Source organism: Micromonospora sp. DT15 (genome assembly GCF_049841475.1).
Classification (GTDB): domain Bacteria; phylum Actinomycetota; class Actinomycetes; order Mycobacteriales; family Micromonosporaceae; genus Micromonospora.
The window spans coordinates 177,518-233,753 of the sequence record NZ_JBNCKJ010000005.1; the positions used below are offsets into that span (position 1 = coordinate 177,518).

Genomic DNA, 56,236 nt, shown 5'->3' on the forward strand with positions numbered 1-56,236 from the left:
TTCGGGGCCGTTGTGGAGCTGGTCAACCCCCGGACCGGCCGCGAGCCGTCCTGGGTCGATGTGTTCTTTGTTTCGGGGGGGGGGGCGGGCTCGCCGCCCCCCGACCCCACCCGAGAATTAGCAGTACAGACGACGACATAGGGGACATAGTGCTCGACGTCAACTTCTTCGACGAGCTGCGCATTGGTCTCGCCACCGCCGACGACATCCGTCAGTGGTCGCACGGCGAGGTCAAGAAGCCTGAGACGATCAACTACCGCACCCTGAAGCCGGAAAAGGACGGGCTCTTCTGCGAGAAGATCTTCGGTCCGCAGCGGGACTGGGAGTGCTACTGCGGTAAGTACAAGCGCGTTCGGTTCAAGGGCATCATCTGTGAGCGCTGCGGCGTCGAGGTGACTCGCTCCAAGGTCCGCCGTGAGCGGATGGGGCACATCGAGCTCGCCGCTCCGGTGACCCACATCTGGTACTTCAAGGGCGTTCCGAGCCGGCTGGGTTACCTGCTGGACCTCGCTCCCAAGGACCTCGAGAAGATCATCTACTTCGCCTCGTACGTCGTGACGAGCGTGGACGCGGAGTCGCGTCACCGCGACCTCTCGACGATCGAGAACGAGATCCTGGCTGAGAAGCGGCAGTCCGAGAACAGCCGCGACTCGGAGATCGAGAAGCGGGCCGCCAAGCTCGAGGCCGACCTGGCCGAGCTGGAGGCCGAGGGTGCCAAGGCGGACGTCCGGCGCAAGGTCAAGGAGGGCGGAGAGCGCGAGATGCGCCAGATCCGCGACCGGGCCCAGCGCGAGATCGACCGCCTGGACGAGGTGCTGGACACCTTCCGCAAGCTGGAGCCGAAGCAGCTGGTCACCGACGAGCTGCTCTACCGCGAGCTGCGCGACCGGTTCGGTGAGTACTTCACCGGTTCCATGGGCGCCGAGGCGATCAAGGCGCTGGTCCAGAACATGGACCTCGACGCCGAGGCCGAGAGCCTGCGGGAGACCATCCGGTCCGGCAAGGGTCAGCGGAAGATCCGGGCGCTCAAGCGACTCAAGGTCGTCGCGGCGTTCCTGAACACCCGCAACTCCCCGCTCGGCATGGTGCTGGACTGCGTCCCGGTCATCCCGCCGGACCTGCGCCCGATGGTGCAGCTCGACGGTGGCCGCTTCGCGACCTCCGACCTGAACGACCTGTACCGCCGCGTGATCAACCGGAACAACCGCCTCAAGCGGCTGATCGACCTCGGCGCGCCCGAGATCATCGTCAACAACGAGAAGCGGATGCTCCAGGAGGCCGTCGACGCGCTGTTCGACAACGGCCGTCGCGGCCGGCCGGTCACCGGCCCGGGTAACCGCCCGCTCAAGTCGCTGTCTGACATGCTCAAGGGCAAGCAGGGCCGGTTCCGCCAGAACCTGCTGGGCAAGCGCGTCGACTACTCCGGCCGTTCGGTCATCGTGGTCGGCCCGAAGCTCAAGCTGCACCAGTGCGGTCTGCCCAAGCAGATGGCGCTGGAGCTGTTCAAGCCCTTCGTGATGAAGCGGCTGGTCGACCTCAACCACGCACAGAACATCAAGTCCGCCAAGCGGATGGTCGAGCGTCAGCGCCCGGTCGTGTGGGACGTGCTGGAAGAGGTCATCGGCGAGCACCCGGTGCTGCTCAACCGGGCGCCGACCCTGCACCGCCTGGGCATCCAGGCCTTCGAGCCGCAGCTGGTCGAGGGCAAGGCGATCCAGATCCACCCGCTGGTCTGCACCGCGTTCAACGCCGACTTCGACGGTGACCAGATGGCGGTGCACGTGCCGCTGTCCGCCGAGGCTCAGGCCGAGGCGCGGATCCTGATGCTGTCGTCGAACAACATCCTCAAGCCGGCCGACGGTAAGCCGGTCACCATGCCTACCCAGGACATGGTCATCGGTCTGTACCACCTCACCCACCTCACCGCCGGTGAGAAGGGCGAGGGCCGGGCGTTCAGCTCGGACGCCGAGGCGCGGATGGCCTTCGACAACGGCGAGCTGCACCTGCAGGCGCCGGTGAAGATCCGTCTGCGTGACGTGGTCGGGGTCGACAACGGCTCTGGTGCCGAGGCGTGGACCGCCCCGGAGGGCTGGGTCGAGGGTGACCCGCTGACCGTGGAGACCACCCTGGGCCGGGTGCTGTTCAACGAGACGCTGCCGCAGGGCTACCGCTTCGTGAACTACGAGATCCGCAAGGGTCAGCTCTCCGCGATCGTCAACGACCTCGCCGAGCGCTTCCCCAAGGTGGCGCTGGCCGCCACCCTGGACGGGCTCAAGGAGGCCGGTTTCCACTGGGCCACCTGGTCCGGCGTGACGATCGGCATGGAGGACGTCATCGCTCCGCCGCGTAAGGCGGAGATCCTGGCGAAGTACGAGAAGGACGCCGACCAGATCGACAAGCAGTACCAGCGTGGTCTGATGACCGCCGAGGAGCGTCGCGGCGAGCTCATCGAGATCTGGACCAAGGCGACCAACGAGGTCGCCAAGGAGATGGACACCGCGCTGCCGCAGGAGAACCCGCTGTGGAAGATGATCAACTCGGGTGCTCGCGGTAACCTGCTCCAGCTCCGGCAGATCGCGGCGATCCGTGGTCTGGTGGCCAACCCCAAGGGCGAGATCATCCCGCGGCCGATCAAGGCCAGCTACCGGGAGGGTCTGTCCGTGCTGGAGTACTTCATCTCCACGCACGGTGCCCGTAAGGGTCTTGCCGACACCGCGCTGCGGACCGCCGACTCGGGTTACCTGACCCGTCGTCTGGTGGACGTCTCGCAGGACGTCATCATCCGCGAAGAGGACTGCGGCACCGACCGGGCGATCCCGATGCAGATCGGCGAGAAGCTGGACGGCAAGCTCGTCGTCCACACCCACGCCGAGACCAGCGTGCACGCCCGTACGCTCGCGGACGACATCAAGGGGCCGGACGGCACCGTGGTGGCCGAGCGCGGTCAGGACATCAACTCCATCGGGGTCGACAAGATTGTCGCCGCTGGTGTGGAGACGGTCCGGGTGCGCAGCGTGCTCACCTGCGAGTCGAAGCTGGGCGTCTGCGCGGCCTGCTACGGCCGGTCGCTGCCGACCGGTAAGTCGGTCGACATCGGCGAGGCGGTCGGCATCATCGCCGCCCAGTCCATCGGTGAGCCCGGTACGCAGCTGACGATGCGTACCTTCCACACCGGTGGTGTCGCGGGTGAGGACATCACCCAGGGTCTGCCGCGTGTTCAGGAGATCTTCGAGGCTCGGGTCCCGAAGGGTAAGGCGCCCATCGCCGACACCCCCGGTCGGATCCGGATCGAGGACGGCGAGCGCTCGCGCAAGATCATCGTGGTGCCGGACGACGGCAGCGAAGAGATCGTCTACGACAAGATCTCGAAGCGGGTCAAGCTCCGTACCCACGACGGCGGTCACGTCGCGGTCGGCGAGAAGCTGACCGAGGGCACCATCGACCCGCACGAGCTGCTGCGGATCATGGGTCCGCGGGCGGTCCAGGTCCACCTGACCAGTGAGGTCCAGGAGGTCTACCGCTCGCAGGGTGTGCTCATCCACGACAAGCACATCGAGATCATCATCCGCCAGATGCTCAAGCGGGTGACGGTCATCGACTCCGGCTCGACCGAGTTCCTGCCGGGTGTGCTCGTCGACCGGGCGCTGTTCGAGTCGGAGAACCGCCGGCTCGTCTCGGAGGGCGGCGAGCCCGCCGCTGGTCGTCCGGTGCTGATGGGTATCACCAAGGCCTCGCTGGCCACCGACTCCTGGCTCTCGGCGGCCTCCTTCCAGGAGACCACCCGGGTGCTGACCGACGCTGCGATCAACTCGCGCAGCGACTCGCTGGTCGGCCTCAAGGAGAACGTGATCATCGGAAAGCTCATCCCGGCCGGTACCGGCATCAGCAAGTACCGCAACGTCCGGGTCGAGCCGACCGAGGAGGCCAAGGCCAAGGTCTACTCGATGACCGGTTACCCGGAGACCGACTACGGGTTCGGGCCGGCCGGCGGGCAGGCAGTGCCGCTGGACGACTTCGACTTCGGGTCGTACCGCTAAGCACCAGTCACACGACGAGGCCCCCGGTGAAAGCCGGGGGCCTCGTCGTGTCCGTGCCAACCCACCGCTTGCGCCGGGTTCGGCATGATGGGGGGATGACGACCGCACCCGGGCAGGTGTCCGTCGCCCAGCAGGGCGTGCGCCACCCGCTCGACCCGGACCCGGCCCGCGCCACGAAGGCACGGGCGGTCTTCGCGCTGGGCCTGCTCGGCATGCTGACCGGGTTGTTCATCGGTGGCGTGGTGCCGGCCACTGTGGCCCTGCAACTGGCCCGGCAGGCGCGCCGGGAGGCGTACGCCTCAGGGGGTTTCCTGACCGGTGGCGTCTGGCTGCGGCGCGGGGAGTGGATGGCCTGGACGGGCCTGGTGCTGGTCGCGGTCAGCGTCGTGGCCGCTGTGGTCATCGGGGTGGTCCGGTTGGCCGGCGCCCCGTTCGGCCACGACTACCCCGCGAACATGGACTGAGCCACCGGTGGCCGCGCCCGGCGCGGGCGGCGGTGCTGCCGGCGGTAGCCTGGCCGGTGTCCACCGTGTGACGGTGGCGGCCTTTCGACAGGAGGACCTCGTGACGGAACCGGCGCGGCCCCCTGCGGACGAACCGGCCGGCCCGCCGGACGTGCCGGCTCCGCCACCCGAGCCGAGCGACTGGGCGCGACCCGGCCCGAGCGACGAGACCCACCAGCCGGCGTCCAACCCGGGCCCGCAGCCCCCTGCGACGCCGCCTCCCGGTTCGGGTCCGAACGGCTGGGGCGCCACCACGACGCCCGGCTCCGACCAGCCGTACCCGGCCTCCAGCGCACCGACCTCGACGCCGCAGGTCTGGGGCCCGCCCACCTCCGGGCCGGGTGCGCCGCCCGGCTGGGGCCCGCCGCCGGCTGGTTCGGGAGTGCCGTACGGCTGGGGCCCGTCCTCGTCCGCACCGGCTGTGCCTCCAGGCTGGGGTCCGTACCCGTCTGCGCCGTCTGCGCCGCCCGGGTGGGGCCCGTCGCCGTCCGGGCCGTCTGCGCCGCCCGGCTGGGGCCCGCCGTCGTCCGGGCCGCCGCCCGGCTGGGGACCGCCGCCGCCGGGGCACGGTCCCGGGTGGGGTGGTGGCGCACCGGGGCGTTCCGTACCGCCGCCCACCGACGACCAACGCCGGCCGCCGAAGCGGGTGGAGGCGGTTTCGGGTACGCCGTTCGGCGTCGTGCACCTGGACGTGGCACCGGTCACCTCCGGGCTGGCCATCGGGGCGCTGGTTGCGGGGATCGCCTCACTTCTGGTCTCACTGCTGGTGATCTGCTTCGGAGTGGCTTTCAAGAACGACGGCGGGGCCTGGGCCTCTGGGGCTTTCGCCGCGCTGGGTGTGCTGGCCGGCGGGGCGGCGGTCATCATCGGGCTGCTCGGCCGGCGACAGATCCGGCGGCCGACCGCCCCCTCCGCGGTCCAGTTCACCGGTCGCGGGCTGGCGATGGCAGGGATCAGCTGCGGCGCGGCGGGGGCGCTGCTCAGCCTGCTGGGCCTGGGTCTTGCCCTGCTTCTCACACTGACGTGAGGGTGATCACCGACAGATCCGGCACCTGACGGCGGTTTTCCGCGGAAGGCTTCCGGTCACCCCGGGGGCGATGGGTGCTTCTGCGGGGAAGCCGGTACACTTGTATTCGTAGGTGCCCATCGCGGGCGACGGGGCAGGACGGGATCCGGCCGGCTGGTGTGAGACAGTCGCCGGGCCATTCCGTTTTGACCTGGGCGGTTGTGGTAGGTACTCTTTCCCCTTGTGCCCGGGCATGCCCGGGCAACTCGTGCGTGCGCTGTTTCCGGCTTACGGACGGCGGCACGACAAGCCAAGGATCCGGAGCGGGGCGACCCGCGCGCCGGTGACAAAACCCGGTACGAACGCGAGAGCGTCGCAACGGGGCCGTGACGAGGGCGACACGCCCGACCGCGGGTGCCGGGGTCTCCGCAAGGCGACCCTGGTCGGAATGTAGGAGAGCCGGTCATCAGGCCGGCTAACGAGCAGACGGCGCGGCCGCGGATGCGGCCGAAGGGAGCGGAGAAACCCGGTGCCCACGATCCAGCAGCTGGTCCGAAAGGGCCGCCAGGCGAAGACGACCAAGACCAAGACCCCGGCGCTGAAGGGTTCCCCTCAGCGGCGCGGCGTGTGCACCCGCGTGTACACCACCACCCCGAAGAAGCCGAACTCGGCGCTGCGCAAGGTCGCTCGCGTGAAGCTCAGCAGCCAGATCGAGGTGACCGCCTACATCCCCGGCGTCGGTCACAACCTGCAGGAGCACTCGATCGTGCTCGTTCGCGGCGGCCGGGTGAAGGACCTCCCCGGCGTGCGTTACAAGATCGTTCGCGGCTCGCTGGACACCCAGGGCGTCCGCAACCGCAAGCAGGCGCGCAGCCGTTACGGCGCGAAGAAGGAGAAGAGCTGACATGCCGCGTAAAGGACCCGCTCCGCGGCGGCCACTGGTCGCTGACCCGGTGTACAACTCGCCGCTGGTCACCCAGTTGGTGAACAAGATCCTGCTCCGCGGCAAGCGTCAGCTCGCCGAGACCATCGTGTACGCGGCCCTCGAGGGCTGCCGCGAGAAGTCCGGCACCGACCCGGTCGTCACCCTCAAGCGGGCGATGGACAACGTCAAGCCGACCCTCGAGGTGCGCAGCCGTCGTGTCGGTGGCGCCACCTACCAGGTGCCGGTCGAGGTCCGCCCGACCCGGGCGACCACGCTGGGCCTGCGCTGGCTGGTCACGTACTCCCGCGCCCGGCGCGAGAAGACGATGGTCGAGCGGCTGATGAACGAGCTGCTGGACGCGAGCAACGGCCTCGGTGCCGCCGTCAAGCGGCGCGAGGACACGCACAAGATGGCCGAGTCGAACAAGGCCTTCGCGCACTACCGCTGGTAACACCCTGGTTCCGGCGCCTCCGGGCGCCGGAACCGCCACCAGTTGTGTCGAGACGACGATAAGTAGGGATTGAAGTGGCCGCCGCAGACGCGCTCGCCAAGGTACGCAACATCGGCATCATGGCGCACATCGATGCCGGTAAGACCACGACCACCGAGCGAATCCTGTTCTACACCGGCATCACGTACAAGATCGGTGAGGTCCACGAGGGCGCTGCCGTCATGGACTGGATGGAGCAGGAGCAGGAGCGTGGTATCACCATCACCTCCGCTGCTACCAAGTGTGAGTGGAAAGACCACACGATCCAGATCATCGACACGCCCGGCCACGTCGACTTCACGGTCGAGGTCGAGCGGTCGCTGCGGGTCCTGGATGGTGCGGTAGCGGTATACGACGGTGTCGCCGGCGTGGAACCGCAGACGGAGAACGTCTGGCGGCAGGCCGACAAGTACAACGTCCCGCGTATGTGCTTCGTCAACAAGCTCGACCGGACCGGCGCCGACTTCTTCCGCTGCGTGCAGATGATGATCGACCGGTTGAACGCCACCCCGCTGGTGCTCCAGATCCCGATCGGGCTCGAGGGTGACCACATCGGTGTCGTCGACCTGATCGGCATGCGCGCGCTCACCTGGCGCGGGGAGACCCAAAAGGGTGAGGACTACGCGGTCGAGGAGATCCCGGCCGAGCTGGCCGACTCCGCTGCCGAGTGGCGCGAGAAGCTGATGGAGACCCTCGCCGACGTCGACGACGCGGTGATGGAGAAGTACCTGGAGGGCGACGAGATCTCCGTCGAGGAGATCAAGGCCGCTATCCGGCGTGCCACCATCGCCGGCAAGGCCAACCCGGTGCTCTGCGGCTCGGCGTTCAAGAACAAGGGCGTTCAGCCCATGCTCGACGCCGTTGTCGACTTCCTGCCGTCGCCGCTGGACGTTCCGGCGATCGAGGGTACGGCCACCGACGGCGAGACCCCGCTGCTGCGTAAGCCGTCCAACTCGGAGCCCTTCTCCGGCCTGGCCTTCAAGATCCAGACGGACAAGCACCTGGGCAAGCTCACCTACGTGCGGGTCTACTCCGGCACGCTCGATTCCGGTTCCCAGGTGGTCAACTCCACCAAGGACCGCAAGGAGCGCATCGGCAAGATCTACCAGATGCACGCCAACAAGCGGGAAGAGCGTCCGTCGGCGCAGGCCGGCGACATCATCGCCGTGCAGGGTCTCAAGCAGACCACCACCGGCGACACTCTCTCCGACCCGGCGAACCCGGTCATCCTGGAGTCGATGACCTTCCCGGAGCCGGTCATCTCGGTGGCGATCGAGCCGAAGACCAAGTCCGACCAGGAGAAGCTGGGCACGGCCATCCAGCGCCTGGCCGAGGAAGACCCGACCTTCCGCGTCCAGTTGGACGAGGAGACCGGTCAGACGGTCATCTCCGGCATGGGTGAGCTTCACCTGGACATCCTGGTCGACCGGATGCGCCGCGAGTTCAACGTCGAGGCCAACGTCGGCAAGCCGCAGGTGGCGTACCGCGAGACCATCCGCCGCAAGGTGGACAAGGTCGAGTACACCCACAAGAAGCAGACCGGTGGTTCCGGCCAGTACGCCCGCGTGATCGTGAGCGTCGAGCCGCTTCCGCTGGACAACGACTCGCCGACCTACGAGTTCGCCAACGCCGTCAGCGGCGGCCGCATCCCCCGGGAGTTCATCCCCTCGGTGGACGCCGGTGCGCAGGACGCGCTGCAGTACGGCATCCTGGCGGGCTTCCCGCTGGTCGGCGTGAAGCTGACCCTGCTGGATGGCCAGTACCACGAGGTCGACTCGTCGGAAATGGCATTCAAGATCGCCGGCTCGATGGTGATGAAGGACGCGGCCCGCAAGGCCGATCCGGCACTGCTCGAGCCGATGATGGCCGTTGAAGTCACCACTCCTGAGGAGAACATGGGTGACGTCATCGGTGACCTCAACTCCCGCCGCGGCATCATCCAGGCGATGGAGGAGCGCAGCGGCGCCCGCATCGTCCGGGCCCTGGTGCCGTTGTCGGAGATGTTCGGCTACGTCGGCGACCTGCGGTCGAAGACCCAGGGCCGGGCTAGCTACAGCATGCAGTTCGACTCCTACGCCGAGGTTCCGCAGAGCGTCGCGAAGGAGATCATCGCCAAGGCAACGGGCGAGTAGCGCTCTGAGCAGGTGATTCGTGGTTGGTCGCGGGAGGGTTAACCCGCCCGCGGCCACCACGATCGGATCGCGTGAGACCGGGCCTGTAGGCTTCATCGCCGCAGAACCCACAAAGGCTCTCCGGCCTCCGGGCCGGAAAGGCTGTCGACAGAGTCCTAAGCGCCGACCGGCGCGCCGGGCGTACGAACCAAGAAGTCCACAGGAGGACACCAGTGGCGAAGGCTAAGTTCGAGCGGACTAAGCCGCACGTCAACATCGGCACCATTGGTCACATCGACCACGGTAAGACGACGCTGACGGCGGCCATCACCAAGGTCCTGCACGACCAGTACCCGGACCTGAACCCCTACACGCCGTTCGACGAGATCGACAAGGCGCCGGAGGAGAAGGCCCGCGGTATCACGATCTCGATCGCGCACGTCGAGTACCAGACCGAGTCGCGGCACTACGCGCACGTCGACTGCCCTGGGCACGCCGACTACATCAAGAACATGATCACCGGTGCCGCGCAGATGGACGGCGCGATCCTGGTGGTCGCGGCGACCGACGGCCCGATGCCGCAGACCCGCGAGCACGTGCTGCTGGCCCGTCAGGTCGGTGTGCCGTACATCGTCGTGGCGCTCAACAAGAGCGACATGGTCGATGACGAGGAGCTCCTGGAGCTCGTCGAGCTCGAGGTCCGTGAGCTGCTCTCCTCGCAGGAGTACCCGGGTGACGACCTGCCGGTCGTTCGGGTTTCGGCGCTGAAGGCCCTCGAGGGTGACCCCGAGTGGACCGGCAAGCTGCTGGACCTGATGACCGCTGTCGACACCTCGATCCCGCAGCCGGAGCGCGAGGTTGACAAGCCGTTCCTGATGCCCGTTGAGGACGTCTTCACGATCACCGGTCGTGGCACCGTCGTCACCGGTCGCGTGGAGCGCGGCGTTCTCCTGCCGAACGAGGATGTTGAGCTCGTCGGTATCAAGGAGAAGAGCTTCAAGACCAAGGTCACCGCGATCGAGATGTTCCGGAAGACCCTGGACGACGCCCGCGCAGGTGAGAACGTCGGCCTGCTGCTGCGTGGTACCAAGCGCGACGAGGTCGAGCGCGGCATGGTCGTCGTGAAGCCGGGCTCGAACACCCCGCACACGGAGTTCGAGGCGACGGTCTACATCCTCTCCAAGGAGGAGGGTGGCCGTCACACCCCGTTCTTCCAGAACTACCGTCCCCAGTTCTACTTCCGGACCACGGACGTCACCGGTGTCGTCACCCTCCCCGAGGGCACCGAGATGGTCATGCCGGGTGACAACACGTCCATGTCGGTGAAGCTGATCCAGCCCATCGCCATGGAGGAGAACCTCAAGTTCGCGATCCGCGAGGGTGGCCGCACCGTCGGCGCCGGGTTCGTCACCAAGATTAACAAGTGAACTAGGTAACCCCGATTAGACCCGCCGCCGGTCGTGCGGCATACTAGTCAGGTTGCGTAACGACAGTTCGTCGCCTGTGTTCGGCTTTCGCTGAACCTCCGGGTGGCGAGGCAGTCGAGCGTAGGGTGGTTGGCGGCCCAGTCGCCAACCACCCTCGCGCGGCGTTCAGGTCGCGGTAGTGCGATCGGCGCCTTGACCCCCAGTGCGGTCAGCACCACTCCGGTACGTAGGGGCGGAGCTCGGCCCGAGGGCGCGACACGCCCGACCGCGGGGGTCGGCGAAGTGGGCCTGTACCAGCCGGTACAGGCGCCCGCAACACAGCGGCATCGAGAGAAGGAACAGAAGCCACCATGGCGGGACAGAAGATCCGCATCCGGCTCAAGGCCTATGACCACGAGGTCGTCGACTCCTCGGCTCGGAAGATCGTCGAGACGGTGACGCGCACCGGGGCGCAGGTCGCGGGCCCGGTGCCGCTGCCCACGGAGATCAACCGTTTCTGCGTTATCCGCTCGCCGCACAAGTACAAGGACTCGCGCGAGCACTTCGAGATGCGCACTCACAAGCGGCTGATCGACATCATCGACCCGACCCCGAAGACGGTCGACTCGCTCATGCGCCTCGACCTGCCGGCTGGCGTCGACATCGAGATCAAGCTGTAGGGACCGGACAAATGGACAGGCAAGTCAAGGGGATCCTGGGCGCCAAGCTCGGCATGACCCAGGTCTGGGAGAACAACCGCGTTGTTCCCGTGACCGTGGTCGAGGCCGGCCCGTGCGTCATCAGCCAGGTTCGTAGCGCCGAGAAGGACGGTTACTCCGCGGTCCAGCTCGCGTACGGCACCATCGACCCGCGCAAGGTCAAGAAGCCGGTCAGCGGGCACTACGCCAAGGCGGACGTGGCGCCGCGCCGGCACATCGTCGAGCTGCGCACCACTGACGCCGGGGAATACTCGCTCGGGCAGGAAGTCACTGTCGAGGAGTTCCCGGCCGGCGTCACCATCGACGTCACCGGCAAGACCAAGGGCAAGGGCTACGCCGGCCCGATGAAGCGGCACGGCTTCCACGGCCTGGGCGCCGGTCACGGCGTCGAGCGCAAGCACCGCTCGCCCGGCTCCATCGGCGCCTGCGCCACTCCGGGGCGTGTCTTCAAGGGCACCCGGATGGCCGGCCGTATGGGTGGCGTTCGGTACACCGTGCAGAACCTCACCGTCCAGGCGGTCGACACCGAGAACAACCTGCTGCTCGTCCGGGGTGCCATTCCTGGTCCCAAGGGCGCGCTCGTTCTGGTCCGTACCGCGGCCAAGAGCAAGGTGAAGAAGGGCGGTGCGGCCAAGTGACCACCGTTGACGTGCGCACCGTCGAAGGCACCACCAGCGGCTCCGTGGAGCTGCCGGAGGACATCTTCGACGTGCAGGCCAACGTCGCGCTGATGCACCAGGTCGTGGTGGCCCAGCTCGCGGCGGCCCGACAGGGCACGCACAAGGCCAAGACCCGCGGCGAGGTCGCCGGTGGCGGCAAGAAGCCGTACAAGCAGAAGGGCACCGGTCGCGCCCGGCAGGGCTCGATCCGCGCGCCGCAGTTCGCCGGCGGTGGCGTCGTGCACGGTCCCGTGCCGCGCGACTACAGCCAGCGGACCCCGAAGAAGATGAAGGCCGCCGCTCTGCGGGGTGCCCTCTCCGACCGGGCCCGCGCCGGGCAGGTGCACGTCGTCGAGGCGTTCGTCTCGGGCGAGAAGCCGTCGACCAAGGCGGCCCTGGCCACGCTGACCAAGCTCACCGAGGCCCGTCGGGTCCTGGTCGTGCTGAGCAGCACCGACGAGCTGAACTGGGTGTCGCTGCGCAATGAGCCGCGCGTGCACCTGATCGAGTCCGGCCAGCTGAACACGTACGACGTGCTCGTGGCCGACGACGTGGTCTTCACCAAGGACGCCCTGGACGAGTTCCTGGGCGTGCCCGCCGAGACCACCGAGGAGGGTGGCAAGTGAGCACGATCGCCGACCCGCGCGACATCATCGTGGCGCCGGTCGTCTCGGAGAAGAGCTACAGCGAGCTGAACCGGAACTGGTACACCTTCCTGGTGCACCCGGACGCGAACAAGACCGAGATCAAGATCGCTATCCAGCAGATCTTCAACGTCCGCGTCCTGACGGTCAACACGCTCAACCGCCAGGGTAAGCGCAAGCGCACCAAGACCGGCTTCGGTCAGCGCAAGGCGACCAAGCGGGCGATCGTGAAGCTGGCTGACGGTGACCGTATCGAGGCCTTCGGCGGCCCGGTCAGCTGAGGGGTGTAGACAATGGCTATCCGTAAGTACAAGCCGACGACGCCGGGCCGACGTGGCTCGAGTGTCGCGGACTTCGCCGAGATCACCCGGTCCACGCCGGAGAAGTCGCTGCTGGCTCCGTTGCCGAAGAAGGGCGGGCGTAACGCCCACGGCCGGATCACCACGCGGCACCACGGTGGCGGTCACAAGCGTCAGTACCGTCTGATCGACTTCAAGCGGGTCGACAAGGACGGCGTGCCGGCGAAGGTCGCTCACATCGAGTACGACCCGAACCGCACGGCGCGCATCGCGCTGCTGCACTACGCCGACGGCGAGAAGCGCTACATCCTCGCGCCGAAGGACATGAAGCAGGGCGACCGCGTCGAGTCCGGTCCGGGCGCCGACATCAAGCCGGGTAACAACCTGCCGCTGCGCAACATCCCGGTCGGTACCACGATCCACAACGTGGAGCTGCGTCCGGGTGGCGGGGCCAAGCTGGCCCGTTCCGCCGGCGTCGGCATCCAGCTGCTCGGCCGCGAGGGCGCGTACGCGACACTGCGTATGCCGTCCGGCGAGATCCGGCGGGTGGACGTGCGCTGCCGCGCCAGCGTCGGCGAGATCGGCAACGCCGATCAGTCGAACATCAACTGGGGCAAGGCCGGCCGTATGCGGTGGAAGGGCAAGCGCCCGACCGTCCGTGGTGTCGCCATGAACCCGGTCGACCACCCGCACGGTGGTGGTGAGGGTAAGACCTCCGGTGGTCGCCACCCGGTCAACCCGCAGGGTAAGCCCGAGGGCCGCACCCGCCGTAAGGGCCAGCCGAGTGACCGGCTGATCGTCCGCCGTCGCTACGCCACGCGTAAGCGCGGCTGAGGGAGATAAGACATGCCTCGCAGCCTGAAGAAGGGCCCGTTCGTCGACGACCACCTGCTCAAGAAGGTGGAAGTTCAGAACGACAAGGGCTCCAAGAACGTGATCAAGACCTGGTCGCGGCGCTCGACGATCATCCCCGAGATGCTGGGGCACACGATCGCCGTGCACGACGGACGCAAGCACGTCCCGGTGTTCGTGACCGAGGCGATGGTCGGGCACAAGCTCGGCGAGTTCGCGCTGACCCGCACGTTCAAGGGTCACGAGAAGGACGACCGGAAGAGCCGTCGGCGCTGACGCCGCCAGGCATACGGATAGAGGGAACAAGGGGTTACAGCGATGCCAGGAAAGGGCGACGCTCCGGTGCTTCCGGGCGCGCGGGCGGTTGCGCGGCACGTGCGCATCTCGCCGATGAAGGCGCGCCGGGTGGTCAACCTCGTCCGCGGCCTGCCCGCGAAGGAGGCGCTCACGGTGCTGCAGTTCGCGCCGCAGGCTGCGAGCGAGCAGGTGTACAAGGTGCTCGCTAGCGCGATCGCCAACGCGGAGAACAACGAGCGGCTGGACCCCGACGCGCTGCTCGTCAGTGAGGCCTTCGTGGACGAGGGCCCGACGATGAAGCGGTTCCAGCCGCGGGCCCAGGGTCGGGCCTACCGCATCCGCAAGCGCACGTGCCACATCACCGTGGCGGTCGAAGCGGTCGCGCCGGCAGCACCGAGGAAGGCCGCGGCTAAGAAGGCCGCCCCGGCCACGGAGGCCGCACCGGCCGAAGCGCAGAGCAAGACGGAGGACGCCGAGTAATGGGTCAGAAGGTTCACCCCACTGGGTTCCGGCTCGGCATCTCGACCGACTGGAAGTCCCGCTGGTTCGCGGACAAGCTCTACAAGGACTACATCGGCGAGGATGTCAAGATCCGCCGCATGATGTCCAAGGGCCTCGAGCGTGCCGGGATTTCCAAGGTCGACATCGAGCGCACCCGCGACCGGGTCCGGGTCGACATCCACACCGCCCGGCCGGGCATCGTCATCGGCCGTAAGGGTGCGGAGGCCGACCGGATTCGCGGCGAGCTTGAGAAGCTCACCGGCAAGCAGGTTCAGCTGAACATCATCGAGGTGAAGAACCCCGAGTCGGACGCTCAGCTGGTCGCGCAGGGCGTGGCCGAGCAGCTGTCCAGCCGGGTCAGCTTCCGTCGGGCGATGCGCAAGGCCATGCAGTCGGCGATGAAGAACCCGGTCTGCAAGGGCATCCGGGTTCAGGTCTCGGGTCGCCTCGGCGGCGCCGAGATGAGCCGGACCGAGTTCTACCGTGAGGGCCGGGTTCCGCTGCACACGCTGCGGGCCAACATCGAGTACGGCTTCTTCGAGGCCCGTACCACGTTCGGTCGGATCGGTGTGAAGGTCTGGATCTACAAGGGCGACGCCGTCCCGGGCCGGGAAGCTCCGGCCGAGGCCGGTCCGTCCCGCCCGCGTCGTGGTGAGCGCGGCGACCGTCCCGAGCGTCCGCGCCGTGGCCGGTCGGGTTCGTCCGGCACCACGGCTGGTGGCACCGAGGCCGGTCGGGCTGCTGCGACCACCATCGCGCAGCAGGCCGAGACGCCGAGCGGCGAGCCGGTCGACAGCGCAGCTGTCGCCGCCACTGCTGCTCCGGCAGAAACGCAGCAGGAGGGCTGACAGATGCTGATGCCGCGCAAGCCCCCGAAGGGCTTCCGCAAGCCGCACCACCCGGACCGCAGTGGCGCGTCCAAGGGTGGTAACCGGGTGGTGTTCGGCGAGTTCGGGATCCAGGCTCTCGAGCCGGCGTACGTGACGAACCGGCAGATCGAGTCGGCACGTATCGCGATGACTCGCCACATCAAGCGTGGTGGCAAGGTCTGGATCACGATCTTCCCGGACCAGGCCCTCACCAAGAAGCCTGCCGAGACCCGGATGGGTTCCGGTAAGGGTTCGCCCGAGTGGTGGGTTGCCAACGTCAAGCCGGGGCGGGTTCTCTTCGAGATGTCCTTCCCCAACGAGCAGACCGCGCGAGAGGCCATGCGTCGCGCGATCCACAAGCTCCCGATGAAGTGCCGCATTGTTACGCGCGAAGTGGGTGAATCCTGATGGCAGCGGGCGTTAAGGCGACCGAGCTGCGTGAGCTCTCCGAAGAGGAGCTGGTCACGAAGCTGCGGGAGGCCAAGGCGGAGCTGTTCAACCTCCGCGTGCAGGCCGCAACCGGGCAGCTGGACAACAACCGGCGGTTGCAGGTCATCCGTCGGGAGATCGCCCGGATCTACACGATCATGCGCGAGCGCGAGCTGGGGCTCTCGGCCGCGCCGACTGAGGTGACTGCATCATGACCGAAGACACCGCCACCGCCACCGCGCGGTCCCGCCGCAAGGTCCGTGAGGGCCTGGTGGTCAGCGACAAGATGGACAAGACCGTCGTGGTCGAGGTCGAGGACCGGGTTCGGCACGCTCTGTACGGCAAGATCATGCGCCGTACGAGCAAGCTGAAGGTGCACGACGAGCAGAACGCCGCTGGCACCGGTGACCGGGTTCTCATCATGGAGACCCGGCCGCTGAGCGCCACCAAGCGTTGGCGGATCGTGGAGATCCTGGAAAAGGCCAAGTAGCGAAGGCTCGAGCTCGCCCGGCGTTGCGTCGGGCGTTGGTTCCGCCAGGCTCCGGCCGCTACGGCGGCCGGAGAACCGGCAGACATAGGAGATAGACGTGATTCAGCAGGAGTCGCGACTGCGCGTCGCCGACAACACGGGTGCTCGGGAGATCCTGTGCATCCGGGTTCTCGGTGGCTCGGGTCGGCGCTACGCGAGTATCGGCGACGTCATCGTGGCCACCGTCAAGGACGCGATCCCGGGTGCCGGTGTGAAGAAGGGCGACGTCGTCAAGGCTGTCGTCGTTCGCACGGCCAAGGAGAGGCGGCGTCCGGACGGCTCGTACATCCGCTTCGACGAGAACGCCGCCGTCATCATCAAGGACGGCGGGGACCCGCGTGGAACCCGTATCTTCGGCCCGGTGGGCCGGGAGCTGCGGGACAAGCGGTTCATGAAGATTATTTCCCTCGCGCCGGAGGTGTTGTGACCGTGAAGGTCAAGAAGGGCGACACGGTCGTCGTCATCGCCGGCAAGGACAAGGGTGCCAAGGGCAAGGTCATTCAGGCCTACCCGCGGCAGGACAAGGTCCTGGTCGAGGGCGTGAACCGGGTCAAGAAGCACACCCGCATCAGCACCACCCAGCGTGGCGCCAAGACCGGCGGCATCGTCACTCAGGAGGCCCCGATCCACGTCTCGAACGTGCAGGTCCTGGACTCCGACGGCAAGCCGACCCGCGTCGGTTACCGGATCGACGACAACGGCCAGAAGGTCCGCATCGCGCGTAGCACCGGTAAGGACCTGTGATGACCACGGCTACCGAAAAGACCCTGCCGCGCCTCAAGGAGCGGTACCGCAACGAGATCGTGGCCCAGCTGCGTGAGCAGCGCAGCTACGGCAACCCCATGCAGGTGCCGCGGCTGGTCAAGATCGTCGTCAACATGGGTGTCGGCGAGGCTGCTCGCGACGCCAAGCTGATCGACGGCGCGGTCCGCGACCTCGCCACGATCACCGGCCAGAAGCCGCAGGTGCGGCGGGCGACCAAGTCCATCGCGCAGTTCAAGCTCCGCGAGGGCATGCCGATCGGCGCGAAGGTCACCCTTCGCGGCGACCGGATGTGGGAGTTCATGGACCGGCTGCTCTCCATCGCGCTGCCGCGTATCCGCGACTTCCGCGGTCTGGACGGGCGCAAGCTGGACGGGCACGGCAACTACACGTTCGGTCTGACCGAGCAGTCGGTGTTCCACGAGATCGACCAGGACCGGATCGATCGCCAGCGGGGCATGGACATCACGGTGGTCACGACCGCCACGACCGACGACGAGGGCCGGGCGCTGCTCAAGCTCCTGGGCTTCCCGTTCAAGGAGAACTGAGATGGCCAAGAAGGCGCTGATCATCAAGGCGGCCGCGAAGCCGAAGTTCTCGGTTCGCGCGTACACCCGCTGCCAGCGGTGCGGGCGTCCGAAGGCGGTCTACCGCAAGTTCGGGCTCTGCCGGGTCTGCATCCGGGAGATGGCTCACCGCGGTGAGCTGCCGGGCGTGTCCAAGGCTTCCTGGTAAGGGCGACCGCGTCCCGGCCGTCGGCCGGGAACTCCTGCACCGATTAGGTATTGCTCTTCGCCGTAGGCCCGGGGCTGATGCCCCGGGAACCCCGGCGAGAAAGGCTGACGAAATCCATGACGATGACCGACCCGATCGCAGACATGCTCACGCGTCTGCGTAACGCCAACCAGGCGTACCACGATCAGGTGAAGATGCCCTACTCCAAGATCAAGGCGAACATCGCCGAGGTCTTGAAGGCCGAGGGTTACATCGCCACCTGGTCGGTCGAGGAGCCCGAGGAGGGCGCCGTCGGCAAGCGACTGGTCGTCGAGCTGAAGTATGGCCAGAACCGCGAGCGGAGCCTGGCCGGCATCAAGCGCGTGTCCAAGCCCGGTCTCCGGGTGTACGCCAAGTCGGACGGGCTCCCGCGGGTGCTCGGTGGGCTGGGCGTGGCGATCATTTCGACGTCCCAGGGGCTGCTGACCGACCGGCAGGCCCGCAAGCGGAGTGTTGGCGGGGAAGTCCTCGCCTTCGTCTGGTAACGGGAGACAGGTAGAAATGTCGCGAATTGGACGTAAGTCGATCCCGGTACCAGCCGGCGTCGACATCACGATCGACGGGCAGACCATCAAGGTCAAGGGCCCCAAGGGCCAGCTCCAGCACACCCTCGCCGAGCCGATCACGGTCGAGCGGGCCGAGGATGGGCAGCTGAGCGTCAACCGGCCGAACGACGAGCGCAAGGCCAAGGAACTCCACGGCCTGAGCCGTACGCTGGTTGCCAACATGATCGTCGGGGTCACCGAGGGCTACCGCAAGAGCCTGGAGATCGCCGGCACCGGTTACCGGGTCACCGCCAAGGGTTCGGACCTCGAGTTCGCGCTCGGGTTCTCGCACCCGGTGGTCGTCCCCGCCCCGGCGGGCATCACCTTCACGGTGGAGCGGCCGACCCTGTTCCACGTGGCTGGCATCGACAAGCAGCAGGTCGGTGAGGTCGCCGCCAACATCCGGAAGATCCGCCCGCCGGAGCCCTACAAGGGCAAGGGCGTCAAGTACCAGGGCGAGGTCATCCGCCGCAAGGCTGGAAAGGCAGGTAAGAAGTGAGCGCCACGCTGCTCAAGCGCCGCCGCGGTGTCGCCGCCAAGCGCGCCGTTGGGCGTGCGCGTCGACACTTCCGCGTCCGCAAGAACGTCAGCGGTACGGCCGAGCGTCCGCGCCTGGTCGTCACCCGCTCGCTGCGGCACATGGTCGCCCAGATCGTCGACGACACCAAGGGTCACACCCTGGCGTCGGCGTCGACCCTGGACGCCTCGCTGCGCGGTGCGGAGGGCGACAAGAGCGCCCTGGCTGGCAAGGTGGGCGCGCTGCTCGCCGAGCGGGCCAAGGCCGCCGGCGTCTCCAAGGTCGTCTTCGACCGCGGCGGCAACCGGTACGCGGGGCGAGTCGCCGCGCTTGCCGACGCCGCCCGCGAAGCCGGGCTCGAGTTCTAACAACCCCGTCACGAGAGAGAAGGAAGGCTGCTGATGCCAGGTCAACAGCGCCGTGGCGGCGGGTCCGGTGGCAACGAGGGTGGTCGCCGCGACAACCGCCGTGAGGGCGGCCGCGGAAACGCGCCCGTCGAGAAGACCCCGCACCTTGAGCGGGTCGTCGCGATCAACCGCGTCGCCAAGGTCGTGAAGGGTGGTCGTCGCTTCAGCTTCACCGCCCTGGTGATCGTGGGCGACGGCGACGGCACGGTCGGCGTGGGCTACGGAAAGGCCAAGGAGGTGCCCGCGGCCATCGCCAAGGGTGTCGAGGAGGCCAAGAAGCACTTCTTCAAGGTCCCGCGGATCGGTCAGTCGATCCCGCACCCGGTGACGGGTGAGGACGCCGCTGGTGTGGTGCTGCTCAAGCCGGCCTCGGCCGGTACGGGTGTCATCGCCGGTGGACCGGTGCGTGCCGTGCTGGAGTGCGCTGGGATCCACGACGTGCTCTCCAAGAGCCTCGGTTCGTCGAACCCGATCAACATCGTGCACGCCACCGTGGCGGCCCTGAAGGGGCTTGAGTCCCCCGAGCAGGTCGCGGCGCGTCGTGGTCTGCCGGTGGAGGACGTCGCGCCGGCCGCCATGCTGGCGTCGCGTGCGGGGGTGGCGAACTGATGGCACGCCTGAAGGTCACCCAGCTCCGGTCCGGTATCGGGACCAAGCACAACCAGCGTGAGTCGCTGCGTTCGCTCGGTCTCAAGCGGATCAACGACGTGGTGGTCAAGGAGGACCGGCCCGAGATCCGCGGCATGATCTTCACTGTGAGCCACCTCGTGAAGGTCGAGGAGGTCGAGTAATGACGATCAAGGTGCATCACCTGCGCCCGGCGCCCGGTTCCAAGACCGCGAAGACCCGTGTGGGTCGCGGTGAGGGTTCCAAGGGCAAGACCGCTGGTCGCGGTACCAAGGGCTCCAAGGCCCGCAAGAACATCTCGGCGGCGTTCGAGGGTGGGCAGATGCCCATCCACATGCGCCTGCCGAAGATGAAGGGCTTCAAGAACAAGTTCAAGGTGGTCTTCCAGGTTGTCAACCTGGACCGACTCGCTGAGCTGTTCCCGAATGGTGGTCAGGTCGGCCCGCTGGAGCTCGTTGAGTCCGGCGCGGTCCGCAAGGGTCACCCGGTCAAGGTCCTCGGTACCGGGGATCTCGGCGGTGTGGCGCTCCAGGTGTCCGCGCACGCGTTCAGTGCGTCGGCCAAGGAGAAGATCGCTGCCGCCGGTGGCTCCGTCACCGAGCTGTAAGGCGTACGACCATGGCGCCCGTCCAGTTGAGAGCAACTGGCGGGCGCCATGGTCTGCCTGGGCCGTGAGCGCCCGGTAACATCGGAATCGATTTATGTAGTCGGGCACATCTGCCCGGACCGGGGTGAGGCTGTTAGAGTCCCATCCCAGCCATGGATTGCGGGCACTCGCCCGTGATCCACCCCGACCCGCCAGGGATCACCGGCGGCCCGCCTCGCGCAGGAGGAAGAAGTTGCTGTCCGCCTTTCTCAGTGCGTTCCGTACGCCTGACCTGCGCAAGAAGCTGCTGTTCACAGTAGGCATCATCGCGGTCTACCGGCTGGGTGCAACGCTCCCCAGCCCGGGCGTCTCGTACGGCAACGTGCAGAAGTGCCTCGACACCATCCAGGGTGACACCACCGGGGTGGTGAACCTTCTCAACCTCTTCTCCGGCGGAGCGCTGCTGCAGCTCTCGGTCTTCGCGCTGGGCATCATGCCCTACATCACCGCGTCGATCATCCTGCAGCTGCTGACCGTCGTGATCCCCCGCCTGGAGCAGCTCCGCAAGGAGGGCCAGGCCGGTCAGGCGAAGATCACCCAGTACACCCGCTACCTGACCCTCGGCCTCGGTGTGCTTCAGGCCTCGGCGTTCGTGGCGCTGGCCCGCTCGGGCCAGCTGTTCCAGAACCGCTGCGACCAGTTCCCGATCATCCCCACCGGCACCGGCATCCCGGACTGGCTGACCCTGACCATCCTGGTGATGACGATGACCGCCGGCACCGGCATGGTCATGTGGCTCGGTGAGCTGATCACCGACCGCGGCGTCGGCAACGGCATGTCCGTCCTGATCTTCACCTCGATCGCGGCGCGGCTGCCCAGCGAGGGCTGGCAGATCAAGACCAGCAAGGGCTGGGACATGTTCGCCCTGGTCATCGCGCTGGTCCTGGTGGTCATCACCGCTGTCACCTTCATCGAGCAGTCGCAGCGCCGGATCCCGGTTCAGTACGCCAAGCGGATGATCGGCCGGCGGATGTACGGCGGCACCTCGACCTACATCCCGCTCAAGGTCAACCAGGCGGGTGTGATCCCGGTCATCTTCGGGTCGTCGCTGCTCTACCTGCCGCAGTTGGCGCTGCAGTTCTTCGACCAGACCGACCCGGGCAAGACCCAGTCGTGGATCCAGAACAACCTGGTCAACCCGAGCAGCCCGATCTACATCGCGGTCTACTTCCTGCTGATCATCTTCTTCACGTACTTCTACGTCTCGATCACGTTCAACCCGACCGAGGTCGCGGACAACATGAAGAAGTACGGCGGGTTCGTGCCGGGTATCCGCCCGGGCAAGCCGACCGCCGACTACCTGGACTTCATCCTCAGCCGGATCACCCTGCCGGGCGCGCTCTACCTCGGCATCATCTCGATCCTGCCGAACTTCTTCTTCATCTGGCTGGACAACCAGCAGTACCAGAACTTCCCGTTCGGCGGCACCGCTGTGCTCATCATGGTCGGCGTCGGTCTGGAGACCGTGAAGCAGATCGAGAGCCAACTCATGCAGCGGAACTACGAAGGGTTCCTGCGGTAGATGAGACTCGTTCTGGTTGGCCCGCCGGGCGCGGGCAAGGGCACGCAGGCCGAGTTCATCGCCGCGCACCTCTCGGTGCCGAAGATTTCGACCGGAGACATCTTCCGGTCGAACGTCACCCAGGGCACGCCGCTCGGTGTCGAGGCGAAGCGGTACATGGATGCGGGCGAGCTGGTTCCGGACGAGGTCACCATCAACATGGTCCGGGACCGGCTGGCCGAGCCCGACGCCAGCGAGGGTTTCCTGCTCGACGGCTTCCCGCGGACGACTCCGCAGGCTGCCGCTCTGGACAAGCTCCTGGCCGATCTGGGCACCGCCCTGGATCTGGTCCTGGAGCTGGTCGTCGACGACGACGAGGTGATCCGGCGGCTCTCCGGCAGGCGCACCTGCCGGGGCTGCGGCAAGATCTGGCACGTCGAGTTCGACGCCACCACCCGGCCTGGCATCTGTGACCGCTGCGGCGCCGAGCTGTTCCAGCGCGACGACGACAAGCCGGAGACGATCGCCACGCGGCTCCGCGAATACAGCGAGAAGACCGCACCCCTGGTCGACTACTACGGCGCCCAGGGCAAGCTGGTCGGGATCGACGCCACCGGGCCGGTGGAGGACGTCACCACCCGGGCCATCGACGCGCTGCGGTCGTACGGCGGCTGAGGTCCGGCCGGGCCACGGCGGATAGAGTGCGAACAGCGGGGTACGCGTTATGTGCCCCGCTGTTCGGCAACGAAAGGTAACCGCTCCATGCGTCGTCCCCAGCTGGACATCCAGCTGAAGACCCCTGACCAGATCGAGAAGATGCGGGCCGCCGGGCTGGTGGTGGCCGAGGCGTTGCGTCGTATGCGGGAGGCTGTCGCCCCCGGTGTGAGCACCGCCGATCTGGACGCCATCGCGGAGGCGACCATCCGTGAGGCGGGCGGTGTTCCGTCGTTCAAGGGCTACCACGGCTTTCCGGCGTCGATCTGCTCCTCGGTCAACGAGCAGATCGTGCACGCCATCCCGTCGCCCAAGCAGGTGCTCCAGGCCGGTGACCTGATCTCCATCGACTGCGGCGCGGTGCTGGACGGGTGGCACGGCGACTCCGCGATCACGGTCGGGGTCGGTGACGTCGACCCGGCGCTGCTGAAGATGGCCGAGGTCGCTGAGGACGCCATGTGGGCCGGTATCGCCGCCGCTGCGCGTGGTGCGGCCAGCGGCAAGGGACGCCTCACCGACATCTCGCACGCTGTGGAGACCGCTGTCCGCAAGGGCGGCCGGTACGGCATCGTCGACGGCTACGGCGGGCACGGCATCGGCACCGAGATGCACCAGGACCCGCACGTGCTCAATCACGGTCGGCCGGGCAAGGGTCCGCGACTGGTCACCGGGATGGCCCTGGCCATCGAGCCGATGATCACCATGGCGTCCCCGCGTACCGTCGAGTTGGCCGACGGGTGGACGGTCGTCACCCGGGACGGCTCTGTCGCCGCGCACGTCGAGCACTCGATGGCGCTGCTGCCGGACGGCGTCTGGGTGCTCACCGCGTTCGACGGTGGCCGGGCCCGCCTGGGCGACCTGGTGACCGCCCGCCAACCCGCGGCCACAAAGACTCTCTAGTCCGATCCCGGCCCCGCGTCGCGCCGTTGATCATGAAGTTTCAGCTCCGACACGCCGGTGGGGCGGGCAACAACTTCATGATCGACCGCTGTCGGGGGCGGGCGGGAGTGGCGCGACGGTGGCATGCTTGCCGGCATGGACGGGCGCGACGGGATGCGAGCCGCGGACGCGGACCGTGCGGCGGTGGCTGACCGGTTGCGGGTCGCCCTCGACGAGGGCCGACTGGATCTGCACGAGTACGACGAGCGGTTGCAGCAGGCCTACGCGGCACGCACGTACGCCGACCTCGAGGGCCTGCTGACCGATCTGCCGCCGGTGACGCCGGCGCAGCGGTCGGGCCTGGCGCCGGTCGCCGGGTCGACGATGAGCCCGCTGGGTGACCAGCTCGATCCGGCCGTCAGCAGGGGCGTGACCGCCCGCTGGCTGGCCGAGGTGTGGTTCCCGTACCTGCGGGTGATCGCCGTCGTGGTGACCATCTGGGCGGTGACGTCGTTGCTCAGCAAGCACCTGCTCTACTTCTGGCCGGCCTGGGTCGCCGGGCCGTGGGGCGCGGTGCTGGTGGTCCGCACGGTCAGCGGGCTGGCTGCGAAGGAGCCCCAGCGCCAGGCCGTCAAGCGCCAACGCCGCCGGGAGCGCAGGCAGGCAAAGCGCGCCCTCAAAACCGACAACGACGAACCAACCCCCTGAACCCCACCAACCCCAACCCGCGGCCGAACTCGCCGCGATTCGTTGATCATGAAGTTGTTGCCGCCGAGTACGGCGTGTCGTGACAACAACTTCATGATCAACAGGGTCTGGGGGTGGGTTCGGAGGGACTCGCGCGGGTTGGTGGGTGGTCGGTTTGGCGGGGGACCGCAGGCCGGCGTACACTTTCAGATCGGCGCACAGCGTCCACTCCGGCATGCCCACCCTGCGCTTCGGTGGGAGCTGGAGCCGCGGCTGGCGCGGGCTTCTGATTCTGATCAGATTTCCGTGTAAGACGTTGTGGGCCGCCCGGTGCAATCGACGTCAGGACAGCGGAGGACATGCCGAAAAAAGACGGAGCCATTGAGATCGAGGGTCGGGTCATCGAGCCCCTGCCGAACGCCATGTTCCGGGTGGAGCTCGCGAACGGCCACAAGGTGTTGGCTCACATCAGCGGGAAGATGCGGCAGCACTACATCCGTATCCTTCCGGAGGACCGGGTCGTCGTCGAACTTTCGCCGTACGACCTGACCCGCGGGCGCATCGTCTACCGCTACAAGTAGTCCTGACGACGGCCGGGAAGTCCCGTGTCCGTCTTCGACGTCCGGTGCCGCGCAGAGCGCGTAACCGGGCCAGATGGGAAGTAAGGCAACCGTGAAGGTCAAGCCGAGCGTCAAGAGGATCTGCAACAAGTGCCGGGTTATCCGCCGGCACGGCCGGGTCATGGTCATCTGCAGCGACCCGCGCCACAAGCAGCGCCAGGGCTGACTCAGCCCGTCCGGCCGGAGCACGGCCGGGTGGCGTTGGTCCAGGCAGATCCCCAGCGACACACACATCACACATGCTCGTCCCAGCCGCGAGCGGTACGCCAGACGTACCTCTGCGTGGCTGACCCCCGGTCGGAGGCCGGGGCCCGCTCGGGCAGCGACCGATCCCGGTCGCCGGCGCTCATCGCGTCGGAAAGACGGGACGGCCGGTAGCGGGGTGGGACGGGTCCACACCTCCGCCACACATCACGAGGAGTACGCCCGCACATGGCACGTCTAGTCGGCGTGGATCTCCCCCGCGAAAAGCGGTTGGAGATCGCGCTCACCTACATCTTCGGGGTCGGTCGCACCCGCGCCCTGGAGACACTCGCCGCCACCGGCATCTCGCCGGACAAGCGCGCTCGGGACCTCACGGACGAGGAGCTCGTGCAGCTCCGCGACCACATCGAGGGCAACTACAAGGTTGAAGGCGACCTGCGCCGCGAGGTCGCCGCTGACATCCGCCGCAAGGTTGAGATCGGCTGCTACGCCGGCATCCGGCACCGCCGGGGCCTGCCCGTGCGTGGCCAGCGGACCAAGACCAACGCCCGGACCCGCAAGGGCCCGAAGCGGACCGTCGCCGGCAAGAAGAAGCCCGGCAAGAAGTAGTTCTTAACCGGATGACGGGATCGGCCGCCGCCGAGGCGGGTCAGGTCGCAACCCAGTCCGGAAAGTCAACTAGGAGCGCACAGACTTATGCCACCGAAGGCTCGTGCCGGAGCCGCTGTAAAGAAGGTCCGGCGCAAGGAACGCAAGAACGTCGCCCACGGGCAGGCGCACATCAAGAGCACGTTCAACAACACCATCGTGTCCATCACGGACCCGACCGGTGCGGTCATCTCCTGGGCCTCCGCTGGCCAGGTCGGCTTCAAGGGCTCCCGCAAGTCGACTCCGTTCGCTGCGCAGCTGGCCGCCGAGGCTGCCGCGCGTCGCGCCATGGAGCACGGCATGCGCAAGGTCGACGTGTTCGTCAAGGGCCCCGGCTCCGGCCGGGAAACCGCCATCCGTTCGCTGCAGGCAGTGGGCCTCGAGGTCGGGCAGATCGCCGACGTCACCCCGCAGCCGCACAACGGGTGCCGTCCGCCGAAGCGTCGCCGGGTCTGAGAGGTAGAGAGAGATGGCTCGTTACACCGGTGCAGACTGCCGCCGTTGCCGGCGGGAGAAGATGAAGCTGTTCCTCAAGGGCAGCAAGTGCGATGGTCCGAAGTGCCCGTTCGAGTCCCGGCCGTTCCCGCCCGGGCAGCACGGCCGCGGCCGCACGAAGGAGACGGAGTACCTGCTCCAGCTCCGCGAGAAGCAGAAGGCCCGTCGGGTTTACGGCGTGCTGGAGAAGCAGTTCCGCGGTTACTACGAGGAAGCCGTTGGCAAGCAGGCCAAGACCGGTGAGGTCCTCCTGCAGATCCTCGAGTCGCGGCTGGACAACGTCGTTTACCGGGCCGGCTTCGCCCACTCGCGGGACATGGCCCGCCAGCTGGTCAAGCACGGTCACTTCACGGTGAACGGCAAGAAGGTCGACATCCCGTCGTACCGCGTCAAGGAGCACGACATCATCGAGGTTCGGGGCAAGAGCAAGGAGCTCACCCCGTTCATCGTCGCGCAGGCTCAGGCCGGCTCGAAGACGGTTCCGGCGTGGCTTGAGGCCATCCCGAGCCAGATGAAGGTGCTCGTGCACTCCCTCCCGGCCCGGCAGGTCATCGACACGCAGGTCCAGGAGCAGTTGATCGTCGAGCTCTACTCCAAGTAGTCCGAGCTCGTTCGGTGGCCCGCCCTTCGGGGCGGGCCACCGGAACAGTTTGTGTCGTGGGCGTCAAATAGCGGGCGTCCCGGAAGAGAAGAGAAAAGATGCTCATCAGCCAGCGACCCTCCCTCTCCGAGGAGTCGATCAACGAGACCCGTTCCCGGTTCGCCATCGAGCCGTTGGAGCCGGGCTTCGGCTACACCCTGGGTAACTCGCTGCGGCGTACGCTGCTGTCGTCGATCCCGGGCGCGGCCGTCACCTCGATCAAGATCGACGGTGTGCTGCACGAGTTCACCACGATCCCCGGTGTCAAGGAGGACGTGGTCGAGCTCGTCATGAACATCAAGGAGCTGTGCGTCAGCTCCGAGCACGACGAGCCGGTCAGCATGTACCTGCGTAAGCAGGGCCCGGGCGACGTGACCGCGGGCGACATCCAGCCCCCGGCCGGCGTCTCGGTGCACAACCCGGATCTCAAGCTCGCCACCCTGAACGGCAAGGGCCGGCTCGACATGGAGCTGACCGTCGAGCGGGGCCGGGGCTACGTGACGGCGGCGCAGAACAAGCAGTCCGGCGCGGAGATCGGCCGGATCCCGGTCGACTCGATCTACTCGCCGGTGCTGAAGGTGACCTACCGCGTCGAGGCGACCCGTGTCGAGCAGCGCACCGACTTCGACCGGCTGATCATCGACGTCGAGACCAAGCCGTCGATGGGTCCGCGTACCGCGCTGGCCTCCGCCGGTTCGACGCTGGTGGAGCTGTTCGGGCTCGCCCGGGAGCTGGACGAGACCGCCGAGGGCATCGACATCGGGCCGTCCCCGCAGGACGCCCAGCTGGCGGCGGACCTCGCTCTGCCGATCGAGGAGCTGGACCTCACCGTCCGCTCCTACAACTGCCTCAAGCGCGAGGGCATCAACTCCGTTGGTGAGCTCATCGGGCGTACCGAGGCCGACCTCCTCGACATTCGCAACTTCGGTCAGAAGTCGATCGACGAGGTCAAGATGAAGCTCGCCGGGATGGGTCTCGGGCTGAAGGACTCGGCTCCGAACTTCGACCCGGCGCACGTCGTGGACACCTTCGGCGAGGCCGACTACGACACCGACGACTACCGCGAGACCGAGCAGCTCTAGTCCGCGCTGCCGCCACAACTGAGGAGCACCAAAAATGCCCACGCCCACCAAGGGCCCCCGCCTCGGCGGCAGCCCCTCGCACGAGCGGCTGATGCTGGCCAACCTGGCGACCGCGCTGTTCCAGCACGGGAAGATCCAGACCACCGAGACGAAGGCCCGGCGGCTGCGCCCGCTGGCCGAGCAGCTCATCACCAAGGCCAAGCGCGGTGACCTCGCCTCGCGGCGTCGGGTGCTGGGTGTCGTCAAGGACAAGGACGTGGTCTACGCCCTGTTCGACCAGATCGCGCCCCGGTACTCCAACCGCCCCGGCGGTTACACCCGGATCGTGAAGACCGGTCCGCGCAAGGGTGACAACGCGCCGATGGCCATCATCGAGCTGGTGGAGGAGCTTCAGGTCGCCGAGCCGAAGGCGAACAAGAAGACCGCCGCCCGCAAGGCCGCGCAGCAGGACAAGGTCGAGGCGCTCGCCCCGGCCGACGAGGCCCCGAAGTCGGCTCCGGCCGACCAGGACTCCGAGGCGCCGGTGTCGGCGTCCGGTGACACCGACGCCGCCCGCGAGGACAGCGACGAGGCCACCGAGAACAAGGCCTGATCAAGGGCATCGTCGGGCCCGGCACCCCATCGGGGTGCCGGGCCCGACCCGTAACAGGAGGTACGAGGTGGACGAGCGGATCCGGCTGCGGCTGGACGTCTCGTACGACGGCACCGACTTTTCCGGCTGGGCAGCCCAGCCGACCAGGCGCACCGTCGCGGGGGTGCTCGTCGAGACTCTGGACCTGGTCATCGGCGTCGGTACCGCCACCGGGCTGACGGTCGCCGGGCGGACCGACGCGGGAGTGCACGCCACCGGTCAGGTGTGCCACGTGGACCTGCCCGTGGAGGTGTGGCGGGAGCACGAGGGGCGGCTGCTGCGTCGTCTGGCCCGGCTGCTCCCCACCGACGTGCGGGTACGGGCGATGACCGAGGTGCCGGCCGACTTCGACGCCCGGTTCTCGGCCACCTTCCGGCGCTACGAGTACCGGGTCACCGACGCGCCCTTCGGCGCCGAGCCGTTGCGCCGCCACGAGGTGCTGGCCTGGCCGAAGCCGTTGGACCTGGCCGCGCTGAACGCCGCCGCCACCGGGCTGGTGGGGGAGCACGACTTCGCCGCGTACTGCCGGCGCAAGGAGCACGCCACCACACTGCGCGAGGTGACCCGGCTGGACTGGCGTCGTGACCCGGACGGCATCCTGGTCGCCACCGTGCAGGCGGACGCGTTCTGTCAGGCGATGGTGCGCAGCCTGGTGGGAGCCATGCTGGTGGCCGGCGACGGCCGCCGCCCGGTCGAGTGGCCGGGAACTCTGCTCACCCAGCGGGAGCGGTCCAGCGAGGTGACGGTGGCCCCCGCGCGCGGGCTGACCCTGGTCGCCGTCGGCTACCCGGCAGATCCGTCCGAGTACGCCCAGCGGGCTACCCTCACCCGCCGGTTGCGGGTCCCGATCGAGGGTTGACCGTCCGCAGGATCAGTCGCCGGGCAGATCGCCCTGGTTGGCGTTGCTGCCGGTAGGTGCCGCCGTCGGTTGCGAGGCGGTGCCACCGTCGGCCCGGCTCTGGAGTACACCCCGGCTGAGGTGCAACTCGATCATGTCGAACAGGATCTCGCGGACCTTGGCGTCTCCCGCCTTGACCGCTGTGCCGTCCTTGCGGACCACCAGCGCGTACGCCAGGTAGTGGCCACGGACCTGCCAGCCGACGCGTGCCGGGGCGTTGGCCAGGACATCAGTGCCGTCGCCGTCGTTCCCGGTGAGGCCACGGAAACGGCCCTGCCGCTCGTCGAGAAGTTGCCGGAGCCGATCTCGGGCTCGTTCCGCGCTGACCTTGTCGGTGAGGTTGAACAGGCCGGCGGTGACCAGGTGGCTGTCGTCGGGCGTACTCAGGGTGGCCCGGACGATCTGGTTGCAGCCGAGCCGGACCAGCAGGTCGGCGACCTCGTCGGTGGCGGCGACGGCGCAACTGCCGCTGGACTGTGTCTTGAGCACCTGGTAGCTCGGCTGGCTGTCGGTGAGCTTCAGCTCCTTGCCGGGGAAGAGTTCCTTGGCGGTGAGCGGGGCCTGGTCGGTGTCCCGGGAGTCGAGGGCCAGCCGTTCCGCCGACGCCGACGTCGGGGCGGCGTTCGGCTGGTTCGTCGGGTTGCTCTGCGGCTGCTCGCCGCGGTCGATGAGCAGCGCGGCGGCACCGAGGCCGCAGAGGGCGAGCAGCACCAGGACGGCTGCGCCGCCGATCAGCGCCTGCCACAGTCGACCGCCGCCGCGCCGGGCGGGCGGCTCCGCCGCCGTCGCCGAGGTGTAGATCTGGCTGCGCGGCGGTGCGGGCGGGATGTCGGCGCGTGTCGGCACTGCCTGTGGCGCATCGGCGTGCGCGGCCGGCCCGAGCTGTTGCACCTCGGTACGAGCCGGTGCCGGCTGCGACGAGGGCAGCGAGAGCTGGTTCGGGCGGGGCAGCGACGGCGTGGGGAAGCGTGACGGAGAGGGCCCGGCCGGCGGGGGCGGACCGGCGCCGAGCACCGACAGGTCGGACCCGGGCTCCGGGTACTCCTCGAAAGCGTCCTCATCGGACTGGTACCGATACACCATGTCGCCCAGAGTAGGAGTCATTGTCCCTTTAGGTGGTAATTTCAGGGAAATGTACGTGCGGGCCGTGTCAGGTCCGCCCCGGACCGGTGCGAGAATTGTCGGGTGACCGGCGACCACTACTTCACCGCTCAGCCCACCAGCGACGCCCCGGCGCGCGAGGTCGAGTTCACCGTCGCCGACCGCGACTACCGGCTCACCTCGGCCGGCGGGGTGTTCTCCGCCAGCCGGCTCGACCCGGGCACCGCGGTGCTGCTGCGCAAGGCCGAGCTGCCCGCCGACGACACCACCGGTGACCTGCTCGACCTCGGCTGCGGGTTCGGGCCGATCAGCTGCGTGCTGGCCGACCTCGCGCCCAGCAGCACCATCTGGGCCGTCGACGTCAACGCCCGGGCCCGCGAACTGACCGCCGCCAACGCGGCTCGGGTCGGTGCCGCCGACCGGGTCCGGGTCAGCGCGCCGGACGACGTTCCGGACGACATCCGCTTCGCCCAGATCTGGTCGAACCCGCCCATCCGGATCGGCAAGGACGGGCTGCACGACCTGTTGCTGCGCTGGCTGCCCCGACTCGCCCCGGACGGCGTCGGCTGGTTGGTCGTCGCCCGACACCTCGGCGGCGACTCGCTGCAACGCTGGCTCACCGAGCAGAGCTGGCAGGTCGAGCGGTACGCCAGCCAGAAAGGCTTCCGGGTGCTGCGCGTCACCCGGTAATTGGATGTACCCCCCGACCCACACTGGGGCAGGATCCCGGCGTGGGATACGTGGACGTGGCAGCGGTCGGGCACATCCTGCCCGACGGTCGGGAACTCTTCGCCGACGTGTCGTTCCGGGTCGGGGAGGGCAGCAAGGTCGCCCTGGTCGGGCCGAACGGCGCGGGAAAGACGACGCTGCTGAGGATGGTCGCCGGCGACCTGCCGGTGCGCAGCGGCGTCGTCGCGCGGGCCGGCGGGCTGGGTGTGATGCGCCAGTTCATCGGCATGATCGGCGACGAGTCGACCCTCGCCGACCTGGCGTTGTCGCTGGCCCCGCCGGCGCTTCGCGACGCCGGCCGGCGGCTCGGCGAGACCGAGGCGGCCATGCGGGCGGCCGAGGCCCACGGCAAGTTCAGCAACGCCGCGGGCAAGGCCCAGCTGGCGTACGCCGATGCGCTCGGCGCTTGGGGCGAGGCCGGCGGGTACGACGCCGAAGTGCTCTTCGACACCGTCGCGACCATCGTGCTCGGTAAGCCGTGGGACGCCGTACGGGACCGTCCGGTGCGAACCCTCTCCGGCGGCCAGCAGAAGCGCTTCGCCCTGGAGTTGCTGCTGCGCGGCCCGGACGAGGTGCTGCTGCTCGACGAACCCGACAACTTCCTCGACGTGCCCGGCAAGCGCTGGCTGGAGGCGCGACTGCGCGAGTCGACGAAGTCGGTGCTCTACGTCTCGCACGACCGCGAGTTGCTGGCCCAGAGCGCCGACCGGGTGGTCGCCGTCGAGGGTGGCAGTGCCTGGGTGCACCCGGGCGGCTTCGCCAGCTGGTACGAGGCTCGGGTGGCTCGGCACGCCCGCCTCGACGAGCTGCGCCGGCGCTGGGACGAGGAGCACCAGAAGCTGCGCGAGCTGATGCTGATGTACAAGCAGAAGGCCGCGTACAACGACGGGTTGGCCTCGCGTTACCAGGCCGCGCAGACCCGGTTGCGCAAGTTCGAGGAGGCCGGGCCGCCGCCCGTACCCCCGAAGGACCAGGACATCCGGATGCGGCTCAGCGGCGGGCGGACCGGCAAGCGCGCGGTGGTCTGCGAGCAGCTGGAGCTCGACGGCCTGACATTCCCCTTCGACCTGGAGATCTGGTACGGCGACCGGGTGGCGGTGCTCGGTGCCAACGGCACCGGCAAGTCGCACTTCCTGCGGCTGCTGGCCCGCGGCGGCACCGACCCGGACCCGGCGAACGGCCCGGTCGACGGCGCGGGCGCGCTCGCTCCGGTGATGCACGAGGGGTCGGCCCGCCTCGGTGCCCGGGTCCGCCCCGGGCACTTCTCCCAGACTCACGACCGGCCGGAGCTGATGTCGAAGACGCTTGTCGAGATCCTCTGGCGGGGCGACGAGCACCGCACCGGGATGGACCGGCACGCGGCGATGGGTGTGCTCAGCCGCTACGAGCTGGCCGCGCAGGGCGACCAGCGCTTCGGGACGCTCTCCGGCGGGCAGCAGGCCCGGTTCCTGGTGCTGCTGTTGGAGCTGTCCGGGGCGACCCTGCTGCTGCTCGACGAGCCCACCGACAACCTCGACCTGGCCAGCGCGGAAGCTCTCGAAACGGGCCTGAACGCCTTCGAGGGAACGGTGATCGCTGTCACCCACGACCGTTGGTTCACCCGCTCCTTCGACAGGTTCGTGCTGTTCCGAGGCGACAGCGAGGTGGTGGAGACCCCGGAACCGGTCTGGGATGTCGGGTGATCCCCAGCGACCTGCCCGACCGCCTGTGCGCCGTCGAGGGGGTGGTGGCCGTGGCGCTCGGCGGCAGCCGGGCGCGCGGCGAGCAGCGCCCGGACTCCGACTGGGACCTGGGTCTCTACTACCGGGGTGAGCTGGACCTGCCGGCGCTGCGTGCGGTGGCCGCGACGGTCGCCGACACCGCCGTCGCGCTCACCGCCCCCGGTGGTTGGGGGCCCTGGGTGGACGGGGGTGGTTGGCTGCGGATCGGCGGGGTCGCCGTGGACTGGATCTACCGGGACCTCGACCGGGTGCACAGCGCCTGGGCGGACTGCCGGGCCGGCCGGTACGAGGTCGGGGTGCAGGCCGGGCACCCGCTCGGGTTCTACTCGTCCGCCTACGTCGGCGAGGTGGCGTTGTGCCAGGTGCTGGCGGACCCGACCGGCCAGCTGACCGCGCTGAAGGAGCAGGCCCGGGACTATCCGCCCGCGTTGGCCGACGCGCTCGTGGCCGGCGGCTGGGAGGCCGGGTTCCTGTTGGCCGGCGCGGCCAAGGCCGCCGCAGGCGGGGGCAGCGGGTACGTCGCCGGCTGCCTGTTCCGGGCGGTCGGAGTGCTCGCCCAGGTGCTGCACGCCCGGGCTGGCCACTGGTTGATCAACGAGAAGGGGATGATCGCCGCAGCGGGCCGGCTGCCGGGGGCGCCTCCGCGTTTCGCGCAGCGGGCGCAGGCACTGCTCGGTGGCGTCGGCCGCAGTCCGGCCGAGCTGGCCGCGACCATCAACGCCGCCCGTGAGCTGGTCACCGAGGTGGTCGGCTGAGCCGCCGCCGAGGTGGCCCGCACCGAGCCGGCATAGGGTGGATCGCGTGACTGACATGACCTATCGCCGGCTGGGCGACTCCGGGCTCGTGGTGTCCGTGGTCGGCATCGGCTGCAACAACTTCGGCCGCAAGTTGGACCTCGACGGCACCCGGGCGGTGGTGGACGCGGCCCTGGACGCCGGGATCACCCTGTTCGACACCGCCGACATCTACGGCGAGCCGCAGGGCGGCTCCGAGGAACTGCTCGGGCAGGCGCTCAAGGGCCGCCGGGACGACGTGGTGGTGGCCACCAAGTTCGGCATGGACATGAACGGTCTCAACGGACCGGACTACGGCGCGCGGGGTGCGCGGCGCTACATCGCCCGCGCGGTGGAGGCGTCGCTGCGCCGGCTCGGCACCGACCACATCGACCTGTACCAGATGCACGAGCCCGACCCGGGCACCCCGATCGACGAGACCCTCGCCGCCCTGGACGACCTGGTCCGTGACGGCAAGGTGCGCTACCTGGGCAACTCCAACTTCGCCGGCTGGCAGATCGCCGACGCGGACTGGGTCGCCTCGTCCAACGGCCGGTCCCGGTTCATCAGCGCGCAGAACCACTACAGCCTGGTGGAGCGGTCCGTGGAGGCCGAAGTGATCCCGGCGTGTGAGCGGTTCGGCCTCGGCATGCTGCCGTTCTTCCCGCTCGCCAACGGCCTGCTCACCGGCAAGTACAAGCGGGAGGCTCAGCCGCCGGCCGGCAGCCGGCTCTCCGGTGGTGGCCGGTACGCGGAGCGGCTCGCCGCGGCCGACTGGGACACCATCGAGGCGATCGAGGCGTACGCGGCCGAGCGGGGTCTGACGATGCTCCAGGTGGCGATCGGCGGACTGGCCGCCCAGCCGGCGGTGACCTCGGTGATCGCCGGTGCCACCACGCCCGAGCAGGTGCGTGCCAACGCCGCCGCCGGCGTCTGGGAGCCCAGCGACGACGATCTGGCGGCGCTGCGCGCCATCCTCTGACGGCGCGCTGTCGCTGATCCACCCGCGTTCCGTGAAGGCGGGGCATCTGCGGTCTGCGGAAGCCCCGACTTCACGGAAGCCCCGACTTCACGGAAGCCGAGACGACACAGGGCCGGGCCGCTCGTCGCGGCCCGGCCCTGTCATGCACTGCTTTGGTCAGGTGGTGCGTCGGCGGCCGAACAGCATGGCCACCCCCATCGCGACGGCGACGAGCACGAGACCGGCCGCCGCGAGCGGCCACCAGGCGGCGCTGCCGGCGTCATCCGTCGGCGTGGTCACCGCGACCGGCGCGGGCGCCGGCGGCGACTGTGCCGCCTTCGCCTGCACCGTGGCGGTGGCCTTGCCCGCCAGGGGAGCGGGGGAGTTCACCGACACTTTCCACGTGCCGGTGGAGAGCACCGGGCCGCTGCTGTAGAAACCCTGCCCCTCGGGCTGCGGTTCCAGCTGCACCGGCCCGACCCGCTGCCCGTCCGGACCGGTGGCGGTGAGGACCAGCCGCACCACCTGTTCCAGCCGGCGGCCATCGGCGTAGGTGGCCTGGATGGTGACGCCCTGAGCCCCGTCGCCGGCCACAGTGAGTTTGAGCTTGTCGGCCTGCGCCGCCGGGGCGGCCTGCGCTGCTTGCGCCGCCTGCGCCGCCGGGGCGGCCTGAGCGGCCTGCGCCGCCGGGGCGGCGGCGGACAGGGTCAGGGCCAGCCCGACGAACACGGCGGCCAACGCCTTGCGGATACCGGTCACGGACATCTCCCTTCCTACCGATGAGGGAGGCCCCTCCCCGACGCCGCAGCGCCGAGGAGGGGCCTCGTCGGATCAGAGCTGGCGACCGGGTGCCAGCCGGGTGGCGTCGCCACCGAGCCGTCCGGTGCCCTTGACCGAGTCACCGTCGTTCGCCTTGACCCCGGCCTTGCTGGCCGCGCCGCCGAGCCGAACGATCATGGCGTCGGCGTCCCGGATCAGGACGTCCCGGACCTCCGCCTCGCCCACCAGCGCGGTGTCGGAGGCGAGCGTCCGGAACGCGGTCAGCTGCCGGACAGCCGCCTTGTCGTCGCCGGCCGCCTCGGACGCACGGACAGCGTCGAGCTTGTTCGACAGCTGCTTGTGCGCCTTGGTCGAGAGCCGCCCCGTCGCCTTGAACCGGTCCAGCAGACTCTGCATGTCCCGGAACGAGGTGGTGACGAAGAACCGGACCGTCGAGGTGGTCTTGTTGCCCGCCTTGTCGGTCGCGGTCACGGTCAGCTCGTGCAGGCCGAGCGACAGGTCGTACATGGCCTGCAGGGTGCCACTGGTGTACGCCTGGCCGTCGAGCTGACCGACCACGCTCGCGATGCCCGAGCTCGGGTCAACGGCCTGCCAGGCCACCCGGACGTCCTGGCTGTCGCCGTAGAGCTGGCCGTCGGCCAGCCCGGACACCAGCAGCGTCGGCTTGGTGCCGTCGATGCGCAGCACCGCCGACTTCAGCGTCTCGACGTTGCCCGCCTTGTCCGCCGAGCGGAACAGCAGCTCGTGCTGCCCGTCGCCGGTCACCTCGATCGGCGTCGAGTACGGCGCCCACGCGCCACCGTCAAGCGACCACTCCACCGTCTTGACACCGGAACCGGCGTCGGTGGCGGCCAGCACGACCGGGATGGTCCCGTTGTGCCAACCGGCGTCGTTCGCCGGAGCGAACGTCGCCGAGGTCACCGGCGCGGTGGCGTCGATCTTGACCGAGACGGTCTTGGTCGCCTCCACGTTGCCGGCCTTGTCCGTCGAGCGGAACCGGAGCTCGTGCTCGCCGTCCCCGCTGACCGCCACCGGAGCGGTGTACGCCGTCCAGGTGGTGGACCCGTCCAGCTGGTACTCCGTGCTGCCGAGCCCGCTACCGCCGGCCTCGTCGGCACCGGTGAGCGTGATCGTCACCGGCCCGGTGTACCACCCGTCGGTCGGGGTGCCGGAAACCGCCGCAGTGGTCACCGGTGCCGTCTCGTCGGCCACCTCCGTGCTGAGCCGGAAGTAGTCGAACGAGGCGGTCTTCGACGCCGTCTGGTTGGCGCCGAGGGTGAACAGCCCGACCTTCGGGGTTGCCCCGACCGCGCTGTTGGTCAGCGCCTCCAACGCGGTCCAGGTCGTGCCGTCGGCCGAGTACGACGCGGTGAACGTGTCGCCCGTGCGGGCCAGCCGCAGGTGCCACACCGCCGAGGTCAGGTTGCCCGCCTCGGGCTGCGGGTTCTGGACCGCCCCGGCGATCTCGCTGCGGAACTCGATCCGCCGCGTCACCGCCTGGCCGGCCTGGTTGTCCGCGATGAAGTCGAGCTTCAGGTAGTTGTCGTCGTCGGCCTGCACGAGCAGACCGGCCTGCTGGTACTGCTCGTTCAGCAGACTGCCGTCGACCTTCGTCTCCAGGGTCCAGTCGCCTGACGGCGCGGTCTGGAGGATGAAGTTCTTCGGCCCGGTGTTGTCGGTGCCGTAGATGTCACCGTTGGGCACGTCGATGCGCAACGAGCCATCGGTGACCCGGTAACCGTTCGGGTCCTCCCGAAGGATCGCGTCCCACCGGCACTTGTCGAGCGTGCTGCCGGTGAACTCGTCCGACGGGTCGACCGGCCCGGCCGGGGCGTCCGGCGTCACCTGGAACGAGTCGAAGGCCGCGTCGACAACAGGTGCCTCAGTGCCACCGTTGAGCGCGAAGACCCCGATCCGCGGGTTGGTGATGCCGGCGAGCGCCGCCGAACGGCCCACCGGGGTGAACGTCTGACCGTCGCCCGAGGCGGACGCGGTCAGGTTCGTCCCGTCGCTGGTGATCCGCAGGTACACGGTGTCACCGGCAGGTGCGTTGGTGGCGTCGGCGGCCTCGTTGCGAGGAGTCGCCGCCGTCTCCCGGATGAACTCCACCCGACGACTGCCGTTGTACAGCAGGTCCACCTTGGCGTAGTTGTCGTCGTCGCCGTACACCAGCAGACCTGCCTGCTGGTAGTTGGCCGTCACCGGCAGGGTGACCTTGGTGGTCATCTCCCACGCGCCGGTCGGGGCCGCCTGGAGCACCAGGTTCGTGGCGTCGTTGCGAGCGCCGTAGAGGTCACCAACGCCAGTGGGCAGCCGGAGCGCGCCGCCACTGAGCGAGTAGAGCTGGTTCTCCCGGATCACGCTGGTCCAGCGGGCCTTGTCGAGGCTGTTGCCGTTGAAGTCGTCCGAACGCGCCCCGAAGCAGGACGTGTCCGGAGCGTCGACCCGCACCGGCACCGTGGCGTACGACTTGGCGCCCTTGCTGTCGGTCACCGTGAGGGTGGCCGTGAAGGTGCCCGCGGTGGTGTAGGTGTGGCTGGCGTCCACTGTGGTCGCCGTGCCTCCGTCACCGAAGTCCCAGGCGTACGTCAGCGGGGTGTCGCCCTCGGCGTCGGTGGCCGTGCCGTCGAAGGCGACGGTGACCGGTGCGGTGCCGGTGCCCGGGGTGGCGGTGGCGCTGACCACCGGCGGCCCGTTCTCGGTGACACCGCGGCCGACGAAGTCCATCCAGTTGACGTTGAACAGCGAACCACTTCCGCCGCTCGGATCGCGCGCCAGGAAGTACAGCGAGCCGCTCGCGGCACCGGTGACCGGCGCGCTCACGTCCGTGTACGTCTGCCACGCCCCGGTCGACGGTACGACGGCCGTGGCGACCACCGGTCCGTCGACAGCACCGGCGCGCACCTCGATCCGACCGCCAGCGGCGGCGGAGGCGGCGCGGAACCGGATCTCGGTGATGTTGGTCAGGTTCGCCGGGGCGACCGACCACCAGTCACCGTCCTCGATGAAGGCGATACTCTGGCCGCCACCGGCGGTGTCGGCGCCGGCCTCGCGCTGCACGCCGGGGTCTCCACCACCGGTGCTCACCGGGGCGCGCCCGGTGGCGGTGAAGTACTCGGCCTGCTTCTGCTTCGGCTGGAGGACCTCGATCTGCCGGCCGGTCAGGGCACCGGAGCCACCGGCACCACCCTCGTCGGTGTAGGTGGCCTCGAAGACCGCGAAGACGTTCGCCTCGGCGCCGTGCCCGGAGGCGAGCGACGTCTGGACGGTGCCGGTGCAGCCGGTGTGCTGCTCCAGCGGGTGGGCGTGCTCGTCGTGACCGAGCAGCACCTGCAGCCCGACCCGGGCGCAGTCGATCTCCCCGTCCTCGGGGTCGGTCACCTTGATGGTGTACCGGACCTGGTCACCCCAGTTGAAGAACCCGCCGTCCGGCGGGAACTCGATGGTGACCGTCGGCGCGGTGTTGCCGACCGTCACCGGCACGTTCGCTACCGCGGTCCGACCCTTGGGGTTGGTGACGGTGAGCTGGGCGGTGTAGTTGCCCGCCGTGGCGTACGTGTGGGTCGGGTTGGCCTCGGTCGAGGTCTGCCCGTCGCCGAACGTCCAGGCGTAGGTGAGCGTGCCACCGTCCGGGTCCCGGGAGCCGGCGCTGGAGAACGTGACGGCCAACGGCGCCGGACCCGAGGTCGGGTTGGCGGACGCCGCCGCGATGGGCGCACGGTCACCGGCGGTGTAGTCGATCCGGTAGACGCCGGAGTTGTCGTTGTTGCCACCGAAGCCGCTGCCCCACTCGATCAGGTACAGCGCGCCGTCCGGGCCGAACTCGAAGTCCATCGGCCGGATCATGCTCATGCCGGTGAGCAACTGGTTGATGTCCACCAACGACTTGCCGTCGGGGGTCACCTGCATGGTGTACATCTTGTTCTGGTTCCACTCACCGAGCAGAGCCTTGCCGTCGTAGTACGCCGGCCACTTGCGGTTCGAGTTCAGGTCGGCGTCGTAACGGTAGACCGGGCCACCCATCGGGGCGCCGCCGCCGCCGATCTCCGGGTAGCGCGCGTCACCGGCGTACCCGTAGTCGACGGTCGCCGGGACCACCGGCGGGAGGTTGGTCAGGCCGGTGTTGTTCGGCGAGTTGTTGACCGGTGCGGCACAGTCGAACTTCGGGCCACTCGGACCGGACGGGAACGTGTAGTCGTTGTACGCCTCGTTCGTGCCCGTGCAGTACGGCCAGCCGTAGTTGCCCGGGGTGACGATGTTCCACTCGACCAGACCGCGGGGGCCACGGTTCGGGTTGTCGGTGTTGGCGTCCGGCCCGTAGTCGCCGACGTACAGCGTGTTGGTCTTCGGGTCGGTGCCGATCCGGAACGGGTTGCGGAAGCCCATCGCGTAGATCTCGGGACGGGTCTTCTCGGTGCCCGCCGCGAAGAGGTTGCCGGCCGGGACCGTGTAGGTGCCGTCGTCCTCCGGGTGGATCCGGATCACCTTGCCGCGCAGGTCGTTGGTGTTCGCGGAGGTGCGCTGCGCGTCGTAGTCCTGGCGGCCCGCCCGCTCGTCGAGCGGCGAGTATGAGTTCGACTCGAACGGGTTGGTGTTGTCACCGGTGGCCAGGTAGAGGTTGCCGTCGCCGTCGAAGGTCATGCTGCCGCCGGCGTGGCAGCAGGTGTTGCGCTGGGTGTCGACCCGGAGCACCTGCTTCTCGCTGGCCAGGCTGATGGTGTCGCCGGTGACCGTGAAGCGGGACAGCAGGTTGCGGGTGACCCCGTCGTTCGGGGCGTAGTACAGGTACACCCAGTTGTTCGTGGCGAAGTCCGGGTCGAGCCGGATGCCGATGAGACCGTCCTCGTTGCCGGTGAAGACGTCCAGGTCGACGGCGGTGACGGTGTTGCCGGTGTCCGGCTTCACAATCTGCACGCGACCGTCACGCTCGATGTAGAAGACCCGCCCGTCGGGGGCGATGTCCAGCTCCATCGGGTTGCTGGTGTTGCTGTCCAGCGTGACCTTCTCGAAGTTCGAGGTCTTCGAGGCGCCACAGTCGGCGTTCTCGACGCCGGCCGCGGTGCGGATGCCGCCGAGCAGGTGGGACAGGAACTCGGGCTCGGCGTACGACTCCCGGGTGTGGCCCAAACCGGTGTACCAGGAGCGGCCACCGTCGTAGTCCTGACACCAGGCGACCGGGTGGTCCGCACCCATCGCGCCGGCGCCCGGGGTGTAGCTCTTCTCGTCCAGGCTGGCCAGCACGTGCACGTCCGGCCGGGGGTTGCTCTGGTAGTTGTACCACTCGTCGAACCGGGACCACCGGTCCGGCAACCCGGCCGTGGACGGGTGGGCGTGGTCCTCCACCTTGACGGTGGCCGTCTGGTTCTGCGGGTGGTTGGCGAAGTACGCGCCGACCAGGTCGCCGTACCAGGCCCAGCTGTACTCGGTGTCCGACGCGGCGTGGATGCCGACGTAGCCGCCGCCGGCCTTCACGTAGCGCTCGAACGCCGCCTGCTGGTCGGCGTTGAGCACGTCACCGGTGGTGGAGAGCCAGATCACCGCCTTGTACTTCGCCAGGTTGGCGTCGTTGAATGCCGCGCCGTCCTCGGAGTTGTCCACTGTGAATCCGTTGGCGGCGCCGAGCTGCTGGATGGCGGCGACGCCGGTGGGGATCGAGTCGTGCCGGAAGCCGGCGGTCTTGGAGAAGATCAGGACGGAGAAGGGATCGGCCGCTGCCTTTGGCGCCTTCGGCGCCACCTGGCTGACCGGGGCTGCGGCTTTCGCATCCCGTGGGGGAACCTGGGCGGCCGCCTGCGCGGGCGCGCCGAACAGGGTGGTCGAGGCCATGGCCAGGGAGATCAGGGTTGCGGTGATTGGTACGCGGGCACGACGAGAACGGGACACGCCGCCTCCTGTGTCGTAGTGACAGAGCTCGCGGGAGTCGGCTCGCCGAAGGCCGTCCCTGATGGAGCCGGTGGTCACACCGTGCCAGGGTGCCCCCACCGACATTTTGTCGAATCGCTGAACAAATTAATTCGGCTGGCTCGATGTCGGGCAAGATGCAGACGGGTAACGGTTCTGCAACGGGGGGCGACATTCCGAACAGGACCGTATGAAGTGCCCCATTGGATCTAGCTCGTTTTCACGCCGCCGGCCCGGCCGGCCACCGCCCACCCCGCGCCTTGGCAGGCCGGCGGATCTGTCGTACGGTGACACGCAAGTAACCCACGGGAGCCCGGTGTACCGGGCTGAGAGGGGGGCTGACAGCCCCCGACCGTCGAACCTGATCCGGATAATGCCGGCGCAGGGAGGAGCGTTGCCGTGCCGTCCCTGGGGCGATTGCATCTCATCACCGACACCCGACCCGGTCGTGACCCACTCGCCGTGGTCCGCGCCGCCCTCACCGTGGCCCACGCCGACCTGGTGGTGCAGGTCCGGGTCGAGGATTCCGCCACCGACCGCGAGGCGTACGACCTGACCGGGCGGGTGTTGGCGCTCTGCGCGCCGTACCGGGCGACCTGCCTGGTCAACGACCGGTTGCACGTGGCGCTGGCGCTCGGCGCGGCAGGTGGGCACGTCGGCGCCGACGACCTGCCGGTCGCCGCCGCCCGCCGGGTGCTCGGCCCCACCGGTGTGCTGGGCGCAACCGCTCGCGCGCCGGGCCCGGCGGCCGAGGCCGTCGCGGCGGGCGCCAGTTACCTGGGCGTCGGTCCGTGTCACACCACCAGCACCAAGACCGGCCTGCCGGACCCCATCGGGCCCGCCGGAGTACGCGCCGTCGTCGACGCCGTCGACGTTCCGGTCATCGCGATCGGCGGAGTGACCGCGGCCCGGGTGCCGGCGCTGCGGGCCGCCGGGGCGTACGGGGTGGCGGTGGTCGGCGCCGTCTCCTCCGCCGCCGATCCGGCACGGGCAACCGCCGAGCTGATCGAGGCTCTGACGTGCTGACCGGCCGGTCCCCGTCACCGCTGTCGAGCGACCGGGTCCGGCCGGACGTGGCAGTGGTGGGGGCGGGGCCGATCGGGCTGGCCATCGCCTGGCGTTGCGCCGCTCGCGGGCTGCGGGTGGTGGTGCACGATCCGGCACCCGGCTCGGGGGCGTCGGCGGTGGCCGCCGGCATGCTCTCTCCGGTCGCCGAGGCGTACTTCGGTGAGCGGCAGCTGACCGGGTTGCTTTTGGCATCCGCTGCCCGCTGGCCAGCGTTCGCCGCCGAGTTGACCGAGGCGACCGGGATCGAGATCGGCTACCGGACCGAGGGCACCCTGATGGTCGGGCTCACCGGCGACGACCTCGCCGAGGCGCGCCGGCTGTGGGCGTACCAGCAGGGGTTGGGCCTGCCCGTGACGCCGCTGCGCCCCAGCGAACTGCGCGACAGCGAACCGGCGCTCGCCCCACGGGTGCGCGGCGGTGCGCTCGCGCCCACCGACCATCAGGTCGACCCCCGGCTGCTGGTGCCGGCGCTGCGCACGGCCGCGCAGCGGGCCGGCGCGGTGCTCGTGCCGCAGCCGGTCCGGGGGTTGTCCGATGTGCACGCATCGGTCACCGTTGTCGCCGCCGGCTGCGGGGCCACAGCGCTCACCGGCCTGCCCGTGCGGCCGGTGAAAGGTCAGATCCTCCGGCTCCGCGCGCCCGACGGCGTCGCGCCGGGCTTCCGGCACGTGATCCGGGGGTACGCCGACGGCGAGCACGTCTACCTGGTGCCCCGCGCCGACGGTGAGGTGGTGCTCGGCGCGACGGTCGAGGAGCGCTCGGACACCACTGTCACCGCCGGTGCTGTGCAACGGCTGCTGCGCGCCGGGGTCGACCTGCTGCCCGAGCTGGCCGAGTACGACCTGGTCGAGGCGGTCGCCGGGCTGCGCCCGGGCACCCCGGACAACGCGCCGATCCTCGGGCCGCTGCCCGACCGACCGGACGTCCTGGTCGCCACCGGGCACCACCGGCACGGCATCGTGCTCACCCCGATCACCGCCGACCTGATCGCCGACCTGGTGCTGGGTGGCGTACCCGACCCGCTGCTCGCGCCCTTCCGCGCCGACCGCTTCGGCGGTGCCACGGTGGCCGCGTCGGGCCGACCTGAACCGCGTGTGGAGGGGGACCTGTGGAGTTGACAGTGAACGGGGCCGGGCGCAGCGTCGCCGCGGGCGCGTCAGTGGCGGACCTGGTCCGCGACGTCGTGGCGCACCCACGTGGGGTGGCGGTCGCGGTCAACGGCGAGGTGGTGCCCCGGACCGGCTGGCCGGCCCGGGCACTGCGCGACGGTGACCGGGTCGAGGTGCTCACCGCGGCGCAGGGCGGGTGAGCGGCGTGCCGTTCGAGCTGGGTGGGGAGACCTTCACCTCACGGCTGATCCTCGGCACCGGCGGTGCAGCGAACCTGTACGTCCTGGAGCAGGCGATCCGGGCGTCCGGCACCGAGCTGGTCACAGTGGCGCTGCGCCGGGTGGGCACGGCACCGGGCTCGACGGGTGGGCTGTTGGAGCTGCTGGACCGGTGCGGCGTACGCCTGCTGCCGAACACCGCCGGCTGCCACACCGCGACCGAGGCGGTGAAGGTGGCCCGGTTGGCCCGGGACGCGTTCGACACCGACTGGGTCAAGCTGGAGGTGATCGGCGACGAGCGGACGCTCCTGCCCGACGGGGTGGAGCTGCTCCGCGCCGCCGAGGAGTTGGTAGCCGACGGTTTCACAGTGCTGCCGTACACGAGCGACGACCCGGTGCTCGCCCGCCGCCTCGCCGACGTGGGCTGTGCCGCGGTGATGCCGGCCGGCTCCCCGATCGGCTCGGGGCTCGGCATCGGCAACCCGCACCACATTCGACTCATCCGGCAGGGTGTGGACGTGCCGGTGATCCTCGACGCCGGCATCGGCACCGCGTCCGACGCGGCGCTGGCGATGGAGCTGGGCTGTGACGGGGTGCTGCTGGCGAGCGCTGTCACCCGGGCGGCCGACCCGGTGGCGATGGCCACCGCGATGCGGTACGCCGTCGAGGCGGGCCGACTGGCGGCCCAGGCCGGCCGGATCGAGCGCCGCTTCCACGCGCTCGCCTCCACCCCCGACGAGGGAAGACCCGAGCTGTGACACCGCCGTCCGGGGTTGTCCTGTTGACCGACCGGCGCGTCGCGCGGGAAGGGCTCGACCGGGTCGTGGCGGGAGCCGTGGCCGGGGGAGTGCGCTGGGTGGTGCTGCGGGAGAAGGACCTGCCCCGCGCCGAACGCGCCGCCCTCGCCGCCGACCTGCGCGCGATCCTCGCCGACGTCGGCGGAACCCTCATCGTGGCCGGCCCCGACCCGCTCGGCGGCGACGCCGTGCACCTGCCCGCCGCCGGCCCGTACCCGCCGCCAGCCCACCCGCTGGTGGGCCGCTCCTGCCACGACCGCAGCGAGCTGGACCGCTTGACCACCGAGCACTACGCGACCATCTCCCCGGTCCACCCCACCAGGACAAAACCGGGTTACGGCCCACCCCTGGGCACCGACGGCCTACGCAAGCTGGTCGAGGCCAGCCCGGTACCCGTGCTGGCCCTCGGCGGAATCGAAACCCCAGAACAGGTGACCGCCTGCGTCCAATCAGGAGCCACCGGAGTAGCAGTACTAGGGGCCCTCATGCGAGCAGAGAACGCCACCGAAACAGCCGCCACCCTCACCAGGGCTTTTCAAGAGGCGGTCACCCCTGAGCTCTCACCACCCGAAGCGGGGTCACCCAGGTCTCCACGACGGGGGCTGCGGCCGACAGTGCCCACGCAGGGATCAAGCCTGACCGCCCGGAGTGGGCACTGTCGGCCGCAGCCCCAAACCGCAACTAAAGAGGGCAAATGACCCCGCGAACACTACTGACTATCGCCGGCTCGGACTCCGGCGGCGGCGCCGGCATCCAGGCCGACCTCAAGGTCTTCGCCGCGCTGGGCGCGTACGGCACCAGCGTCCTCACGGCGGTCACCGCGCAGAACACCCGGGGTGTCGACGCGGTGCTGCCGCTGCCCCCGCGCACCGTCACCGAGCAGTTGGACAGCGTGCTCACCGATTTCACCGTCTGCGCCGTGAAGACGGGGATGCTCGGCACCCCGGCGATCGCCGACGTGGTGGCCGAGGCCGCCCGGGACAACCGGCTGCCCCACCTCGTCGTCGACCCGGTGCTCGTCGCCACGAGCGGTCACCGGCTCGGCGTGGTGGGTGCGGTGGAGCGGCTGCTGCCGTACGCCACCGTGGCGACCCCGAACTGCGCGGAGGCTGCGGCGATCACCGGACGCCCGGTGGACGACGTGGCCGCGATGGTCGTGGCCGCCGAGGCCCTGGTGGCCGGCGGCCCGGAGTACGTGGTGGTCACCGGAGGTGACCTGGACGGGGGCGAGGCGGTCGACGTGCTGCACGGCGGCGGCGTCACCACCGTGTTGCGCGCACCCCGGGTGACCACCCGGCACACCCACGGCACCGGGTGCTCGTTCTCGGCGGCGATCGCGGTGCGGCTCGGTCTGGGCGATCCGGTGCCGGCCGCCGTGGGGGCCGCCAAGGAGTACGTGCTCCGTGCGCTGACCGGCGCGCGGGGCTGGGAGCTGGGCGCGGGGCGCGGGCCGCTGAACCACTTCGGCTGGTCCGCTTGATCACCAGGGAGGCTGTCATGCACGCACGAGGCAAGGTGTACGTCGAGGGTTCACGGCCGGATGTCCGGGTGCCGTTCGCGGAGGTGGGGCTGACCGGTGACCTGCCGCCGGTGCGGCTCTACGACACGTCCGGCCCGGGGTCGGACCCGGAGGTGGGGCTGCCCGCACTGCGGGGCCCGTGGATCGCCGAGCGGGGTGACGTGGCGCCCGTACGGGGTGCGGGTACCCCGCTGGCCGGGGTGGGCAATCGCCGGCCCACCCAGTTGGCGTACGCGCGGGCCGGTGTGGTGACGCCGGAGATGGAGTTCGTGGCGATCCGGGAGAACGTCGAACCGGAACTCGTGCGGGCCGAGATCGCCGCCGGCCGGGCGGTGCTCCCGCTCAACGTCAACCACCCGGAGTGCGAACCGGCGATCATCGGTAAGGCGTTCCTGGTCAAGGTGAACGCCAACATCGGCACCTCGGCGGTCAGCTCGTCGGTCGCGGAGGAGGTGGAGAAACTGACCTGGGCCACCCGCTGGGGCGCGGACACCGTGATGGACCTGTCCACGGGTAAGCGGATCCACGAGACCCGGGAGGCGATCGTACGGAACTCGCCGGTGCCGATCGGGACGGTGCCGATCTACCAGGCGTTGGAGAAGGTCGGCGGCGACCCGGTGAAGTTGAGCTGGGAGGTGTTCCGGGAGACCGTGATCGAACAGGCCGAGCAGGGCGTGGACTACATGACTGTGCACGCCGGGGTGCTCCTGCCGTACGTGCCGCTGGCCGTGGACCGGGTGACCGGGATCGTGTCCCGAGGCGGTTCGATCATGGCGGCGTGGTGCCTGGCGCACCACGAGGAGAACTTCCTCTACACCAACTTCGAGGAGCTGTGCGCGCTGCTCGCGCGCTACGACGTGACGTTCTCCCTCGGCGACGGGCTGCGCCCCGGGTCGATCGCTGACGCCAACGACGAGGCACAGTTCGCCGAGCTACGCACCCTCGGTGAGCTGACGAAGATCGCCTGGGCGTACGACGTCCAGGTGATGATCGAGGGCCCCGGTCACGTACCGATGCACAAGATCAAGGAGAACGTGGACCTTCAGCAGGAGTGGTGCCACGAGGCGCCCTTCTACACGCTCGGTCCGCTGACCACCGACATCGCGCCCGCGTACGACCACATCACCTCGGCGATCGGCGCCGCGATGATCGGCATGTTCGGCACCGCGATGCTCTGCTACGTCACGCCGAAGGAGCACCTCGGCCTGCCGGACCGCGACGACGTGAAGGCGGGCGTGATCGCGTACAAGATCGCGGCACACGCGGCGGACCTGGCCAAGGGGCACCCGGGCGCGCAGGCCTGGGACGACGCCCTGTCGAAGGCGCGGTTCGAGTTCCGCTGGGAGGATCAGTTCAACCTCTCGCTGGATCCGGAGACCGCGCGCTCGTACCACGACGCGACCCTGCCGGCGGAGCCGGCGAAGACCGCACACTTCTGCTCGATGTGTGGCCCGAAGTTCTGCTCCATGAAGATCACCCAAGAGCTCAAGGAGTACGCGGCGCGCGGCATGAAGGACAAGTCGGAGGAGTTCGTCTCCGGCGGGAGCCGGGTCTACCTGCCGCTCGCTTGATCTGCCCGTTGCCGGGCCGTCCTGCGGGGCGCGCGGAGTCGCCCTGCCCGGTCCGGCGCGGGTGCCGTCGCTTGATCGACTCGGGTTCACGGATGTCGGGGCGTCCCGGTGAGTGGGTTGGCCCGGTATCAATGAACCCGAGTCGATCAAGCGGTTGGGCGGTGGATCTGAGCGCCGCGTGACGCAGGTCGGTTGCGGCAGATCGGTCGGGGTGGGTCAGTCGCGGTGGTGTCGACCGGTGGAGCGCAGTGATCGGCGGTCGTTCTCTTGCGCGGGCTCGTTGTCCGTCACCGGCTTGCTCAGACCGGCCACCCAGTCGACGAACTCCTCGTCCTGGGTCGCCAGCGGCTCCGCCTCGTCCGACGTCTTGGGGCTCTCCTCGGCGGCGCGGGACCGGTTGCGGCGGAACAGCCCGCCGAGCCGCCCGCGTCGGGAGGGCTGCTCTGCCACCTTCGGCGCCGTCGACGCTGCGGACGCGCCGTCGGCAGGTGCCGGATCGGCGGTGTCGGCGGGGGCGCTCGCGGCGTTCGCGGGCGCACCGGTCAGGCCCGGACGTTCGGCCGGAGCGGTCGTCTCGCTGGCCTCGGTGGGCGCCGTGGGTGCCGGCGAACTGTCCGGCGATCCTGCCGACCTGCCCCGCCGGGAGGTGTCGAATGCGTTCCAGGTGCCGGCCCGGCTCAGGTCCGGCAACGGTGCCCGATGCCGGGGCCTCGGCGTCGGCCCGGTCGGCGCGTCAGCACTGCTCGATCCCTCCGATGCCGTTGCCCCCGGCTCGGATGCCTGCGGTGGCACCGTCCACGTCGAGGTGACCGGCCAGGCCGACGGCGCGGGCGTCCACCGCCCCGTGTCCGGGTCGTCGGCGGCGGTGGCCGCGAACAACCCGGCGGTGGGAACGTCCTCGGCGGCGGACCGCGCGCTGTCGGTGCCACGAGCCCCGGCGATCGCGGAATCGCTGGTCGCGTCGGCCGCTGCTGCCTTGCTGTCCGTGCCGGCTTTCGGGACGCGCGGTGTGGCTTTCGCGCCAACCTGGCCGGCAGTGGTGGTCGGTGCTGGTGTCGCCCCGGTCCCGGTGGGCGGGGTCTGTGTGGCGTCGGTCGGCGTGCTGGGGGACTCCGGGTTGGCCGGCACCTGCGTCGCGCCGGTTTCGGCGGTCGTGGACGCGGCCGGTGCTCGCTTCGAGCCGGTGCCGGAGGTGGCAGGTGCTCGCTTCGCGCCGGTAGCGGTGGTCCGGGCTGCGGCCGTGCCGGAGGCAGCCGCTGAGGCGACCTCGGAGGTCGAACTCGACACCTCACCAGGGCTTTCCTGGCGGAGCGCCGGAGTGTCGGTGGCCGTGCTGTCGGCGGACCTGCCCGGCCGGGTGCCCTTCGTGGCGCGGCCGGTGGTCGTCGCGTCGGTGGTCGTCCCGCTTGCGGTAGTCGCGCGAGCGGTCGTCTTGCTTGCGGTCGTCTCGCTTGTGGTCGTCGCGTCGGCGGTCGTCTCGCTGGGTGTTGCCGAACCGGCAGAGGACGTGTCGTCGGCCACGTCGGAGGCGGTGGCGTCCGGGTTGGCTTTCGACTTGCGGCTGCGTCGCGGCTTGATCGTCGGCGGCGCCTCGGGCGTGCCGTGGTCGAGCGTGCCAGCGGTGCTCGGGGTTGGCCCCGTGCCCGTCGATGCCGTGGCGTCGGGACCGGAAGCCTCAGTGCCCGGCGATGCCGTGCTGGTCGCCTCGGTGCCGCTGCCCGCGCTGGTCGGGCTGGAACCAGGTGCGCCCGTGGCGCTCGACGTGTCGGCGGACTTGCGGGTGGTGCGCCCACCGGTCGGCCTGCCACTGGTCGCCGTGCTGCCGCTCGGGTCCGTCGCCGTGCTGCCGCTCGGGTCCGTCGCTGTGCTGCCGGTCGGCTCGTCGACAGCCCGGCCGCCCGCCGGGGTCGCGGCGTCGGCGCGGCCGGCCGTCGTGCCGGTCGCGGTGGCGTCGGTGACGATGCTGACGTCCGCGCCGGCCGAGGGCTCGGTAGTGGCCAGGACATCATCCTGACGCGGCGGCGTCTGCCCAGCGGCGGTGAACTCACCGGTCGGCGCGGTCAGCCAGGCCGCGGGCTGAGCCGGTGCGGCGGGAGTAGCAGTGGCGGGAGCCGGACCGTGCTGTCCGCTCGCTGTGGTCGCCGGCCAGTCCCAGTGGGCCGGGACGGTGCGTACGGCATCGGAATCGCCCGCCGCCCACGGACCCGCAACGACGCCGGCGGGCTTCGTGCGGGTGGCCAGCTCCGTGTCGGTGCCCCCGGCGCTGTCCGTGTCGTTCGGCGCGCTGTCTCCGCCGTTCGCCGCGCTGTCAGTGTCGTTCGACGCGCTGGTCAGCGCCGGGCCGGTGGACAGCGGGCGCAGGATGGCGGTGGGCTCGATCGCCTGCGGATCGGTGGTACGGGTGCCCATCGGCCAGCGCAGCAGCGCGGCGGCGGCCGCGCCGAGCGCTCCGGCGAGGATCGCGATCAACGAGCCGTAGTAGGGGGCGGTCTGGTAGCGGTCCACCGCGTCGCCGGGACCGGCGGTCAGGTAGGCGAACGCCACCAGCACCGGACCGGCCACCCCGGTGGCTCCGCTGACCAGTGGAGCCTGACCCCGCGAGCGAGCCAGCCCGGCGGTCGCCGCGCCGGCCAGCAGCGCCACGATGGGCAGCAGGAGCATCGCCAGTCGCTGTGCGGCGGCGTCGTCGAGCCAACTCGGCTCCAGTACGCCGAGCCGGACGGTCGGCAGTGGGCCGGCCGTGCCGAGCGACGGTAGGACGGAGATCAGCGCCAGCAGCCAGACCGTGCCGGCCACGGCCGCCATGTTCCACCCCAGCTCGGGCCGGAACAGGACGGCGATCGCCGCGCCCGCCCCGATCACCGCACCGACCATGGCGCAGATGCCCACCGCCCAGACCGGGTCAACGGAGATCAGCTCCGCAGCGCGGGCGGGCTGCATGCAGAGCGGAGCGATGACTGTGGCACCGAGCGCTGCCGCGCCACCGACCGCCAACTGCCGGCCGGTGCTGGCCGCCGGAGCGTCACGGCGAGCGAGGCGTCCGGTCAGGACGGCGCCGGCGACGGCTGCGTTGGCGGCGAACCAGCCCACCCAGACCAACTGGGCCGGCCACTGGTTGACAGTCGTACCGGTGAATGCGCCGGTCAGGCGGACGATGCCGAAACCGTACGCGACGCCGAGCTGGCCGGCTCCGGCCAGCACGCTCACCCCGAGCGCCGTGAGCAGCAGTCTGCCCCAGGTCCGAAAGGCCATGTCCGGCACGTTACGCACCCGGTACACCCGATAGCCAACGGCGCGCCGCGCGGCACGCCGGTGGCCATCGGCGGGTCTACTTGAGTTCGACCAGCCGAGCCAGGTAAGTCGTATCCCCGACATTGGTCAGCATGTGCACCGCGCCCGGGTCCCGGTAGACGACTCCACCGGTGGGCTCGTCGGCGTCGATCAGGGTGCCGTCGATGGTCTGTACGACGTTCTTGGCGCCCTCGATCGCCACCACCAGGTAGGGGTGGTCGTGCCGGTGCAGCGGTTGCCGCTCGCCCGGCTCGAGGCGGATGTGCCAGACCCGGACCCGGTCGTTCTCGTACACGATCTCCTGGCCCACCGGTCCGAGTTCGGTTCCGTCGATCACGTCGGTCATCGTGCTCCGTCCAGTTGGGGCAGCACCTCGGCGGCGATCAGCTCAAGGTGGTCGAGATCGTCAAAGTCGATCAGGCGCAGGTGTACCCGGGTGGTACCGATCGCGGCGAACTCGCCGAGCCGCTGCGCGAGCTGCGCGGGGGAGCCGACCACCGGGTCCTCCGGTGGCAGAGCGCTCTTCTCGTGCAGAGGGGCGGCCCGACGCTGGGCCTCCGCGTCGGTCCGGCCGATGGCGACGACGATCCCGGCGGACAGCACCAACGGGGCGCGCCCGGACTCCGTCCGTCCGGTGCGCTCACACGTCTCGCGCACCCGGTCGTACGCCTCGGCGGTGGCGGCCACGGACTTGAACGGCATGTTGAACTCGTCGGCGTACCGGGCAGCCAGTTCGGGTGTGCGCTTGGGGCCACGCCCGCCCACGATGATCGGCGGGCCGGGCACCTGCACCGGCTTGGGCAGGGCGGGAGCGTCCACCAGCCGGTAGTGGTCGCCGGTGAAGCTGTAGGTCTCGCCGAGTGGCGTTCCCCACAGCCCGGTGATCACCTCAAGCTGCTCGGCCAGCCGGTCGAAACGCTCCCCGACCGCCGGGAACGGGATGCCGTACGAAGTGTGCTCGCGCTCGTACCAGCCGGCGCCGATGCCGAGGTCGACCCGGCCACCGCTCATCTGGTCGACCTGCGCGACCATCACCGCGAGGGGGCCGGGCAGGCGGAACGTGGCCGACGTCACCAGGGTGCCGAGTCGGATCCGCTCGGTCTCCCGGGCCAGCGCGGCGAGGGTCAGCCAGGCGTCGGTGGGGCCGGGCAGGCCCGGGTCGGCGCCCATCGACTGGTAGTGGTCGGCGCGGAGGAAACCTTCGTAGCCGCAGGCCTCGACCAGCCGGGCGAACCGGAGCTGGGTGTCGTAGCTGGCGCCACGGTTCGGCTCGGTGAAGACCGACACCCGCATCGTCAGTGTCCTTCCGCGCCGGCGGTGGCCGGCTGTTCGCGTTCCATCAGCAGTTCGTGCAGGTCGGCGCTGACCTGGGCGACGTCGGCCAGGTGGGCGTTGCGGCCCAGGGTGCGGGGCCGGGGGATGTTCACGTCGACGACCTTGCGGATCCGGCCGGGGCGCGGGCTCAGCACGACCACCCGGTCGGCGAGCAGCACCGCCTCGTCGATCGAGTGGGTGACGAAGACGATGGTCGGCTTGTTCTCCATGTGCACCCGCTGGAGTTCGCCGGAGAGTTCCTCGCGGGTGAGCGCGTCCAGTGCGGAGAACGGCTCGTCCATCAGCATCACCCGGGGCTCACCGATCAACGACCGGCACAGCGACACCCGCTGCTGCATTCCGCCGGAGAGTTCGTGCGGCAGCCGCTTCTCGAAGCCGGCCAACCCGGCCACGTCGAGCAACTGCCGGGCCCGCTCCCGGTGCTTGGCGCGGCTCCAGCCGAAGATCTCCACCGGCAGCAGGACGTTGTCCAGCACGGTGCGCCAGGGCAGCAGCGCCGGCTTCTGGAACAGCATGGCGATGTCCTGGCGGGGGCGGGCGATCGGCGTACCGGCGACGGTGATCTCACCGGCGCTCAGCGGGAGCAGCCCGGCGATCAGCCGCAGCAGTGTGGACTTGCCACAGCCGGAGCGGCCGAGTACGGCGACGAACTCGCCCTCGGCGACGTCGAGGTTGATACCGCGCAGCGCCTCCACCCGGCCGGATCGGCCCTCGAAGGTACGGGACACCCCGGACAGTCGGATCATCTCCGGCGTACCTCCGCTGAGTGGACGGTCAGGAATCCGACAAAGGCTAGCCGCCCTGTCGAGGTATCGCACCGGCTGGGGTGGTCGTCAGGTTGTTTCCGTTCCGCAACCCGATACGCCTGGCGTCGCAACTGTGGGTTTCTCGTACGCTGTGCCCGCGAAGAGTCCCCCCACGACGGCGGCGTCCGGCTTCCACCCCTCCCGCCGGCCCGTCACGACAACCCCCTCCGGTGGCCTGCCGGCCCCGGTCGGAAAGGACATGGTGCACTGATGAGAAGGCTGACCCGTACGGTCGCTACGGCCGCGCTGGCCACCACCCTCGCCCTTGTCTCCGCCTGCAGCAGCGGGTCGGATTCGGCCGACGACGCCAAGGGCGGCGACGGGACGACGCTGACGAAGGTGACCTACCTCACCTCGTTCGGTAACTTCGGCCGTGACTCCTACGCCTGGGTGGCGAAGGACAAGGGCTTCTTCAAGGACGCCGGTTTCGACGTCGAGATCAAGGCCGGTCAGGGCACCGGTGGTGTGATCCAGACCGTCGTCGGCGGCCAGGCCGACTTCGGCCCGATCGACCTCACCGGCGGCCTGCTCCAGCTCGGCAACGGCCAGGCGAAGGACTTCACCGCGGTGGCCGCGATCCAGCAGCGCACCATGGCGGGCATCGCCACCGTCGAGGGCAAGAACATCAGCTCGCCGAAGGACCTGGAGGGCAAGAAGCTCGCCGACACCCCCGGCTCCGTGGTCCGCAACCTGTTCCCGACGTACGCCCGGCTCGCCGGTGTGGACGCGACCAAGGTGACCTGGGTCAACGGTGAGGCGCAGAACCTGATCGGCACGCTGGCCGCGGGCTCGGTCGACGGCATCGGTCAGTTCGTCGTCGGTCAGCCGACCATCGAGGCGGTGGCCAAGAAGAAGGCCGTCATGCTGCCGTACAGCAACGTGATGCAGGACCTCTACGGCAACGTGCTGATCACCTCCTCGAAGATCGCCAAAGAGAAGCCCGAGATGGTGAAGAAGTTCACCGCGGCGCTGCTCAAGGGCCTGGAGTACAGCCTGGCGAACTCCAAGGAGGCCGCCGACATCCTGAAGAAGAACGTCGACGCCACCAACCCGGTCTCCGCCGCCGCCGAGCTGGAGCTGATGGCCGCGTACGTCCGTTCCGGCAACACCGGCACCGCGATCGGCACCCTGGACAGCGGTCGGGTCGCCAAGAGCATCGCCATCCTGCAGGGCGCTGGCGCGCTGAAGCAGAACATCACCCCCGAGCAGATCATCGACTTCAGCCTCGCGCCGAAGGCCTGATCGTCCGGTCGTCATCAGGGGGTACGTCCCGCCGATCCCGGTGGGGCGTACCCCCGTCGCTCGTCGGCCCCCGGCGGGCCGTGGGATTTCGAGGAGGACAGAGATGACCGACGTCCGGTCAGCGGACCCGGCGGTGGCGGAACCTCCGCCCCCGAGTGCCGGCCCCGAGGTGGGGCGCGCGGGTCGAGGTGCCGGTCTGCGGGCCGGGGCCGAGGCGGTGCTGCCCGCGGTCGGCATCCTGGTCGCGCTGGCGGCGTGGTGGCTGGTCGCCCGGCTGGAGCTGGTCCACCCCGCAGCCCTGCCCCCACCCGGCGACGTGCTCACCGCGTTCGTCGACAAGCCGGCGCAGCTGCTGGAGCACACCTGGGACACCACGTTGGAGATCCTGACCGGGTTCGCCCTCTCGGTGGCCGCCGGTGTGCTGATCGGCCTCTCGCTGGCCAGTTCCCGCACTGTGGAGCGGATGTTCACGCCACTGCTGGTCGCTGTGAACGCGGTGCCGAAGATCACGCTGGGTCCGCTGCTGGTGGTCGCGCTCGGCTGGGGTCAGAAGCCGATCCTGACAATGGTGTTCCTGCTCTGCTTCTTCCCGATCGTGCTGTCCACCGCGACCGGGTTGACCACCACGCCGGCCGACCTGGCCGAACTGGTGCGGTCCTGGAACGCCTCCCGCTGGCAGGCGTTCCGCAAGGTGCGCTTCCCGGCCGCGTTGCCGCAGATCTTCGTCGGGCTCAAGGTGGCCATGCCACTGGCCGCGATCGGCGCGGTGATCGGTGAGTTCCAGGCCGGCGAGAGTGGCCTCGGCTACGTCATCACGCAGTACGCCGGCGTCGGCGACACCGCCACCGCCTGGGCGGCGATCATGCTGGTGGCGCTGGTGAGCATCCTGCTCTACTCGGCGCTCCTGCTGATCGAGCGGTTCGCCCTGCCCTGGGTGCGAGAAACCACAAGCAGCCGCTAACCAACAGAAGAGATCACAGAGCAGCACCAAGACACAGATCAAGATCAACATTAAGAAACGCGAAGGGCCGGCCTCCCTCTCAGGAGGCCGGCCCGTCTTGTCGACGCTGCTGGCGCAAAGGGTGTGGCCTACCGTGCCCGGCGGAGGGATCAAGCCTGACCGCCCGGAGCCGGGCACGGTAGGCCACACCCCCCACCCGGCACTCGACGAAGAGCGCCGGGCCAAAGAACATGAGGCCCGAGCGTCTACCCAGCCAACCGCCAGCGCCCGTTGCGGGCGACCAGCGTGGTGAGCGCCTGCGGCATCAGGCCGCTGTGGTTGTCCGGCGTCATGCGGATCGGGCCGGAGAGGCCGTCCATCTGGGACGTCTCCAGCACGTCCCGGATGCCGTTGCGGTCCACCTTCCCGATCTCACCACCGGCGCGCAGTTCGGCGTCGGCGATGAGCTGGACGGCGTCCGCGGCGAACGACGAGGACCCGTTGTAGCCACCGAAGCGGGCGGTGTAGTCCTGGAACCACTGCCGCCGCGCCGCCTTGGCCGGCGTGGTCGCGATCACGTCATCGATCACCATCGTCTGGGTGAAGATCAGCGTGGCCTTCTCGGTCGCCTTGGCCGCCGCGCCGAGGAAGAGGTCCCCGGCCGCTCCCGCGTCGAAGTAGATCGACCCACGGAAGATGGTCTGCTGGACGGTGGTGGCTGCCAGTGTCGCCTGCTCCGGCGGGGTCCAGAAGACCATCGCGTCCGGCTTGCCCGACGCGAGCTGCTGGACCTGCTGGCTGACGTCGGTGTCGGTGGTCTT

The 56,236-nt window shown here is 69.5% G+C and carries 61 protein-coding genes and 1 riboswitch (1 of these 62 only partly in view); of the genes, 53 read left to right on the plus strand and 8 right to left on the minus strand.

From position 1 onward, the window contains the following. Positions 1-149 precede the first annotated feature (149 nt). From ACLQ3F_RS13275 to truA, 40 genes are all read left to right on the plus strand, one after another. Entirely contained in the window at positions 150-4,037 is a 3,888-nt protein-coding gene (locus tag ACLQ3F_RS13275; protein ID WP_357207783.1) for a DNA-directed RNA polymerase subunit beta', read from the plus strand. A gap of 95 nt (positions 4,038-4,132) precedes the next feature. After that, positions 4,133-4,501, plus strand: coding sequence for a hypothetical protein (locus ACLQ3F_RS13280; RefSeq protein WP_210784125.1), 369 nt, complete (start codon positions 4,133-4,135; stop codon positions 4,499-4,501). 685 nt (positions 4,502-5,186) lie between these two features. After that, positions 5,187-5,567, plus strand: a complete 381-nt coding sequence (locus ACLQ3F_RS13285; protein ID WP_425848942.1) for a hypothetical protein — start codon at positions 5,187-5,189, stop codon at positions 5,565-5,567. 508 nt (positions 5,568-6,075) lie between these two features. Continuing rightward, a complete protein-coding gene (gene rpsL, locus ACLQ3F_RS13290; RefSeq protein ID WP_007465318.1) occupies positions 6,076-6,450 on the plus strand; it encodes a 30S ribosomal protein S12 in 375 nt (124 codons plus the stop codon). Between the two features lies 1 nt (position 6,451). Next, a complete protein-coding gene (gene rpsG / locus ACLQ3F_RS13295; protein WP_030489583.1) occupies positions 6,452-6,922 on the plus strand; it encodes a 30S ribosomal protein S7 in 471 nt (156 codons plus the stop codon). Positions 6,923-6,996: 74 nt separating this feature from the next. Further along, positions 6,997-9,093 (plus strand): elongation factor G, encoded by a 2,097-nt coding sequence (fusA, locus tag ACLQ3F_RS13300; RefSeq protein ID WP_308193421.1) that lies wholly within the window; start codon positions 6,997-6,999, stop codon positions 9,091-9,093. A gap of 212 nt (positions 9,094-9,305) precedes the next feature. Further along, complete coding sequence (gene tuf, locus ACLQ3F_RS13305) at positions 9,306-10,499, plus strand: elongation factor Tu (protein ID WP_030489585.1); 1,194 nt, start codon at positions 9,306-9,308, stop codon at positions 10,497-10,499. 350 nt (positions 10,500-10,849) lie between these two features. Beyond that, the gene (gene rpsJ, locus ACLQ3F_RS13310; RefSeq protein ID WP_007073037.1) at positions 10,850-11,158 is read left to right on the plus strand and encodes a 30S ribosomal protein S10; all 309 of its coding nucleotides are present in this window, start codon (positions 10,850-10,852) and stop codon (positions 11,156-11,158) included. 11 nt (positions 11,159-11,169) lie between these two features. Continuing rightward, positions 11,170-11,835, plus strand: coding sequence for a 50S ribosomal protein L3 (gene rplC / locus ACLQ3F_RS13315; RefSeq protein ID WP_366612191.1), 666 nt, complete (start codon positions 11,170-11,172; stop codon positions 11,833-11,835). Further along, entirely contained in the window at positions 11,832-12,482 is a 651-nt protein-coding gene (rplD, locus tag ACLQ3F_RS13320; protein ID WP_030489587.1) for a 50S ribosomal protein L4, read from the plus strand. The genes rplC and rplD overlap by 4 nt, the downstream gene beginning before the upstream one ends. Then, entirely contained in the window at positions 12,479-12,781 is a 303-nt protein-coding gene (rplW, locus tag ACLQ3F_RS13325; protein ID WP_007465304.1) for a 50S ribosomal protein L23, read from the plus strand. Before rplD ends, rplW begins: the two co-directional genes overlap by 4 nt. Before the next feature lie 12 nt (positions 12,782-12,793). Continuing rightward, positions 12,794-13,633 (plus strand): 50S ribosomal protein L2, encoded by an 840-nt coding sequence (rplB, locus tag ACLQ3F_RS13330; protein ID WP_053653944.1) that lies wholly within the window; start codon positions 12,794-12,796, stop codon positions 13,631-13,633. Between the two features lie 12 nt (positions 13,634-13,645). Next, the gene (gene rpsS, locus ACLQ3F_RS13335) at positions 13,646-13,927 is read left to right on the plus strand and encodes a 30S ribosomal protein S19 (RefSeq protein WP_007465299.1); all 282 of its coding nucleotides are present in this window, start codon (positions 13,646-13,648) and stop codon (positions 13,925-13,927) included. A 42-nt stretch (positions 13,928-13,969) separates the two neighbouring features. After that, a complete protein-coding gene (gene rplV / locus ACLQ3F_RS13340) occupies positions 13,970-14,428 on the plus strand; it encodes a 50S ribosomal protein L22 (RefSeq protein WP_007465297.1) in 459 nt (152 codons plus the stop codon). Further along, a complete protein-coding gene (gene rpsC / locus ACLQ3F_RS13345; RefSeq protein ID WP_091402401.1) occupies positions 14,428-15,297 on the plus strand; it encodes a 30S ribosomal protein S3 in 870 nt (289 codons plus the stop codon). Before rplV ends, rpsC begins: the two co-directional genes overlap by 1 nt. 3 nt (positions 15,298-15,300) lie before the next feature. Next, positions 15,301-15,726, plus strand: a complete 426-nt coding sequence (gene rplP / locus ACLQ3F_RS13350; protein WP_053653940.1) for a 50S ribosomal protein L16 — start codon at positions 15,301-15,303, stop codon at positions 15,724-15,726. Beyond that, entirely contained in the window at positions 15,726-15,962 is a 237-nt protein-coding gene (rpmC, locus tag ACLQ3F_RS13355; protein ID WP_007465283.1) for a 50S ribosomal protein L29, read from the plus strand. Before rplP ends, rpmC begins: the two co-directional genes overlap by 1 nt. Further along, positions 15,959-16,237: a 30S ribosomal protein S17 gene (gene rpsQ, locus ACLQ3F_RS13360; RefSeq protein WP_112584814.1), complete on the plus strand. Its 279-nt coding sequence runs from the start codon at positions 15,959-15,961 to the stop codon at positions 16,235-16,237. Before rpmC ends, rpsQ begins: the two co-directional genes overlap by 4 nt. Before the next feature lie 97 nt (positions 16,238-16,334). Beyond that, positions 16,335-16,703, plus strand: coding sequence for a 50S ribosomal protein L14 (rplN, locus tag ACLQ3F_RS13365; RefSeq protein ID WP_007465279.1), 369 nt, complete (start codon positions 16,335-16,337; stop codon positions 16,701-16,703). Further along, complete coding sequence (gene rplX / locus ACLQ3F_RS13370; protein WP_172899047.1) at positions 16,700-17,020, plus strand: 50S ribosomal protein L24; 321 nt, start codon at positions 16,700-16,702, stop codon at positions 17,018-17,020. Before rplN ends, rplX begins: the two co-directional genes overlap by 4 nt. Further along, positions 17,020-17,586, plus strand: coding sequence for a 50S ribosomal protein L5 (rplE, locus tag ACLQ3F_RS13375; RefSeq protein ID WP_091402385.1), 567 nt, complete (start codon positions 17,020-17,022; stop codon positions 17,584-17,586). Before rplX ends, rplE begins: the two co-directional genes overlap by 1 nt. A gap of 1 nt (position 17,587) precedes the next feature. Further along, the gene (locus ACLQ3F_RS13380; protein ID WP_007465272.1) at positions 17,588-17,773 is read left to right on the plus strand and encodes a type Z 30S ribosomal protein S14; all 186 of its coding nucleotides are present in this window, start codon (positions 17,588-17,590) and stop codon (positions 17,771-17,773) included. Positions 17,774-17,889: 116 nt separating this feature from the next. After that, complete coding sequence (rpsH, locus tag ACLQ3F_RS13385; protein WP_007465270.1) at positions 17,890-18,297, plus strand: 30S ribosomal protein S8; 408 nt, start codon at positions 17,890-17,892, stop codon at positions 18,295-18,297. A gap of 16 nt (positions 18,298-18,313) precedes the next feature. Beyond that, on the plus strand, positions 18,314-18,856 hold the full coding sequence (rplF, locus tag ACLQ3F_RS13390) for a 50S ribosomal protein L6 (protein WP_357206396.1): 543 nt from the start codon (positions 18,314-18,316) through the stop codon (positions 18,854-18,856). After that, the gene (gene rplR / locus ACLQ3F_RS13395) at positions 18,853-19,242 is read left to right on the plus strand and encodes a 50S ribosomal protein L18 (RefSeq protein ID WP_030329901.1); all 390 of its coding nucleotides are present in this window, start codon (positions 18,853-18,855) and stop codon (positions 19,240-19,242) included. Before rplF ends, rplR begins: the two co-directional genes overlap by 4 nt. 33 nt (positions 19,243-19,275) lie before the next feature. After that, complete coding sequence (rpsE, locus tag ACLQ3F_RS13400; RefSeq protein ID WP_357206394.1) at positions 19,276-19,890, plus strand: 30S ribosomal protein S5; 615 nt, start codon at positions 19,276-19,278, stop codon at positions 19,888-19,890. Beyond that, entirely contained in the window at positions 19,890-20,072 is a 183-nt protein-coding gene (rpmD, locus tag ACLQ3F_RS13405) for a 50S ribosomal protein L30 (protein WP_007465262.1), read from the plus strand. Before rpsE ends, rpmD begins: the two co-directional genes overlap by 1 nt. After that, entirely contained in the window at positions 20,072-20,515 is a 444-nt protein-coding gene (gene rplO, locus ACLQ3F_RS13410; protein ID WP_030329906.1) for a 50S ribosomal protein L15, read from the plus strand. The genes rpmD and rplO overlap by 1 nt, the downstream gene beginning before the upstream one ends. 232 nt (positions 20,516-20,747) lie before the next feature. Then, positions 20,748-22,076, plus strand: a complete 1,329-nt coding sequence (secY, locus tag ACLQ3F_RS13415) for a preprotein translocase subunit SecY (protein WP_357207564.1) — start codon at positions 20,748-20,750, stop codon at positions 22,074-22,076. Beyond that, on the plus strand, positions 22,077-22,730 hold the full coding sequence (locus tag ACLQ3F_RS13420; protein WP_088950228.1) for an adenylate kinase: 654 nt from the start codon (positions 22,077-22,079) through the stop codon (positions 22,728-22,730). It begins immediately after the preceding gene. An 87-nt stretch (positions 22,731-22,817) separates the two neighbouring features. Beyond that, positions 22,818-23,669, plus strand: a complete 852-nt coding sequence (map, locus tag ACLQ3F_RS13425) for a type I methionyl aminopeptidase (RefSeq protein WP_357207561.1) — start codon at positions 22,818-22,820, stop codon at positions 23,667-23,669. A gap of 153 nt (positions 23,670-23,822) precedes the next feature. Continuing rightward, positions 23,823-24,356 (plus strand): DUF1707 SHOCT-like domain-containing protein, encoded by a 534-nt coding sequence (locus ACLQ3F_RS13430; RefSeq protein WP_425849295.1) that lies wholly within the window; start codon positions 23,823-23,825, stop codon positions 24,354-24,356. Positions 24,357-24,694: 338 nt separating this feature from the next. After that, on the plus strand, positions 24,695-24,916 hold the full coding sequence (gene infA / locus ACLQ3F_RS13435; protein ID WP_007073013.1) for a translation initiation factor IF-1: 222 nt from the start codon (positions 24,695-24,697) through the stop codon (positions 24,914-24,916). Positions 24,917-25,007: 91 nt separating this feature from the next. After that, positions 25,008-25,121: a 50S ribosomal protein L36 gene (rpmJ, locus tag ACLQ3F_RS13440; protein WP_043965539.1), complete on the plus strand. Its 114-nt coding sequence runs from the start codon at positions 25,008-25,010 to the stop codon at positions 25,119-25,121. Between the two features lie 266 nt (positions 25,122-25,387). Further along, on the plus strand, positions 25,388-25,768 hold the full coding sequence (gene rpsM, locus ACLQ3F_RS13445) for a 30S ribosomal protein S13 (RefSeq protein ID WP_030329917.1): 381 nt from the start codon (positions 25,388-25,390) through the stop codon (positions 25,766-25,768). A gap of 87 nt (positions 25,769-25,855) precedes the next feature. Continuing rightward, positions 25,856-26,263 (plus strand): 30S ribosomal protein S11, encoded by a 408-nt coding sequence (gene rpsK / locus ACLQ3F_RS13450; protein ID WP_030329919.1) that lies wholly within the window; start codon positions 25,856-25,858, stop codon positions 26,261-26,263. A 13-nt stretch (positions 26,264-26,276) separates the two neighbouring features. Then, positions 26,277-26,903 (plus strand): 30S ribosomal protein S4, encoded by a 627-nt coding sequence (gene rpsD, locus ACLQ3F_RS13455; RefSeq protein WP_030329921.1) that lies wholly within the window; start codon positions 26,277-26,279, stop codon positions 26,901-26,903. A gap of 98 nt (positions 26,904-27,001) precedes the next feature. Beyond that, positions 27,002-28,024: a DNA-directed RNA polymerase subunit alpha gene (locus ACLQ3F_RS13460; RefSeq protein WP_007465227.1), complete on the plus strand. Its 1,023-nt coding sequence runs from the start codon at positions 27,002-27,004 to the stop codon at positions 28,022-28,024. 34 nt (positions 28,025-28,058) lie between these two features. After that, on the plus strand, positions 28,059-28,616 hold the full coding sequence (gene rplQ, locus ACLQ3F_RS13465) for a 50S ribosomal protein L17 (RefSeq protein ID WP_091402374.1): 558 nt from the start codon (positions 28,059-28,061) through the stop codon (positions 28,614-28,616). A 67-nt stretch (positions 28,617-28,683) separates the two neighbouring features. Then, positions 28,684-29,514 carry a tRNA pseudouridine(38-40) synthase TruA gene (gene truA / locus ACLQ3F_RS13470; protein ID WP_425848949.1) on the plus strand — a complete coding sequence of 277 codons (831 nt, stop codon included), beginning with the start codon at positions 28,684-28,686 and terminating at the stop codon, positions 29,512-29,514. A gap of 12 nt (positions 29,515-29,526) precedes the next feature. Here truA and ACLQ3F_RS13475 read toward each other — a convergent pair whose 3' ends face one another. Then, complete coding sequence (locus ACLQ3F_RS13475) at positions 29,527-30,636, minus strand: hypothetical protein (protein WP_425848952.1); 1,110 nt, start codon at positions 30,634-30,636, stop codon at positions 29,527-29,529. A gap of 102 nt (positions 30,637-30,738) precedes the next feature. Between ACLQ3F_RS13475 and ACLQ3F_RS13480 the strand changes: the two genes are divergently transcribed. The 4 genes from ACLQ3F_RS13480 to ACLQ3F_RS13495 are packed head-to-tail and all read left to right on the plus strand — an operon-like array spanning position 30,739 to position 34,859. Then, positions 30,739-31,344, plus strand: a complete 606-nt coding sequence (locus tag ACLQ3F_RS13480) for a class I SAM-dependent methyltransferase (RefSeq protein ID WP_357207850.1) — start codon at positions 30,739-30,741, stop codon at positions 31,342-31,344. A gap of 41 nt (positions 31,345-31,385) precedes the next feature. Beyond that, positions 31,386-33,065, plus strand: a complete 1,680-nt coding sequence (locus ACLQ3F_RS13485; RefSeq protein ID WP_425848955.1) for an ABC-F family ATP-binding cassette domain-containing protein — start codon at positions 31,386-31,388, stop codon at positions 33,063-33,065. Then, on the plus strand, positions 33,062-33,859 hold the full coding sequence (locus ACLQ3F_RS13490; RefSeq protein WP_425848957.1) for a nucleotidyltransferase domain-containing protein: 798 nt from the start codon (positions 33,062-33,064) through the stop codon (positions 33,857-33,859). Before ACLQ3F_RS13485 ends, ACLQ3F_RS13490 begins: the two co-directional genes overlap by 4 nt. Positions 33,860-33,896: 37 nt before the next feature. Continuing rightward, positions 33,897-34,859 carry an aldo/keto reductase gene (locus ACLQ3F_RS13495; protein ID WP_357207843.1) on the plus strand — a complete coding sequence of 321 codons (963 nt, stop codon included), beginning with the start codon at positions 33,897-33,899 and terminating at the stop codon, positions 34,857-34,859. Between the two features lie 156 nt (positions 34,860-35,015). Here ACLQ3F_RS13495 and ACLQ3F_RS13500 read toward each other — a convergent pair whose 3' ends face one another. Together ACLQ3F_RS13500 and ACLQ3F_RS13505 are read right to left on the minus strand one after the other, a co-directional pair. Beyond that, positions 35,016-35,603 (minus strand): hypothetical protein, encoded by a 588-nt coding sequence (locus ACLQ3F_RS13500; RefSeq protein ID WP_425848961.1) that lies wholly within the window; start codon positions 35,601-35,603, stop codon positions 35,016-35,018. A 66-nt stretch (positions 35,604-35,669) separates the two neighbouring features. Further along, a complete protein-coding gene (locus ACLQ3F_RS13505; protein ID WP_425848964.1) occupies positions 35,670-41,501 on the minus strand; it encodes a ThuA domain-containing protein in 5,832 nt (1,943 codons plus the stop codon). Between the two features lie 313 nt (positions 41,502-41,814). Next, positions 41,815-41,924, plus strand: a riboswitch (TPP riboswitch). Here ACLQ3F_RS13505 and thiE point away from each other — a divergent pair. The 7 genes from thiE (at position 41,919) to thiC (ending at position 47,801) form a co-directional block, all read left to right on the plus strand. After that, positions 41,919-42,545: a thiamine phosphate synthase gene (gene thiE, locus ACLQ3F_RS13510; protein ID WP_425848967.1), complete on the plus strand. Its 627-nt coding sequence runs from the start codon at positions 41,919-41,921 to the stop codon at positions 42,543-42,545. Its footprint overlaps the riboswitch before it by 6 nt. Continuing rightward, entirely contained in the window at positions 42,539-43,705 is a 1,167-nt protein-coding gene (gene thiO / locus ACLQ3F_RS13515) for a glycine oxidase ThiO (protein ID WP_425848969.1), read from the plus strand. Before thiE ends, thiO begins: the two co-directional genes overlap by 7 nt. Then, positions 43,696-43,896: a sulfur carrier protein ThiS gene (gene thiS / locus ACLQ3F_RS13520; RefSeq protein ID WP_425848971.1), complete on the plus strand. Its 201-nt coding sequence runs from the start codon at positions 43,696-43,698 to the stop codon at positions 43,894-43,896. The genes thiO and thiS overlap by 10 nt, the downstream gene beginning before the upstream one ends. After that, a complete protein-coding gene (locus tag ACLQ3F_RS13525) occupies positions 43,893-44,672 on the plus strand; it encodes a thiazole synthase (protein WP_355009620.1) in 780 nt (259 codons plus the stop codon). The genes thiS and ACLQ3F_RS13525 overlap by 4 nt, the downstream gene beginning before the upstream one ends. Next, positions 44,669-45,409, plus strand: coding sequence for a thiamine phosphate synthase (locus tag ACLQ3F_RS13530; protein WP_425848972.1), 741 nt, complete (start codon positions 44,669-44,671; stop codon positions 45,407-45,409). Before ACLQ3F_RS13525 ends, ACLQ3F_RS13530 begins: the two co-directional genes overlap by 4 nt. After that, positions 45,406-46,191, plus strand: coding sequence for a bifunctional hydroxymethylpyrimidine kinase/phosphomethylpyrimidine kinase (gene thiD / locus ACLQ3F_RS13535; RefSeq protein WP_425848974.1), 786 nt, complete (start codon positions 45,406-45,408; stop codon positions 46,189-46,191). The genes ACLQ3F_RS13530 and thiD overlap by 4 nt, the downstream gene beginning before the upstream one ends. A 17-nt stretch (positions 46,192-46,208) precedes the next feature. Beyond that, positions 46,209-47,801, plus strand: coding sequence for a phosphomethylpyrimidine synthase ThiC (thiC, locus tag ACLQ3F_RS13540; protein ID WP_357204323.1), 1,593 nt, complete (start codon positions 46,209-46,211; stop codon positions 47,799-47,801). Between the two features lie 216 nt (positions 47,802-48,017). On the opposite strand, the gene ACLQ3F_RS13545 is transcribed toward thiC, so the two are convergent. The 4 genes from ACLQ3F_RS13545 to ACLQ3F_RS13560 form a co-directional block, all read right to left on the minus strand. Beyond that, complete coding sequence (locus tag ACLQ3F_RS13545; protein ID WP_425848976.1) at positions 48,018-51,053, minus strand: hypothetical protein; 3,036 nt, start codon at positions 51,051-51,053, stop codon at positions 48,018-48,020. 76 nt (positions 51,054-51,129) lie between these two features. Then, positions 51,130-51,438 carry a cupin gene (locus ACLQ3F_RS13550; RefSeq protein WP_328652122.1) on the minus strand — a complete coding sequence of 103 codons (309 nt, stop codon included), beginning with the start codon at positions 51,436-51,438 and terminating at the stop codon, positions 51,130-51,132. Further along, a complete protein-coding gene (locus tag ACLQ3F_RS13555; protein ID WP_425848978.1) occupies positions 51,435-52,385 on the minus strand; it encodes an LLM class F420-dependent oxidoreductase in 951 nt (316 codons plus the stop codon). The genes ACLQ3F_RS13550 and ACLQ3F_RS13555 overlap by 4 nt, the downstream gene beginning before the upstream one ends. A 2-nt stretch (positions 52,386-52,387) precedes the next feature. Continuing rightward, a complete protein-coding gene (locus ACLQ3F_RS13560; protein WP_355009627.1) occupies positions 52,388-53,173 on the minus strand; it encodes an ABC transporter ATP-binding protein in 786 nt (261 codons plus the stop codon). Positions 53,174-53,443: 270 nt separating this feature from the next. On the opposite strand from ACLQ3F_RS13560, the gene ACLQ3F_RS13565 reads away from it, so the two are divergent. Together ACLQ3F_RS13565 and ACLQ3F_RS13570 are read left to right on the plus strand one after the other, a co-directional pair. Further along, positions 53,444-54,475, plus strand: coding sequence for an ABC transporter substrate-binding protein (locus ACLQ3F_RS13565; protein ID WP_425848981.1), 1,032 nt, complete (start codon positions 53,444-53,446; stop codon positions 54,473-54,475). 103 nt (positions 54,476-54,578) lie between these two features. Further along, entirely contained in the window at positions 54,579-55,436 is an 858-nt protein-coding gene (locus ACLQ3F_RS13570; RefSeq protein ID WP_357199051.1) for an ABC transporter permease, read from the plus strand. Positions 55,437-55,681: 245 nt separating this feature from the next. On the opposite strand, the gene ACLQ3F_RS13575 is transcribed toward ACLQ3F_RS13570, so the two are convergent. Beyond that, positions 55,682-56,236, minus strand: partial view of an ABC transporter substrate-binding protein gene (locus ACLQ3F_RS13575; RefSeq protein ID WP_357199054.1) — the end only. The gene runs 624 nt beyond the window's last position; the window shows 555 of its 1,179 coding nt (coding positions 625-1,179); the start codon falls outside the window, past its right edge; it ends in the stop codon at positions 55,682-55,684.

Coding starts and splice junctions, on each gene's coding strand:
- ACLQ3F_RS13280 (WP_210784125.1), top strand. CDS start 4,133: ATGACGACCGCACCCGGGCAGGTGTCCGTCGCCCAGCAGGGCGTGCGC.
- rpsG (WP_030489583.1), top strand. CDS start 6,452: ATGCCGCGTAAAGGACCCGCTCCGCGGCGGCCACTGGTCGCTGACCCG.
- rpsJ (WP_007073037.1), top strand. CDS start 10,850: ATGGCGGGACAGAAGATCCGCATCCGGCTCAAGGCCTATGACCACGAG.
- rplC (WP_366612191.1), top strand. CDS start 11,170: ATGGACAGGCAAGTCAAGGGGATCCTGGGCGCCAAGCTCGGCATGACC.
- rplB (WP_053653944.1), top strand. CDS start 12,794: ATGGCTATCCGTAAGTACAAGCCGACGACGCCGGGCCGACGTGGCTCG.
- rpsS (WP_007465299.1), top strand. CDS start 13,646: ATGCCTCGCAGCCTGAAGAAGGGCCCGTTCGTCGACGACCACCTGCTC.
- rplV (WP_007465297.1), top strand. CDS start 13,970: ATGCCAGGAAAGGGCGACGCTCCGGTGCTTCCGGGCGCGCGGGCGGTT.
- rpsC (WP_091402401.1), top strand. CDS start 14,428: ATGGGTCAGAAGGTTCACCCCACTGGGTTCCGGCTCGGCATCTCGACC.
- rplP (WP_053653940.1), top strand. CDS start 15,301: ATGCTGATGCCGCGCAAGCCCCCGAAGGGCTTCCGCAAGCCGCACCAC.
- rpmC (WP_007465283.1), top strand. CDS start 15,726: ATGGCAGCGGGCGTTAAGGCGACCGAGCTGCGTGAGCTCTCCGAAGAG.
- rpsQ (WP_112584814.1), top strand. CDS start 15,959: ATGACCGAAGACACCGCCACCGCCACCGCGCGGTCCCGCCGCAAGGTC.
- rplE (WP_091402385.1), top strand. CDS start 17,020: ATGACCACGGCTACCGAAAAGACCCTGCCGCGCCTCAAGGAGCGGTAC.
- ACLQ3F_RS13380 (WP_007465272.1), top strand. CDS start 17,588: ATGGCCAAGAAGGCGCTGATCATCAAGGCGGCCGCGAAGCCGAAGTTC.
- rpsH (WP_007465270.1), top strand. CDS start 17,890: ATGACGATGACCGACCCGATCGCAGACATGCTCACGCGTCTGCGTAAC.
- rplF (WP_357206396.1), top strand. CDS start 18,314: ATGTCGCGAATTGGACGTAAGTCGATCCCGGTACCAGCCGGCGTCGAC.
- rpsE (WP_357206394.1), top strand. CDS start 19,276: ATGCCAGGTCAACAGCGCCGTGGCGGCGGGTCCGGTGGCAACGAGGGT.
- rpmD (WP_007465262.1), top strand. CDS start 19,890: ATGGCACGCCTGAAGGTCACCCAGCTCCGGTCCGGTATCGGGACCAAG.
- rplO (WP_030329906.1), top strand. CDS start 20,072: ATGACGATCAAGGTGCATCACCTGCGCCCGGCGCCCGGTTCCAAGACC.
- ACLQ3F_RS13420 (WP_088950228.1), top strand. CDS start 22,077: ATGAGACTCGTTCTGGTTGGCCCGCCGGGCGCGGGCAAGGGCACGCAG.
- map (WP_357207561.1), top strand. CDS start 22,818: ATGCGTCGTCCCCAGCTGGACATCCAGCTGAAGACCCCTGACCAGATC.
- ACLQ3F_RS13430 (WP_425849295.1), top strand. CDS start 23,823: ATGCGAGCCGCGGACGCGGACCGTGCGGCGGTGGCTGACCGGTTGCGG.
- infA (WP_007073013.1), top strand. CDS start 24,695: ATGCCGAAAAAAGACGGAGCCATTGAGATCGAGGGTCGGGTCATCGAG.
- rpsM (WP_030329917.1), top strand. CDS start 25,388: ATGGCACGTCTAGTCGGCGTGGATCTCCCCCGCGAAAAGCGGTTGGAG.
- rpsK (WP_030329919.1), top strand. CDS start 25,856: ATGCCACCGAAGGCTCGTGCCGGAGCCGCTGTAAAGAAGGTCCGGCGC.
- rpsD (WP_030329921.1), top strand. CDS start 26,277: ATGGCTCGTTACACCGGTGCAGACTGCCGCCGTTGCCGGCGGGAGAAG.
- ACLQ3F_RS13460 (WP_007465227.1), top strand. CDS start 27,002: ATGCTCATCAGCCAGCGACCCTCCCTCTCCGAGGAGTCGATCAACGAG.
- rplQ (WP_091402374.1), top strand. CDS start 28,059: ATGCCCACGCCCACCAAGGGCCCCCGCCTCGGCGGCAGCCCCTCGCAC.
- ACLQ3F_RS13475 (WP_425848952.1), bottom strand. CDS start 30,636: ATGGTGTATCGGTACCAGTCCGATGAGGACGCTTTCGAGGAGTACCCG.
- ACLQ3F_RS13500 (WP_425848961.1), bottom strand. CDS start 35,603: ATGTCCGTGACCGGTATCCGCAAGGCGTTGGCCGCCGTGTTCGTCGGG.
- thiD (WP_425848974.1), top strand. CDS start 45,406: ATGACCCCGCGAACACTACTGACTATCGCCGGCTCGGACTCCGGCGGC.
- thiC (WP_357204323.1), top strand. CDS start 46,209: ATGCACGCACGAGGCAAGGTGTACGTCGAGGGTTCACGGCCGGATGTC.
- ACLQ3F_RS13545 (WP_425848976.1), bottom strand. CDS start 51,053: ATGGCCTTTCGGACCTGGGGCAGACTGCTGCTCACGGCGCTCGGGGTG.
- ACLQ3F_RS13550 (WP_328652122.1), bottom strand. CDS start 51,438: ATGACCGACGTGATCGACGGAACCGAACTCGGACCGGTGGGCCAGGAG.
- ACLQ3F_RS13555 (WP_425848978.1), bottom strand. CDS start 52,385: ATGCGGGTGTCGGTCTTCACCGAGCCGAACCGTGGCGCCAGCTACGAC.
- ACLQ3F_RS13560 (WP_355009627.1), bottom strand. CDS start 53,173: ATGATCCGACTGTCCGGGGTGTCCCGTACCTTCGAGGGCCGATCCGGC.
- ACLQ3F_RS13565 (WP_425848981.1), top strand. CDS start 53,444: ATGAGAAGGCTGACCCGTACGGTCGCTACGGCCGCGCTGGCCACCACC.
- ACLQ3F_RS13570 (WP_357199051.1), top strand. CDS start 54,579: ATGACCGACGTCCGGTCAGCGGACCCGGCGGTGGCGGAACCTCCGCCC.